Source organism: Paraburkholderia sp. 35.1, assembly GCF_050436525.1.
GTDB lineage: Bacteria > Pseudomonadota > Gammaproteobacteria > Burkholderiales > Burkholderiaceae > Paraburkholderia > Paraburkholderia tuberum.
Window position 1 is genome coordinate 1,774,768 of sequence record NZ_JBNDMJ010000003.1, and the last position, 57,671, is coordinate 1,832,438.

Here is a 57,671-nt window from a genome sequence, read left to right on the forward strand (position 1 = left end):
GGCGTCGGCGGGATTGCCGTCGGCGGTGCGAAACAGACCGTCATCGCCGCGCGTGAGCGACTGCGGATCGGGATTGACCAGCTTCAGCTGATCGACGGTGACCACAGCGGTGGGCGGATCGCCCGGCGTCAGCGCCGACACCGTGCCGTCCTTGCCGATCGTGATCTGCGCGCCCGGCGGCACCGATACCGGCCCGCCGTTGCCGAGCACGACCTGATTGGTCGCGTTCACGAGCTGGCCGTTTTCGTCGATGTGCAGATTGCCCGCGCGCGTGTAGGCCTCGTTGCCGTCGGCGGTCTGCACCGACAGCCAGCCCGGCCCCTGAATCGCGACGTCGAGCGGATTGCCCGTCTGCTGGATCGGCCCCGGCGTGTAGTCGGCGCCCGGTGTCGACGACAGCACGAAGGTGCGGGTCGTGTCGTCGTTGATCGCGCTGCCGTCGCCGAACGACATCGGCACGGCGCGGTAGGTTTCGAGCTGCGCGCGAAAGCCCGTGGTCGACGCGTTCGCGAGGTTGTTCGCGACGATCGCCTGCTGTTCGAGCGCCTGCGCGCTGCCCGACATCGCGGTGTAGATCAGCCGATCCATGAAGAGGTCCCGTTCGCTTACAGGTTGATCAGGGTCTGGTCGACGGCCTGCTGGGTCTTGATCGTCTGCGCGTTCGCCTGATAGTTGCGTTGCGCGGTGATCAGGTTGACCAGCTCGCTCGTCAGATCGACGTTCGAGTTCTCGACCGCGCCGCCTTGCAGCACGCCGTGATTGGTCGAGCCCGGCGTCGAGATCTGCGCGACGCCCGAGGCGGCCGTCTGGCCGTACTCGTTGTTGCCGAGGTCGACGAGGCCGTTCTGGTTCGAGAAGTTCGCGAGCACGATCTGGCCGAGCGCCGCGGTCTGCCCGTTCGAGTAGTTGCCCGTCAGCGTGCCGTCGGAGCCGACCGTGAAGCTCGTCAGCTGGCCCGCCGCGTAGCCGTCGGTCGACAGGCTGTTCACGCCGTCCTTGCCGCCGTACTGCGTGGTGCCGGCCATGTTCAGCGTGACGTTCTGCGGCGTGCCCGAACCGTCGGTGGTCGGGATCGACATCGTGAACGCGCCGAGCGTCGCGGTCGCGAGGCCGGTCGTCGCGTCGGTCGTGCTGACCAGCGTGCCCGATGAATTGAAGTTCGCCGTGCCGATCAGGGAAGCGGTGCCGGTCGACGGGCCCGCGTACACGTTCCACGTGCCCGAGCCCGTTTTCGCGAAGTACATATTGACGGTCTGCGAGCCGCCGAGCGTGTCGTAGACGGTCGTGCTCGTCGAGTAGTTGTAGGTCGACGAGCTGTTCTGGTTGAAGGTGGTCGGGTTCTGCGTGATCGTGTAGCTGTCGTTGGCCACCGGCGCGCCGCTGAACGTGATGCTCTCGCCGTTGCCGAGCGTGATCGCGGTGCCGGCCGTGTAGGGCTGCGACGCCGTGGTCGTGCCGAGCGTGTTGTCCGTGACCGTGTAGGTGGTCGGGCTCGTGAAGTTGATCGTGTACTGGTCGGTGTTGGTGCCCGCTGCCGCGTTGGTGATCGTCGCGCCGGTCGTGTTCAGCGTGCCGGCGTTGGTGCCGCCCGGCGTCGCGGTCGGCGCGCCGAGCATGATGTTGTCCTGCGCGTTCAGGTTCAGGCCCGCGGTGATCGAGGTGGTCGCCTGCGGCGCGATGTTCGCGGTTGGCACCTGCAGCGGCACGGTCTGCGCGGTGTTGACGATGCCCGAGCTATTGGCCGCGTAGCCCATCAGATCGAGGCCCTGCGCGTTCGTGATGAAGCCGTTCTTGTCGAGCTGAAACACGCCGTTGCGCGAATAGGTCAGCGTGCCGTTGTTCGACATCTGGAAGAAGCCGTTGCCGTTGATCGCGACGTTCAGCGCCTGGTTCGTCGTCGTGAGCGTGCCTTGCGAGAATTGCTGCTGCACTTCGGAGAGTTGCGTACCGATACCGATCTGCTGGCTCGTCGCGGTCGCGACCGAATTGGCGTACATGTCGGCGAATTCCGCGGTGCCGCTCTTGAAGCCGACGGTGTTGGCGTTGGCGATGTTGTTGCCGATCACGTCGAGATCGCTAGACGACGCCGACAGACCGCTCAAACCTGTTTGGTAACTCATGACGTACTCCGTATCTGTAAAGTCGTAACTGAATGGATCCGGACTACAGGATCGCTGCGACGCCGGTCAGGTCGACCGTCGAGCCGTTCGACAGCACGAGGCCCGGCGTGCCGCTGCTCTGCTGGACGACGCTTTCCACCGTCGCGCCGGTGAGCGTGGTAGCCGTCGCCTGCTGGCCGTTGATCGTGCCTGTCGCGGTGATCGTGTAGGTGCCGTCGGGGAGCGTGTTGCCCGCCGAATCGGTCGGCGTCCAGCCAACCGGAATCGTGCCGGCCGACTGCTTGCCGAGATCGAGCGTGTTGACGATCGTGCCGGCCGAGTTCTTCACGACGATCTGCAGGTCGCTGACGGAGTTCGCGAGCGTGACGCCGAACTCGTTCGTCTTGCCGCTCGCCACGGTGATCGAGTTGCCCGGTGCGAGCACGGTCGAACCGATCAGCAGCGCGGCCTGCGACTGCTGGCCCGCCGACAGCTGCGTCGACAGCGAGGAGAGCGACGTATTGAGCTGGCTGATGCCCTGCACCGTGCTGATCTGGGCGAGCTGCGAGGTCATCTGCGAGCTGTCCATCGGATTGGTCGGGTCCTGGTTCTGCATTTGCGCGACGAGCAGCTGCAGAAAGGTGGTCTGCAGGTCCGCCGCCGACGTGCCCGACGTGCTGCTCGACGTGCTGCTCGTCGAGCTGGTCGCGCTCGAGCTGCTGCTCGTGCCGTTCATCGTGTCGAGCAGCGTCGGCGAAACTGTCGTGCCGCTGCCGCCGATCGTGGTGTTGGTGGTCAAGGCTCTCTCCTCAGGTTCCGATCGTGAGCGTTTTCAGCATCAGGGTTTTGGCGGTGTTCAGTGTTTCGACGTTGGCCTGGTACGAGCGCGAGGCCGAGATCATGTTGACCATCTCCTGCACCGGGTCGACGTTGGGCAGCGTCACGTAGCCGTTCGCGTCGGCGGCCGGATTGCCGGGTTCGTACGCGGTCTTCATCGGCGACGGATCGTCGACCACGCCCGTCACCTGCACGCCGCCGACCTGCTGGCCGGAGCGTGTGCGCGCGCCGCCGAGCGGGCTCACCGCGAACACGACCTGCTTGGCCTTGTACGGCTGACCGTCGGGGCCCGTCGTGCTGTCCGCGTTGGCCAGGTTCGACGCCGTCACGTTGAGCCGCTCCGACTGCGCCGACATCGCGGAACCCGCGACACCAAAAATGTTCATCAGGGATGGCATGTTTCCTGACCTCTCCTGCCGGTTCGCACCGGCTTTACGTTAAGTCCCGTAGCGTTTCTGTTCGTGCGTGCATGCTGCCTGTGTTCAGCTGCTATGCGCCCTGCCTGGGTGCCGTGCTCTTGCCCGGCTTACGACGAGCCCGACGTGATCGCCGACAGCATCGTCTTGATCTGGTTCGACACGACCGTCATACCCGACTCGAAGTGCACCGTGTTGTCGGCGAACTGCACGCGCTCGGTGTCGACGTCGACCGTGTTGCCGTCGAGTGCCGGCTGCAGCGGAATCCGGTATTGCAGGTTGCCGTAATCGTCGGGGCTGCCGCCCGTCGCCGTCAGCGTGGCCTTGCCGCTCATGTGGCCGGCCTCGGTCGTGTTCATCGACATGCCGCTCGTCACGCCCGCGGGTTGCGTCATCGCGAGCGTCGAGCTGTTCGATGCGCCTTGGCCCGCGGTGCTGCCGCCCGTCTTCTTCAGCGCGCCGGCGAGCGACGACGCGAAGTCGATATCGCGCGCCTTGTAGCCGGGCGTGTCGGCGTTCGCGATATTCGACGACAGCAGTTCCTGCCGGTATGCGCGCACATCCATCGCCTGCCGGCCGAATGCGAATTCGGCATCGAGCTTGTCCAGCATCGGAATCTCCCGAGAACGTTTTCAAGGCCGTCCCGTGTGCGCATCGTGAGAGACACGCGGCGGCTGCGAAGGCCTTTTTGCATGTGATGCATCTTATGGGCCGCGCGCAAGCGGCAATCGGACGAATAACCGGGAAAGGGGGCTTCTATTCAACGTTTGCGCGAAAGCGGGGCTCACTAGAATGCAAGGCGTACCGATGCATTCGATGGAGACCCGCGATGGACCAGCCCACCAACACCTTGCCGCAGCCGGCGAGCGGCACGACGATGCGTCGCGTGGGGGGTGGCCGGGTCGATGAACGGGGCGATGGTTCGGAGGGCGCGCTCGCCCAGCCGGTACCGCGCTCTTTCTCGCGTTGCCTTGCGCATTGCCTGACGCGGGCGGCCGTCAACGTCGCGGTATGGGTTGCGGGCGGCATCGTGTTGCTGCCGGCTACGACCCACGCGCAGGATGCGGGCGGTCCGATCGTGATTGCCGGGCCCGCCGAGAAAAATCCCGCCGCGCTGAACGATCTCGCGCAACGGATTCAGACGCCGGCGCAGCGCAGCGCGTCGGCGGCGTCGCTCTCGGCGGCGACCGCACAGTCGCTCGGCCGCGCGAGCGGGTCGCGCGACACCGATACGTTCGGGCGCGCCGCGAGCGCAAGCGGCGCGATCGTCATTCCGGGCGCCGGCGAGCCCGCTGCCGCCGCGCCGGCCATCATCCGCACCAACTTCAAACCGGACGCCAACGGCGTCGTGACGATTCCGCCAGCGGCCAGCACTGGGGCGTCGGGCGTCGCGCGCGTCAATGTCGAAGCGGGCCCGGCCGCCAGCGTCGCGAATCAGCGCGTGGTCGCGGCCAGTGCGCCGCAAGGCGACGGTTTCGACAGTCTCGCCGCGCGCGGCGAGCCACCCGAGTTCGGCGCGAATGGCAAGCCGATCGCGGCCGCTGCGGCGCAGTCGGCGCATCCCGGGATCGCGAGAACACCCGCGACGTCGCCTGGCTCGCGCCAGCCGGCGGCCGTCATTGCACAGAGAACGCCGCAGACCGCTACCGCCGCGACGGCTGCGCAAGCCGCGCCGCTGCCTGGCCAGCAGGACCCGGAAGCGATTCACGCGAGCGCGCTCGCGTTCCTGCAACAGCAGGCCGTCGGCCTGCCCGGCAAGGCCGACATCACTGTCGCGTCCGCGTTTCCGCGCGGCCTCGCCGCGTGCACGTCGCTCGAACCGTTCATGCCGACCGGCGCGCGCCTGTGGGGCCGGCTGACGGTCGGCGTGCGCTGCGCGGGCGAGCGGCCGTGGACCATCTATCTGCAGGCGCGCATCTCGCTGCATGCGACCTACTACCTCGCCGCCCGCGCGATGGCGCCGGGCGAAGTGCTCACGGCCGCCGACCTCGTCGCGCGCGAAGGCGACCTGACCGGCCTGCCGCAGGCGATCGTCACCGACCCGTCGCAGGCGGTCGGCTCGGTCTCGCTCGCGCGGATCGCGGGCGGCATGCCGCTGCGCCGCGACATGCTGAAGAGCGCGTCGGCGGTGGTGTTCGGCCAGACCGTGCGGGTCATCGCGGCCGGCGACGGTTTCTCGATCTCGTCCGAGGGCAGCGCGATGAACAACGCGTCGCCGGGCCAGCAGGTGCGCGTGAAGACCGCCAACGGCCAGATCATCTCCGGCATCGTCAAGGACGGCGGCACGGTGGAGATCCCGATGTGAGCGGGCTGGCGGCAACGAGCATCGTCGAAACGGTCGGCGCCCCGGTGGCCGGGGCAGACGGACGGGGAGTGAACGGGGTAGGTGGCCACCTGGCGGCGAGCCGGGTGTCGAGCGATTGCGCTAAAGTTTTGATCAGCGGTTGCCGTTATCAGGATCAAATCGTTAGGGAAGCCAATCGTGAAAGTCGATCCCACCACCTCTTCAAATCTGCCGTCGTTGAAAGACGCTTTGTCCCGTTCGCAACAGAGCGACGAAGCCACGCCGGCAGCCAGCACCACCCAGGGCGCGACGAGCACGGCCGCGCCGGCCGCGAGCAGCGCGTCGGGCGAAACGAGCGTGAGCCTGTCGGGTCTGTCGCAGCATCTGCGCAGCCTCGCGGCCTCCGGCTCGGCCGACATCGACACCGCGCACGTCGAGTCGATCAAACAGGCGATCAAGGACGGCAAGCTGCAGATCGACTCCGGCAAGATCGCCGACGGCGTGCTGCAGACGGCGCGCGACCTGTTGCAGAACAAAACCTCGTCGACCGGCAACTGATCGGCATTTCGCCGCGCGGTGATCTGCCGGGCGGCGTCCGACCAACCCGGTTCGCGCGCCGTTCGCGAGCCAGTGTGCGTAGCGAGTTGTTGATATGAAAGACGCCCTCGTTGCTACCCTGATCGAAGAATATTCGACCGTTGAGGCATTCGCCTCGATCCTCACTCTCGAAACCAAAGCGCTGACGGCGGTCTCGCCGCTGGAGCAGTTGCCGGCGATCGTCGAGAAAAAAACCGAACTGATCGGCGTGCTCGCGAGGCTCGAAGCCGCGCGCGACTCGCATCTGGCCGAACTCGGCTTTCCGACTGGCTGGTCCGGCATGGAGCTCGCGGCCAGCACCGACGCGCGCGTCGCGACGCAATGGAAGCTGCTGCAGAAAGCCGCGGATCGCGCGCGGCGCGTCAACACCAACAACGGCGAGCTGATCCGCGTGCGGATGGACTACAACGAGCGCGCGCTAAAGGCGCTGCAGGTCAACGTGCCGCGCAAGACGAATCTGTACGGGCCGGACGGGCGAGTTCCGGCTTATTCGGGACTTTGATCGGCCCGCCTGCCCGGCCTGCAATCGAGCAATCTACGAAATGAATGAAAAAGCCCGTCATCGACGGGCTTTTTCGTTTTCCGCCGCCGCTTGTCCACCCACTTCCCTGTCCGTTCCGCGCTGCGTTAGCCGTTCGGCTAGCTGGCGCTAGTCCACCTCGTCACGTTGAAATGGTGACTTCGTTCGAGCTTTCGCCAACGCCGCGGCTTCGACGCGGCCGCAATTCGACGGGCGGAAGCTTGTTTGCCCGTTAGTTTGTGTAGGCGTGTGTATAATAGAGGGTATGATGTATGAACAGTGCCGAGGTCGTCAAATTGATTCAAGCGAATGGCTGGCAGCTCGTCCGCATAGCGGGCAGTCACCATCATTTCAGGCACGCGGGAAAACGGGGGCTCGTGACCGTCCCGCATCCGAAAAAAGATTTGCCGGCCGGCACCCTGAACAGCATTCTGAAACAGGCGGGGCTCAAATGAAGCATCTGATCTTTCCGATCGCCATCGAACCCGGAGACAACACGCACGCGTTCGGCGTCGTGGTGCCCGATATTCCAGGCTGCTACTCCGCGGGCGACACGCTCGAACAAGCGTATGTGAACGCGAAAGAGGCAATCGAATCGCATCTCGAAACCTTGCTCGACGAAGGACTGCCGCTGCCCGAGCCTCTCACGCTAGGCGAGCATCGGCGCAATCCCGAGTTCGCGGGGTTCACATGGGGTTTCGTGACGACGCGCAATATTCCGGCGTTGAAGAAGGCGGTTCGCATCAACATCTCGCTGCCCGAGGTGCTGGTGCAGGAGATCGACGCGTATGCGCAGGCGCGCGGTATGTCGCGCTCGGCGTTTCTCGCGCTCGCCGCCGAGCATGAGATGGCGAACGCCTGAGCAACGGTAGGCGGCACAGGCGCGCATCGGCATCGGCGCACCGCCGCATCTGAAGGCGGCGTTTGAAAAACGGCGTCCGGCGCCGCGGTGGCGTCAGTTCGCTTCGGCGTTCGCCCAGGCCATTTCGCGCAGTCGGGCGCGCAGGCGTGCCACGGCCTGGCTATGCAACTGGCACACGCGCGATTCGCTGACTTCCATCACCGCGCCGATCTCGCGCAGATTCATGCCGCGCTCGTAGTACAGCGACATCAGCAACTTCTCGCGCTCCGGCAAGCGGTCGATCGCTTCGACGAGCGCCGAGCGCAGGCTGTCGTCGAGCAGCGCCGAGAGCGGATCGGAATGATCGACGCAGTAGCGGTCCAGAAAAGGTTCGTCGTCGGCGGAGCGGTCGAAGTCTTCGTAGTAGATCAGCTGGCTGCCATGCAGGTCCTGCAGCATCGACTGATATTCGTCGAGCGGCATTTGCAGGTGCTCGGCGACCTCCGCCTCGCTCGCCGAGCGGCCGAGGTTCTGCTCCACCTTGTGCACCGCGGATTCCACTTCGCGCGACGTGCGGCGCAGGCTGCGCGGCAGCCAGTCGTTGCTGCGCAGCTCGTCGAGCATCGCGCCGCGAATCCGCTGGCTGGCATAGGTCTCGAACTGCGCGCCCTGGTCTTCCTTGTAGCGGCCGGCGGCATCCAGCAAACCGATCATGCCGGCCTGGATCAGGTCGTCGAGATCGACGCTCGCCGGCATTTTCGCGACAAGCTGCAAGCCGAGTCGACGCACGAGCGGTGCGTACTTCGTCAAAACTTCGGCCTGAGAAATCTTTCCCTGAGCGTTGTACATCGTGCTCCCCTTGTCCTTCGTGCACGCCTTTCAAGCGTGATGCGCGGACGGTTGGTCGGCGTGGTGCGCCGCTGTAACTGTCGCAGGCGCCCGCCAGGGCGTTTGCGACGACATCGCTGGCCGCATCGGCCAGTACTGCAATTCGGCGGCGAGATGGCGGAAGTCGCGGGCGGCCGGTGTCGACGGAAACGCGTCGACCACGCAGCGCGACAGCTCGAGTGCCCGTGCGATGCGCACGTCGGCCGCAATGCAGCCGGCGCTTTCCAACGCGACGCTCAGGTAACGGCCGGCCACGCCGGCGAGATTCGCGAACGCGGCCTGCGCGTCGTTGGCGCTTTGCACGTGATTCGCGAGCACGCGCAACTGCGCGATCGCGTGCGCGTAATGCAAACGCTTGATGCACGCATAGGCCTCGGTGATCGCCTCGCCCGACATGCGCGCGACGACCATCACGTCATGCGCCTGCCTGGCGAGCGGCGACAGATGCCCTTCGTCGTCGAGCTGCGCGTCGATCAGCACGATATCGGCCGAGCCGCCGAGCAGCACACCGAGTTCGGCCTCCGTATGCCCCTCGCGGTTGTTGCGCGAGGCGGACAGCACCGAAAAACCGAGCGCGTGACGCGCGGCGGCGAAATCGACCGGGCTCTCGCCGCGCATCACCGCCGCGAAGTTACCCGCGCCGCGCAAGCCGCCAAGCATCGCGCTCACCGATTTCTCACCGACGCATTCGTCGATCACCAGCACGTCCTTGCCCTGCTGTGCGAGCGCCGCGGCGAGGTTGACCGCCACGGTCGTATTACCGACGCCCGACGACGCACCCGCCAACGCGATCACGCGCGCGCCGCCGCGCCCGAGCAGCCGCCGCAACCCTTCGGCTTGATCCGAAACGAACTTATCCAAAGCGAACCTCGTGCAGCTCGGCCGTCGAACGCGCGGACAGCGAGGACAGCAAAGCGGGGATGTCGTCGTCGTGCGGCACGAACGGCGAGCTGTCGCGCGGAATGCAGAAGGTGCTCTTGATCAGGAATTTCTTCGTCGCGACGTAAAGGTTCTCCGGCACCTTCTGTCCGGTCGATACGTAATGCACCGGCAGCTTGTAGCGGATCACCGTATCGAGCACGCCGCCGAGGTTGGTCGCTTCGTCGAGCTTGGTCAGAATGCAGCCGGCGAGCGGCTGCTGGTCCGGCGCGCGCTGATAAGCCTGCACGACTTCGTTCAACGTGTCGCCGTGGCTCGTCGCGTTGAGCAGCAACAGACGCTGCACCGGCTGGCCGGCGCGGCTTAGCATCGCGATCTGGTCGGACACGAGCCGGTCGCGCTGGCTCATACCGATCGTATCGATCAGCACGATGTGCTTGTTGCGCAACTCCGAGAGCGCCAACTGCAGATCGGCGCTGTCCTTCACCGCATGCACCGAAACGCCGAGAATCTTGCCGAAGATGCGCAACTGTTCATGACCGCCGATGCGGTAGCTGTCGGTCGTCAGCAGCGCCACCTTGCTCGCGCCGAAGCGCATCACGCAGCGCGCTGCGAGCTTCGCGGTGGTCGTCGTCTTGCCGACGCCGGTCGGCCCCATCAGCGCGAACACGCCGCCGCGCTCCATCAGCGCGTCTTCGTCCTCCATCACCGGCAGGTTCGACTCGAGCACCGAGCGCACCCAGTCCATGCCGCCATCCATCGTGTCGACATCTTCGGGCAGGTTGTCGACCAGCATCTGCACGAGCTGCGCGGAAAAGCCGGCGGCGAACAGATGCTTGGTGAGCGCGGCGCGTGCGGGACTGCGGCGCTGTCGATCGCCCCACAGCAGACCCGCGAAGTGCTCTTCCATCATGTCGCGCATCGACGACAGCTCGTTCATCACGGTGTCCTTGACGACCTGCTCCATGCGCCCCTTGATCGCTTCGGCGACGGCGGACGGCGTGCGGCTTTCGTCAGTAGCGGACGGCACGGGCGCGATCTTCTGAGCGGCGCGGCGCGCAGCGACCTCGGCGGCTTCGCGCGCCCAGTCGGGCGTGTCGATCACCGGCGGCACGGCGGCCGGCCGCGCGTCGACCGCGCTGCCGAGGCCTTTGGCGGTCGCGACGGCGGGCGTCATCGCGGCGGGACGCGCGCTGTATTGGCCGCTCTGTTGCTGCTGCTCGGCTGCGAGGCGGCGCGCGTGATCGATGAGCCACGGATTCGACTCGGCCATCGTGCGCGGCGCGGCGGCTTCGTTCGATGCGATAGCCGGCGGTACCGGCACGCCGGCAGCTTTCAGCACATCCGCGCGGATGTCTTTCGACAGGCGCGCGGCCGCGGCGCGGGCGCTCGCGCCGGAAGGCGCGGCGGCAGCGGCGGGCGTGGCCGGTGCGTTGAACGATGTGGCCGCGCTGGACGCCGACTGGCTCACGGCGGGCGCGGGGCCTGTCGCGATGGCCGCGGACGCGCCGCTCGCGCCCGGCATCGCCGGGCCGATTGGCGAATTGCCGGGCAACGCGGCGGCCGACGCTGCTTGATTCGCGGACATGCTGAGCGCCTGGCTGAGCGCCGAATTGAGCGTCGAATTGAGCGCCGTCCTGTTCACCGAGCCGGCCATGAAATCCGCAGCCGCATTCGCCGGCTCGATCGCCGGCGTCGCTTCACCACCCGCTTCCGGGCTCGCGCCGAACACCGACGAAAACACGTCCGGCATTGCGCTCGCGTACGGATTCGTCGGCGCCGCGAACAAGCCGCGCGGGGCCTGCGTCGATGCCGCACCTGAGCCCGTGCCGAGCGCCGCGGCCTGCGCGCCTTCGCGCGCTTTCGGCGTGATCGCGGCGAGGTCGCTATCGGCGAGCGCGACGATTTCGACGCTGCCGTCGTCCATCGTGCGATTCGACAGCACGACCGCATCGGGGCCAAGTGCTTCGCGAACGAGACGCAACGCATCGCGACTGGTAGCACCGACAAATTTACGAATGTTCAAGCTGGACCCCCGATGAGGTATACGGACTGACGGACCGGCAATACACCGTTTCCCATTGCGATCAATTATTGCGAAAGGCGTCGGGCGACGATCGATGGATAAAGACCGTTAAAGGTGGGTAATTCGCGCGATGGACACACGGCAGACGCATCGTTCGACGAGCCTGGGGGAGCCGTGCAAACGCAAACCGGCGCCCCATTGGAGCGCCGGTTCGTTGTATCGACAGCCGCGGGCGAGCGACCTTCGTCAGCCGTGCGCGCCGATCAGATTGACCACCTTGACGTTGCGCGTATCGGGCACTTCCGCATACGAGAGCACCTTCAGCTGCGGCAGGCTGCGGCGCAGGAAGCGCGCGAGCATCGGCCGCAGTGCGTGCTGCACCAGCAGCACCGGAGCGAGGCCAAGGTTCTGCTGACGCGTCATCGCTTTCTGCGTTTCGGTGAGCAGCGTGTTCGCGAGGCCCGGTTCGAGGCCCGGGTTCGGTCCGGTCGATAGCGCCTGCGACAGCACCCGTTCGAGGTTCGCGTCGAGGCCCATCACCTGCATGTCGGCGGTCCCGGGGAACCACTGCTGCGTGATCGCGCGGCCCAGCGCGAGCCGCACCGCGGCGGTGAGGTCGTGCGGGTCGGTGAGCTTGGTCGCGTGTTCGGCGAGCGCTTCGAGGATCGTGCGCATGTCGCGAATCGGCACGCCTTCTTCGAGCAGGTTCTGCAGCACCTTTTGCAGCGTGGTGAGCGGCAGCATCTTCGGCACCAGATCGTCGACGAGCGACGCCGTGTCCTTCTGCATCCGCTCGACCAGCGACTGCACCTCGCGGCGGCCGAGCAGCTCCGAGGCGTGCGTGACGACGAGGTGATTCAGGTGCGTCGCGACCACCGTGCTCGAATCGACGACCGTGTAGCCGTATACCTGCGCCTGTTCGCGCAGATTCGTGTCGATCCAGATGGCGGGCAGGCCGAACGCCGGGTCCTGGGTCGGCGTGCCCGGCAGCGCGGCCGATACCTGGCCCGGGTTGATCGCGAGCCATTGGCCCGGATACGCCTCGCCCGAGCCGACCTCGACGCCCTTCAACGCGATCCGATAGCCGTTCGGCCGCAATTCGAGGTTGTCGCGGATATGAATGACCGGCGGCAAGAAGCCGATTTCCTGCGCGAACTTCTTGCGGATGCTCTTGATCCGCTTGAGCAGCTCGCCGTCCGAGTTCTTGTCGACGAGCGGAATCAGCCGGTAGCCGACTTCGAGGCCGAGCGTGTCGATCATCGTCACGTCGTCCCAGCTCGCCTCGGCGTTTTCGACCGGCGCCAGCGCGGCCGGCGCGACGTCGACGAGCGCCGGTGCGTTCTTGCGCTCCTCGGTGCGCTTCTTCATCGTGCGGCCGAGCTGGATCAGGCCGCCGCCGAGAATCAGGAACGCGAAGTGCGGCATGCCCGGGATCAGGCCCATCAGCACGAGAATGCAGCCGGTGATCATCAGCACGCGCGGGTTCGTGAACAGCTGGCCGGTCAGCTGCGTGCCGATGTCCTCGTTGGTCGCGACGCGCGAGACGATCACGCCGGCCGCCGTCGAAATCACCAGCGACGGAATCTGCGCGACGAGGCCGTCGCCGATCGTCAGCAGCGTGTAGTTCTTGCCCGCCGCGGCAAAACTCATGTCGTGCTGGACCATCCCGACGATCAGCCCGCCGATGATGTTGATCACCATGATCAGGAGGCCGGCGACCGCATCGCCTCGCACGAACTTGCTCGCACCGTCCATCGAGCCGTAGAACTCGGCTTCCTGGGAGATCTCCTTGCGCCGCGTGCGAGCCTGCTCTTCGTTGATGAGGCCGGCGTTCAGATCGGCGTCGATCGCCATCTGCTTGCCGGGCATCGCGTCGAGCGTGAAGCGCGCGGACACTTCGGCGATCCGCCCCGCGCCCTTCGTGATCACCATGAAGTTGATCACCATCAGGATCACGAACACGACGATACCAACCGCGAAGTTGCCGCCCACGAGGAAGTGGCCGAACGACTCGATCACCTGACCGGCCGCATCGGGACCGGTATGGCCTTCGAGCAGCACGACCCGCGTCGAGGCGACGTTCAGCGACAGCCGCAGCAGCGTCGAGAACAGCAGCACGCTCGGGAACGCGGCGAAGTCGAGCGGCTTCATCGTGTACATGCTGACGAGCAGCACCATCACCGACAGCGCGATGTTGAACGTGAACAGCAGATCCAGCAGGAACGGCGGCAACGGCAGAATCATCATGCCGAGGATCATGCAGATCAGCACCGGCCCGGCGAGGGCGCGCAGGTTGGTGCTGCTCAGCGCATCCGAGCGTCGGGCGAGGAAACCGGCGCGAGCGTTCATGCGGAGGCTCCGTTGTTGTCGTCGCTAGTGGCGTCGTTGGCGTTGTCGTCGGCCGGGTTCAGCGTGTTGGCGGCTTCCTCGGCGGCGTCCTCGTCCGATACGCCGCCCTTGTCGAGTTCGGGCGGCACGTCGAGTTCGGTCGGCGCGACCGGCACGTCGCCGCCTTCGGCCTTGAAGCGGCGCAGCTGATAGACCCACGCGAGCACTTCCGCGACCGCGCCGTAGAGCGGCCCCGGAATCTCGCGATTCAGATCGACGTTGTGATAGAGCGCACGCGCGAGCGGCGGCGCTTCGAGCAGCGGCACGTTGTTTTCGGTGGCGATCTCGCGAATCCGCGCCGCCACGAGGTTCACGCCCTTCGCGACCACCTTCGGCGCGCGCATCTCGCCGTCCGTGTACTGCAGCGCGACCGCGAAGTGGGTCGGGTTGGTCACGACCACGTCGGCCTTCGGCACTTGCGCCATCATGCGGCGTCGCGCGATCGCGCGCTGCTGCTGGCGAATCTTACCCTTGATGTGCGGATCGCCTTCGCTCTCGCGATGCTCACGCTTCACTTCTTCCTTCGTCATGCGCAGCTTCTTGTGGAACGACCACAGCTGGTACGGCACGTCGAGCGCGGCCACCGCGAACATGCCGGCCACCGTCATGCCGCAGCACACCGCGATCAGATGCACGGAGTTGGCGAGCGCGAGATTGAGCGGCTGCGTCGCGAGCGCGAGGAATTGCTCGTGGCGATTCCAGATCGCCGTGCCGCCGATCAACCCCACCACCAGCGTCTTCGCGAGCGACATGCCGAGCTGGATCGGTCCGTTGATCGAAAATATGCGGCCGAGGCCCTCGATCGGGTTCAGCCGGTTGAACTTGGGCTCGAACCCTTTCGCGGACAGTTGCCAGCCGCCCAGCGCCATCGGTGCGAGCAGCGCGGCAAGTCCGGTGACGCCGAGTATCGGCACGAGCGCGTAGAGTCCTTCGCGACCCGCTGTGCCCGCGCCGATCAGCATGCGGCTGGTGTCGAACGCGCTCGCGTGGTTGAAGGTGAGCGACGCACGCAGCATGTTCTGCAAATGCTCGCCGATGCTGCCCGACATGCCCCATACGCCGTAGAACCCGGCCGCGAGCAGCGCGAAGGTCGACAGCTCCCGCGAACGCACGATCTGCCCCTCCTCGCGCGCCTTCTGCAGGCGCCGAGGGGTGGCGGATTCGGTTTTTTCGAGGTCGCTGTCCTCTGCCACAAAGCTCTCCAGTCGGCCGAGGCACGGCGCCTCTTTCCAGTGACAGCGATTATTCCTGCTCGACGCAAGCGCCGATCGGCGGATAAGGGCGGAGAAACGGGGGTATTTCGACGGATGAGCGGACGGCTCGCGCGTCTGTCACGCAAGCCGTCCGGCATTGGATCGACGTGCGGCTTCAGTAGCCGACGAAGGGGGAGGGACCGCCGCTCGCGGTCTGATCGAGGTGGTAGTACACGTAGCGGCCGAAGAAGTACGGCAGACCGAGGTCGAAGCTGGCGCTGCCGCCGATCTGGCCGGCGAGCGTGTTGAACGCGTAGTTGCCGCCGTTGGCGAACAGCGTCTGCGCGTTCACGATGCCGATGCTCGCGACCGCCGATACGTTGTTCGACCCGACCAGCGTGACCGTGCGGGTTTGCGCCGACGACGGGCAATAGAAGCCCGCGAACTGGCTGCCGCACAGCGTGAGCGTGCTATCGCCGAAGAAATAGGCGTTCGAGCCGGAATCGAGGAACGCCTGGACGGTCGTGCCGTTGAAGGTGCTGTTGTTGAGGTCGCCGTATGGGTCGGTCGTGAACACCTGCGCAGCGGCAAGCGGGTTGTTCCCCTGCGTGCCGATGCCGAACACCAGCGTGCCGGTCGCCGACGCCTGCCCGGTGTTCGAGACCGGCGCCATCTGCACGATCACGCCGTTGTTGTCGAGCGGGAAGTTCGCGACCGGGTTGGCGACCTGTTGCGTCAGCGGCACCGCGGTGCGCGTGCACGACGTGCCGTTCGGACAGGCGAAGTAGTTGCTGTAGGTCGCCGCGGTCGCCGGGTTCGCGCACGTATTGCCGCAATCGGTCAGCGCGGTGCCGATGCCGAGAATGCCGTTCGCGCCCAGATCGGCGGCCGTGTTTTCGGCCATGCCGCTGCCGCAGGCGCTCGTGGGCACCGTGCTCGCCGACTTGTCGCCGATGATCTGCAGCGGGATGCTGCTGGTCGTCGTTTCACCGCCGATCGTCACGATCGCGGTGCGCACCGAGCCCCACGTGTAACCGTCCGCGAAGGTCGCGCACTCGGCGAGCTGCGCGCCGTTGCTGCCAATCGTGCTGACCGGCAGCGCGCCGAGCAGCGTCGAATTGAGCGTGGAACTGACCACGCGCAAGCCGAACGACCCGGTGTCGACCTGGATATTGTCGATGGTCTGACAGTTGCTGGTCGAGCCTGGCGCGCAGATCCTCACGCTGACGGTCGGGATGTTGATGACACCGGCCACGCCCCGGCCGACCGTGATCGGCACCGTGTTCGACGCATTCGCGGAGATCGGCTGCTGGGTCGGGCTGGCCGGCAGCGAACCGCCGTTCAGTCCGTTCGAGGTGTTGCCGCCATTGTTGGAACTGGAGTTGTTGTCGCTACCGCCGCCTCCGCCTCCGCCGCAGGCGACGAGCGTCGCCGTGAGCAGCACGGCAAGCGCGGCCTGCATCCAGCTTTTGATGTTCGCGGTCGTGAGCATGGTTCGCATCGTGGTCCTCGCCGTTACTGGATGTCGGAACCGCTGACGCCGGCCGGCAGCGCGGAGGGCAGCCACGCGACGCCGCTGAACGCGCCCATGTGGCCGCCCGAACGCACCACCAGCCCGCTCTCGTCGACGGCGACCGGCCCCCGCGCATTGCTGCGCGCGGCCCGCACGGCCTTCACGCCGGCCACGTACTGCGGGAAATAACTGCCGAGCAGATCACTGAGATCGGGCATTTGCGGACCATGCCACGAAATGCCGAATACCGCGCCGCTCGTGCTCAGGTATTCGCGCACCACGGTGCCGTTGCCGAACGTGGTCTCGCGTACCGTGTAGGAAGCGGGTGTGGAAGATGTGGAAGACGCCGCGCTCGATTCAGAACGCATGACACTTTGCGATGTGCCGCTGGCGGGCTGCACCACGCGGGAGGACACCGACGCGTCGGACGGGGGGGTAAGCGGCGCGCTGCCCAACGCCGCATAAGCGGATTGCGCGGCCGTCAGGGCCAGTAACGAACATGGCAATACGAGCGCCGTGACTCCGGCGCGACCAATACGACTCCACATGAGAAGCTCCTCCCGAGCCGCGGCACGCTTCGCCGACTGCGCGAAGCGGCCGCTTATAGGCAGATGATACGGCACCGCCGCGGCCGCAACGCTGAGGGATGGCCTCACCGGGCGACTGCCCGGCGTTGCGCGGGCCGGGTGCCGTACCGCTTTGACCTCGTAGTATGCCTGCGGATTCTTTCAGCCGGCGCAAGGCGCGCCCACGCGCGCGACTTGCCGACTATTACTAGCAGGAAAACGTACGGAAGATGGGTAGCCGGTACTCATTGAATGCGTGTTTGGCGCAAATCGCGGAGAAACCACCAGCCCGGCGCGCTTGCCGGGCCGAGTCACTTGCTCAGAAACCGAGGCTCGCGAGCAGATCGTCGACCTGCGATTGATCCTGCACCACATCCGTCTTGCCTTCCGGATTGATCTGCGGACCGTTGAGCAGATGCTCCGGGCTGCCCGTCGACGACACCTCCGCCTTGAGAGCCGCGGCGTTCGCCGCGAACTGCTCGCGCCGCTCGAGCGCGATGTTCTCGACCAGCACGCCGAGCAGCTGCTGCTCGATCAGATAGACGACGTCGGTGATCTTCTTGATCACCTGGCCGGTCAGATCCTGGAAGTCCTGCGCGAGCATGATCTCCATCAGCTGCGAGTTGGTCGCGCCGGTCGCCTCGGGCACGCCGCGCAGGAAGGTGCGCGTGTCGTTCATCAGCGCGCGCACTTCCTCGCGCTCGATCGGCGCCGCGTACCACTGCTCCCAGCGCGCGTCGAGCGTGCCCGCGTCTTTCTGCAGCTGCTCCTGGATCGGCTTCGCGATGTCGATCGCCGACAGCACGCGCTCGGCGGCCTGCTCGGTCATGTTGGCGATGTACTTCAGACGATCGCGCGCATCGGGCACGGCTTCGGCCGCGCGCTCGACGTGCTTGTCGAGCCCGAGTTCGCGCATCGAATCGCGCAGCGTGCGCGTCAGTTGTCCGATGCGGGCAAGGATGCGGTCCGACGCGAAGTCGCCGCTGTCGTTGTCCGCTTCGGCGCCAGGCGTTTGGGTCGGCGGCGTCACGTCAGCTCCCGGCTTTCGCCATCTTCTCGAGGATCTTGTTGAGCTTCTCGTCGAGCGTCGCGGCCGTGAACGGCTTGACGACGTAACCGCTCGCGCCGGCCTGCGCCGCCGCGATGATGTTTTCCTTCTTCGACTCGGCCGTCACCATCAACACCGGCAGGTGCGCGAGGCTCGCGTCGGCGCGGATTTCCTTCAGCATCGCGAGACCGTCGAGGTTCGGCATGTTCCAGTCGGAGATCACGAACTCGTAGCTGCCGCTGCGCAGACGCGCGAGACCGGCCGCGCCGTCTTCCGCCTCGTCGACGTTCGAGTAGCCCAGTTCCTTCAGCAGGTTGCGGACGATCCGGCGCATCGTCGGAAAATCGTCAACCACCAGAATCTTCATTCCCTTGTCCATTTCTTTCCCTTTGCTTGATCCATGTTGCGGCGCTCGGCCGCGTCATTCCATCCGGCACGCATCATACCCGCTGAACGCGGTCACCCATCGACGACAAACGTGCCATCACGCGCCGGCTCATGTCCGGCAGCGCGGCGATTTCGTCGGCCGCGCCGAGCGCGATCGCCTCGCGCGGCATGCCGAACACGATGCAACTCGCCTCGTCCTGCGCGAGCGTGTAGGCACCGGCCTTTTTCATCTCCAGCAGCCCGGCCGCGCCGTCGCGCCCCATGCCGGTCAGGATCACGCCAACGGCGTTCTTGCCCGCATGCTGCGCGGCCGAACGGAACAGCACATCGACCGACGGACGATGCCGGTTCACCGGCGGGTCGTCGGACAGATGCGCAATATAGTTCGCACCGCTCCTCGCGAGCAACAGATGCGCATGGCCGGGCGCGATGTACGCGTGCCCCGGCAGCACACGCTCGCCGTGCTCTGCTTCTTTAACGGTAATCCGGCACAAACCATTGAGGCGTTGCGCGAAAGATTTCGTAAAGCCCGGCGGCATGTGCTGCGCGATCAGCACCGCGGGCGCGTCGGGTGGCAGTGGCACCAGCACTTCGCGGATCGCTTCGGTGCCGCCCGTCGAGGCGCCGACGATAACCAGCTTCTCGGTACTCAGCAGCGGGTTGTTGAAGAGCGGCGCGGCGCCGGCCGGCGCATGCGCGGTCTGGGTGGCCGCATGCTGCGCCGGCGCCGCCTGGCGTACGCGCGCGCGGGCTGCCGCGCGAACCTTGTCGGCGAGCTTTTCCGCGTAGTCGAGCATGCCGTCGCGAATGCCGACCTTCGGCTTGGTCACGAAATCGACCGCGCCGAGTTCGAGCGCGCGCAGCGTGATTTCGTTGCCGCGCTCGGTCAGCGACGACACCATCACGACCGGCATCGGCCGCAGACGCATCAGCTTCTCGAGAAAGTCGAGGCCGTCCATGCGCGGCATTTCGACGTCGAGCGTCAACACGTCCGGGTTGTGCTGCTTGATGAGCTCGCGCGCGACGAGCGGATCGGGTGCCGTCGCGACCACCGTCATGTCCGGCTGGCTATTGATGATTTCGGTCATCAGGCTGCGGATCAGCGCCGAATCGTCGACGCACAATACCTTGATCTTTTGCACAGCGCTCACGCCTCCTCTGTGGTTCTGACGTTGTTGGAATGAGTCGGGCGCGGGCTCGCGCCGAACAGTTCGATTCTCGGCCGCGCGGCGGCGGCGGCCGGCTTCGCGAACAGCTCGACCCGCTTGCGCGCGGCGGCGAGCCGCTCCGCGCGTGCTTCGGCGCTTTGCCGCACGAGCGCCTGCTCGCGCTCGGCGACGCCCGCTTCCTGTTGCAAGCGCAATTTCTTCACCATCACCTGACCGGTGCGCGGCATGAACGCGACCTTGCGCGGGTGCGAGCCCTGCAGGTCCTCGGCGACGATGCGGATCTTTTCGGTGGCCAGATAGCGGCGCACGAACTCGGAGTTGCGATCGCCGATGTTCATCGTGGTCATGCCCGCCAGCACCGCGCCGCCGCCGAACACCTTGGCCTCGAAGCGCTCGCGCCGCCCGCCCGCCTTGATCAGTTCGTTGATCAGCACTTCCATCGCGTACGCGCCGTAGCGCATCGAGTCCGACGCGGCCTGCGCGACGTCGGCGCCGTCGTCGGGCAGCATGAAGTGATTCATGCCGCCGATGCCCGCGGTGCGGTCCTGGATGCAGGCCGCGACGCACGAGCCGAGCACGGTCACGAGCACCATGTCTTCGCTCGTCGTATAGAACTCGTTGGGCAACAGCTTCACGCCGGGGCGCTGGAAGTGGTTGTCGTAGTACAGGTTCGAAGCGATCGGCAGCGTGCTGCTCATGCGGCCACCCCGCTCGATTGATGCGCGTCATGCGCGTCAGGCGCGTTGGCGCGCGACGGCGCGCGCGCGCCGCCCGCGTCGCGCGTCAGTTCGTAGACGGTCTGGCCGCGCAGCCGGAACGCTTGCGTCACGTACGTGAAGTTTTCCGAATGGCCGGCGAACAACAGGCCGCCCGGTTTCATCAGCGGCTCGAAGCGCGTCAGCACCTGCGCCTGCGTCGGCTTGTCGAAATAGATCATCACGTTGCGGCAGAAGATCGCGTCGAACTGCGTGCGCAACTGGTAATCGCGATTGGTCAGGTTCAGTTGCTCGAAGCGCACGAGCGCGCGCACTTCGGGACGCACCTTGACCATCCCCGCATGCGCGCCCGTGCCCTTCAGGAAGAAGCGCTTCAACCGCTCGGGCGACAGGTGCTTGACCTGGTCGAACTGGTAGACGCCGGCCTCGGCCTTCGCGAGCACCTGGGTGTCGATGTCGGTCGCGAGCACCGACGCCTGGCGCGCGCCGCCGTCGCCGAGCGCTTCGATCAGCGTCATCGCGATCGAGTACGGCTCCTCGCCCGTCGATGCCGCCGAGCACCACACGCACACCGGTTGCGCACGGCGCGGCACGAACTCGGCGAGGATCGGAAAGTGATGGGCTTCGCGGAAAAACGCCGTGAGGTTGGTGGTCAGGGCATTGGTGAACGCTTCCCACTCGGCCGGATCGTTTTCCGCTTCGAGCAGATCGAGATACTGCCGGAACGTATCGATGCCGCGCGCCCGCAAGCGGCGCGCGAGGCGGCTATACGCCATGTCGCGCTTGTGGTCCGACAGCGAGATGCCCGCCCCGCGATGAATCAGGTCGCGGATGCGGGCGAAATCGGCCGCCGTAAATTCGAAATCGCGGCCCGTCTCGACGGACCTGGCCGGCTCTGTGCGGTCAGGTGCTGCCCGCGCGGGGCGTTGTGTTGCGCGCGTTGCCATCATGAAAATTCCTGTCTGCGATATGAGCCATCACGCTCGCCGCCCGGCCGGACTGCCTGGGAGGTAGGAATTGTCGTCGCGGGGTCGCGCCCTCCCGCGAGTACCATCGACATATGGCCGGCTCGCGACACGCGTGCTGCGCGTGCTTCGATGCTTCGCCCATCCGCGGGCGCGATGCCGGTTGACCACATGTCACTCTGCCGTTGCCTAAAATGTTTCCCAGTCCGCGTCCGAGCTCGCCTTCGCCGTGCCCGGCGGAGCGGCGCGCGCGGGCGTGTCGGTCGTGACGCGAGCCGCGGCTGCGGCCGGCCGGGGCTTCAATGTCGGTTCGACGCGTGCGGCCGCGTCGTGCTGAGTGGGGGGCGCCGCGCTCGCCGCGGTTGCCTTCGATTCCTTGCTCGCGCCCACCGGGTTCACCGGAGTCGCCGCGCTCGCCGCTTGCGGTGCAGCCCTGGCCGGCCGCGCGGGCGTCTGCGCACGCGTCGCCGGGGCGCTCTGACGCGCCGGTGTGCCGGTTACCTTCCAGCCGCCCAGCACCGCCTGCAACTGCCGCGTCTGATCTTCGAGCGACGCCGCCGCGGCCGCCGCCTGTTCGACCAGCGCCGCGTTCTGCTGCGTGACCGAATCCATCTGCACGACCGCGCGGTTGACCTGCTCGATGCCGCCCGACTGCTCTTCCGACGCCGCGCTGATCTCGCCCATGATGTCGGTCACGCGACGCACCGCCTGCACGATTTCTTCCATCGTCGTGCCCGCGCGGCCGACCAGCTCGGAGCCGCTCTTGACCTTGTCGGCCGAATCGCCGATCAGCTCCTTGATCTCCTTCGCGGCGCTCGCGCTGCGCTGCGCGAGGCTGCGCACTTCGCCCGCGACGACCGCGAATCCGCGGCCCTGTTCGCCGGCGCGTGCGGCTTCGACCGCCGCGTTCAGCGCGAGGATGTTGGTCTGGAACGCGATGCCTTCGATCACGCCGATGATGTCGACGACCTTGTTCGAACTGGTCGCGATTTGCTGCATCGTCGTGACGACCTGGCTCACCACGTCGCCGCCGCGCGTCGCGATGTCCGACGCGTTGACGGCGAGCTGGCTCGCCTGGCGCGCGTTCTCGGTGTTCTGCCGCACGGTGCCGGTCAGCTGATCCATGCTCGATGCGGTTTCCTGCAGCGACGCCGCTTGCTGCTCGGTGCGCTGCGACAGATCGGTGTTGCCCATCGCGATTTCGCGCGCGCCGGTGTCGATCGATTCGGTGCCGCTGCGCACCGCGCGCACCATCGTCGCGAGGCTTTCCTGCATCCGCTTGATGCCCGCGAACAGACGGCCGATTTCATTGTTGCTGAACACCTCGACGGGGGTGGACAGATCGCCCCCGGCGATCCGCTCGAAACAAGCGGTCGCGTCGTTCAGCGGCTGCACGATGAGACCGCGCAGCGCGAAACGGATGCCGACCACCACCAGCAGCGCGAACACCGTGGTCACGCCGATCAGCATGATCATCAGCGACGCGCTCGACTGCGCGCTCGTTTCCTGATCGGCCACGCTCTGCCGCAACGCCTGGATCACCGCGGCGCCGGCCGTGTCGTAGGCGATGAACATCGGGCTGATCTTCGTGTCCGCGACCGCGTGATACGCGTCGAGATTGTTCGCGTTCAACGCGGCGAATTCGACGTCGACGCCGTCGTGCATCACCGTCGTATGCTTCGCGAGCACATCGTCGAGCAAGGCCTGCTCGACGCGGTGCTTCGGCGCGTCGAGATACGCCTGCCAGCTCTGCTTGCTCTTGCCGAGCAGCTCCTGCCCGCGATCGAGCGCCTTCTTCGCCTCGTCCGCGTTACCGGCGGCCGTCAGCGTGTTGAAGCGATCGATCGCGATGCGCGAACGCAACAGATACGCCGACGCATCGTCGAGCGCATGAATCGCGACCAGTTCGCCGCGTGCGATGCGATCGAGCGAGCCGCTCGCGCGATTCAGCGCGGTCAGCCCGAGCGCGCCGACTACTGCGGTCAGCGTCACCAGAAGAATCCCCACCATCGTCAGCGACGTGCGGATCGACCACCTGCTCAGCATTTCGATGCTCCTTGTGCCGGGTTCCGTTACTGCCTGCGCTCAGACGCCGAGCGTTTCGGTCAGCGACATCTCGGAGCTGGTCATCAGCTTCTCGATGTCCATCAGGATCAGCATGCGGCCGTCGACGGTGCCGAGACCGGTCAGGTATTCGGTCGTCAGCGTCGCGCCGAATTCCGGCGCCGGCATGATCTGATCGACCGCGAGCGTCAGCACGTCCGATACGCCGTCCACGACCATGCCGACCACGCGATGCGCGACGTTCAGGATGATCACGACGGTCTGATGGTCGTACTCGACGCGGCCGAGATGGAACTTGATCCGCATGTCGACGATCGGCACGATGATGCCGCGCAGGTTGATCACGCCCTTGATGAACTCGGGCGCGTTGGCGATGCGCGTCACGTTGTCGTAGCCGCGGATTTCCTGCACCTTCAGGATGTCGATGCCGTACTCTTCCGCGCCGAGCGTGAAGACGAGGAATTCCTGACCGCCGGCGTCCGCCTGCGCGTCGCGGCGGCCATTCGTACCGCTCGCGTTTGCGACGCTCGAATTGATGGATTGGACTTCTGCCACGTTAGCCCCCAAACGGTTGGGATGAATTGAGTTGAAGTTGTGTTGCGATGTCTGTCAGTGCCGCGTTTGCTGCGTGCGTTAGGCGAGGCTCATCGCCTGCGCATGCCCATGCGCATGACGCGATTCGCGGTTCAGCGCCGCGACGTCCACGATCAGCGCGACGCTGCCGTCGCCCAGAATGGTCGCCGCGGAAATGCCGTGCACCTTGCGGTAGTTCGTTTCCAGATTCTTCACGACCACCTGCTGCTGGCCGACGAGTTCATCGATCAGCATCGCGAAGCGCCGTCCCTCGGTCTGCATGATCGTGACGATGCCCTGGGTCGGCTCCTGCTTCGCATCCGACACGTTGAACACCTCGTGCAGCGCGACGAGCGGCAGGTATTCGCCGCGCACGCGCACCACGCGCTCGCCGTTGGCGACCGTGTAAATGTCTTCGGCTCGCGGTTGCAGCGACTCCATCACGAAGTTCAGCGGCAGGATGAAGATCTCGTTGCCGACCTTCACCGACATGCCGTCGAGGATCGCGAGCGTGAGCGGCAGCACGATCCGCGTGGTGCTGCCCTTGCCCGCGTGCGACGTGATCTCGACGTGACCGCCCATCGACTGGATGTTGCGCTTCACCACGTCCATGCCGACGCCGCGGCCGGACACGTCGGTGACCTGCTCGGCGGTCGAGAAGCCCGGCAGGAAGATCAGGTTCCAGACTTCCTCGTCGCTCATCGTGTCGCTGACCTGCATGCCCTGCTTGGCCGCCTTCGCGAGGATCTTGTCGCGGCGCAGGCCCGCGCCGTCGTCGCTGACCTCGATCACGATGTTGCCGCCGTGGTGCGCCGCCGACAGCACCAGCTGACCGGTCGAATCCTTGCCCGCCGCGCGCCGCGCCTCGACGGTCTCGATGCCGTGGTCGAGACTGTTGCGCACGAGGTGCGTCAACGGGTCGATGATCCGTTCGATGAGGCTCTTGTCGAGTTCGGTCGCCTGACCGAAGGTGACGAGTTCGACCTCCTTGCCGAGTTTCGCCGCGAGATCGCGCACCAGACGCGGGAAGCGGCTGAACACGTAATCCATCGGCATCATGCGGATCGACATCACCGCTTCCTGCAGATCGCGCGCGTTGCGCTCGAGTTGCGCCATGCCGTTGAAGAGCCGGTCGTGCAGCGCCGGATCGAAGGTGCTGGTGGTCTCCGCGAGCATCGCCTGCGTGATCACCAGCTCGCCGACCAGATTGATCAGCTGATCGACCTTCTCGACGCCGACGCGAATCGAGCTGCCTTCGGCGCCGGCCGCCGCGGCGGCCGGACGGGCCGCCTTGCGGTCCTGATCGGCGGACGCGGCAGAAGCCGGTTTGGCCGCCGCCTGAGCCGCCGCGGGTGCCGCTGGCGGCGGCTCGATGCTGTCCGTCTGAGCGGGTGCGCTTGCGGGCGCAGCGGTGAGGGCCGCCGGGGTCGACGATGCCGCGGGCTCCGTGTGAAGGACCGGCTGCGCCTGCGCTTGCGCCGCGGGAGCGGCGGGCGCGACCTGCGCGGATTGCGCCGGTGTCGGAGCGGCAGCGTCGGGCGTTCCAGGTTCGCCCTGCTGCGCGTCGTCCACCGGCGCGGTGCCACGGCCGATCGTGATCTGACTTTCGTCGATCACGAAGCAGCACACGGCGATGATGTCGTCGGAAGATACGTCGCTCGAGAGCCACAGCGTTAGATCGCTGCCGCTCTTGACCTGCCCGACGATGTTGCCCAGGTTGCCCAGCTCTTCGGCGAGCAGTTCCTGGTCTTTCTCTCCCACGCCCCGTAGCGTAATTTTCAGATGTGGGCCGGCGCTGTCGGCCGTGCCCGCGGCTTGTCCGGTCTGTGCCGGTTCGCCGTCGATCCATTCGCCCGCCGCCTGCACCGCCTGTTCGACGACGTGCTCGGGCGGGGTGCCGCCTTGCTGCTGTACCGCGGTTGCTTGTGTTGTTGTTTGGGTTGCCGTCGCCTGCGCTGCTGCGGGCGCGGGGGCGCTCACGGCCGGCGCGGTTGCGGCGCTCGCCGCCGCTGCCGGCGCGCCGCCCATGCGGCTTTCCGCGTGCAGCTGCTCCAGCTTCGCGCAGATCGCGCGCGCCACCGCCGCATCGGGCTCGGCGCTCGCGCGATAGTCGGCGAGCTGGCCGGACAGCACGTCCTTGGTTTCGAGGAACGTGTCGATCATGTCCTTGCGCAGCACCAGCTCGTTGTTGCGCGCGCGATCGAGCAGCGACTCGAGAATGTGCGTGGTCTCGGTGAGCGCGGTGAAACCGAACGTCGCCGCGCCGCCCTTGATCGAATGCGCGGCGCGAAAGATCGCCGCGAGGTCTTCGGGGTCCGGGTGGGCCACGTCGAGATTGAGCAGCAATTGCTCCATCTGCGCGAGCAGTTCGTCCGCTTCGTCGAAGAACGTCTGATAGAACTGTGTGATGTCGAGTGTCATGCCTGGTTCACCGCGAGAGTGCCTGTCTGGCTTGAGTCGCCGTAGAGGCGCGTCGAGAGCTATCTGTACTGTGTCTAAAGGTGCTGATTGCGCGGATCAAGCCGGGTCCGGTTCGGCCAGCGCCGCCACCAGCTCGGTCAGCATGTCCGGGTCGAGCGGCTTTTCGATCCAGCCGGTCGCGCCCGCCGCGCGCGCCGCCTCTTTGAAGGGTTCGCCCGATTCCGTCGTGAGGACGAGGATGGGCGTCGCCTGATAGGCCGGATTTCCGCGCAGCGCGGTGATCAGATCGAGACCGGTCTTGCCGGGCATGTGCTGGTCGGTCAACACGAGATCGAACGCCATCGCGAGCGCGTTTTCGAGCCCTTCGTTGCCGTCCGCCGCGAGCGTGACTTCATAGCCGGCGCCCGTCAGCGTCGCGGCGAGGATCTGCCGCATCGATGCCGAATCGTCGATTGCCAGGATGTGCCTGATCATGAAAACCTCGCTGCGCTTAACACTGGGCCGCCGGGCGGTGCGCGCCGGTCGGGCGCGGGCCGCGGCCCGGCGGCCGCGGTCTGTTACTGGGCCGGTGGCGCCGCCGCCGGCAACTTCGGTGCAGCCGTCACCGGCTGCGCAAGTCTTTGCAGCAGCGGCTTCGAGCCGGCTGCGTCGTCCGACAGGGTCGTCGTCGTGGAGTCGTCGTGATCGAGCGCCTCCTCGGACTTCCTGTTCAACACGATGATGCTGATGCGACGGTTTTCCGGATCGAGCGGGTCCGCCTTGTTCAGGTTCTGCGTCGACGCGAGACCGAGCACGCGCATTACCTTCGCTTCGTCCATGCCGCCCGCGACCAGCTCGCGCCGCGACGCGTTGGCGCGGTCTGCCGACAGCTCCCAGTTGCTATAGCCCTTCTCACCGCCCGCGTACGGCACGGCGTCGGTATGGCCCTGCACGATGATGCGGTTCGGCACGTCGTTCAGCGTGTGGCCGATCTCGCGCAGGATGTCGCGCATGTACGGCTCGACGACGTCGCGTGCGGTCGCGAACATCGGCCGCTTCTGCGAGTCGACGATCTCGATGCGCAGGCCGGTCAGCGTCGAGTCGATGCGGATCTGCTGCTTGAACTGGCGCAGCACCGGGTTCGCCTCGATCGCCGCCATCAGCTTGACCTGCAGGTCGTGCAGACGCACCTGTTCCTGGCGTTCGAGCGCGCCCGTCAGCTGCTTCACGGAGTCGTCGTCGTTGTGCGACGCGGTGCGCTCGGCGCGGCTGCTGCTGCCGTCGGTCGAGCGGGTCACGCCCTGCGCGTCGGTCGAGATGTCGCGACCGCCGCCCTTCAGGATGCTCGAGTCTTCGGCGCTGCGATCGCCGCCCCACAGCGTGATCTTCAACGGCTGGTTGAAGTAGTCGGCGATACCTTTCAGCTGCACGGTGGAGGCCGAACTCAGCAGCCACATCAGCAGGAAGAACGCCATCATCGCGGTCATGAAGTCCGCGTACGCGAGCTTCCACGCGCCGCCGTGATGACCGGACTTTTTCGGCGCGCTGCGCTTGACGACGATTGCGCGGTCTTTGTCCTTGCTGCTCATCGGTTCGGTTCCCGTCGCCTGCTTATTTCGCCTTGACGCGGCGCACGTGCTCTTCGAGCTCGGCGAACGACGGGCGCTCGGTCGAGAACAGCACCTTGCGGCCGAACTCGACCGCGATCGCCGGCGCGTAGCCGTTCAGGCTCGCGAGGATCGTCACCTTGATGCACTGGAACATCTTGGTCGACTCGGTCACGCGCTGCTCGGCGACGCTGGCGAGCGGCCCGATCAGCCCGTACGAAAGCAGAATGCCGAGGAACGTGCCGACGAGCGCCTGCGCGATCATTTCACCGAGCACCGCGGGCGGCTTGTCGGCCGAGGCCATCGTGTGCACGACGCCCATCACCGCGGCGACGATACCGAACGCCGGCATCGCGTCGCCGACCTTGGTCAGCGCGTGCGCGGGCGCCTCGCCTTCCTGGTGGTGCGTCTCGATCTCCTCGTCCATCAGGCTTTCGATCTCGAACGCATTCATGTTGCCGCCGACCATCAGCCGCAGGTAGTCGGTCAGGAACTCGATGATGTGCTTGTCGGCGAGGATCTTCGGGTACTGCGTGAAGATCGGGCTCTTCGACGGATCGTCGATGTCGGCTTCGAGCGTCAGCGTGCCTTCCTTGCGCGCTTTCGCGAGCAGCACGTACAGGAGCCCCATCAGCTCCATGTAGACGTCCTTGTTGTACTTCGCCCCCTTGAACAGGGTCGGAATGACGCGCAGTGTCGCCCGGATCGTCTTCATCCCGTTACCGAGAATGAATGCGCCGACTCCGGCGCCGACGATCATCAGCACCTCGACGGGTTGCAGCAGCGCGCCGAGATGGCCGCCTTCGAGCGCGTAACCGCCGAAAACGGACAACAGCGTCACGAGTGTTCCCACGAAAATCAGCACTGCCGAGCCCTCACAAAAAAGCGACGGTTACCGTCGTTAGTCAGGTTTACGGCACCGGGGCGGAAAACTTTGGGGAAAAAGACGGCGCTCGAGTCCGGTGTAAACCAGAGGCTTGCGCTGCCTCAACGCGTGCTGCTCAGACGTCGGCGGTGACGACGGTATCGAGCGTGGGGGCGGGGCAGCGGGCCTCGTGAGCTCGCGCGTCGGACACTTGCGGCACCTCGGCCGGGACTCCGGCGACGGCGATTTGCCGCTCGGCCCGCGTTTGCGCCGCCTTCTTCGTCTTGCCCGCGCGCGACGGCGGCTGACACAGCCCGCAAACGAACCCGTGCTGCGGATCGTGCGCGTGCGCGACGAAGTGGCCGCCGCAGCGGCGGCAGGCGCTCATCTGCAGCATGCCCGAGTCGAAGAAGCGCACCAGCGTCCAGGCGCGCGTGAGACTGAGCACCGGCTCGTCGTCGTGCAACTGCACGTGCTCGAGATACAGCCGGTAGCTCTTCACGATCGATTCGATCGCGCGGCAGCCGCCGTGACCGGCCATGAAACGGTAGATGTTGTAGAACAGCGACGAATGAAAGTTCGGCTGCCAGGTCATGAACCAGTCGGTCGAAAACGGCAGCATGCCCTTGGGCGGCGACACCCCTTTCAATTCCTTGTACAGCTTGACGAGCCGGTCGCGCGACAGGCTGGTTTCCGCCTCCAGCAATTGCAGACGCGCGCCCAGTTCGATCAGCTCGATCGCGAGGGTGATTTCCCGGACTTCGAGTACGACGCTCTTACTGGCCATCAGCCGATCTGCTCGACCGGCTGGCTCGCCATCAGGATCGCCGAATGAGCCTGCGCCATCGCGCTGGACTTGTCCTTGTCCGCGAGGGCGGACAGCACCGCGTGATCGTCGAAGCGGAAGCGGCACAGCATCTGGTTGGACGCCGCGAGCTTGACGGTCTGCGCCAACGACAGATTGGCGAGCACGTCGGCCAGCTGGTCCGAAATACCCATGCGGAACATGCCCATCGGCTTGTCTTCGCGCAGCAGACGCTGGGCGAGCAGCAGATAGGAAAGATTGACTTCCCTGATCTCACTGAGCATATGGCTAGTCGTGCTCATGATTTCCCCCGTTCGTATGCCCGGCTGGTCAGGCCGATTTTTTGCGGAAACGTTTGCTCGAACGCGCGCGCTGAATCCGCGCGAATCCGCTCGTCTCTGGTCTTGCAAGCATTGTCTCGAAAGGGGGCACAGCCGAAAATCGGAGAGACACCCCAGCTGGGTGACGGATTAATCCGTCATTTGTGTAGGAATTATTCCTACAACCCGGGTTGCGGCGAGGCACGAATTGGGTCGAATTGATGCGCGGGGCGGGACTGACGATGCGCGCTGGGAATTTATACGGCTGCGGCGTGTACCGGATGGTGAGTTTTCAGAACTTCGCCGCCGCACCGTAAAACGGTGGAAAAGAATTATAAGACGTTTTCACCCGGCTGCAATCTGGCTCGGTTAGAGATCTTTCCCGGCGCATCCCGACCCTCGGGTCCGCCGCTTGCTACGGTGCATTTCGCCTGTCGAGCCTGATTAAGTCGGTGGAATTACGCTTCCCGATGATGGGGACCTGTTGGCGGCTCGACCTTGCGCGGCAGCTGTAACGGTCGATGTTTCGCGCTGTAACAACATTAAGCGTTTGAAAAATAACTCGAATTACCGCGGTCGATCCCGATAATGAAGGCTAAGGGATTACCCGATAGCTATTTCGGAGCACCCTCGGGCGGGGCAAACCGCGCCCAACCGTCCGGTTAGGCAGACGTACCACGCGCCATTCAGCCGTGGTGCGAAGCCCCGGTAAGTATCAAAAATCCGCATGGGATCCGGGTCGGCGCCACAGCGCTAACTCTGATCGACACAGGAGAAAACGCATGCGAATCGCACAAGTCGCGCCGCTCTACGAAGCTGTCCCACCGAAACTCTATGGCGGCACCGAACGTGTCGTGTCGTATCTGACCGAAGCGCTGGTCGAGCTCGGCCATGACGTCACGCTGTTCGCGAGCGGCGACTCGGTCACGTCCGCCAATCTCGAGGCATGCTGGCCGCGCGCGCTGCGCCTCGATCCGACGATTCGCGATGCATTGGCGCCGCACGTGCTGATGATGGAAAAGGTCCGCAAGATCGCGCACGAGTTCGACGTGCTGCATTTTCATCTCGACTACCTGCCGTTCCCCCTGTTCACGACGATGGACACGCCGTTCGTGACCACGCTGCACGGTCGTCTCGACCTGCCGGAATTACAGCCGGTGTTCGACGCGTTCTCGCATGTGCCGGTCGTGTCGATTTCGGATTCGCAGCGTCTGCCGCTGCAGCAGGCCAACTGGCTCAACACGATCTATCACGGTCTGCCGGACCAGTTGCTGACGCCGCAGCCGCACAAGAAGCCCGAATATCTCGCGTTCCTCGGCCGCATCTGCCCGGAAAAACGCGTCGATACAGCTATCAGGATCGCCGCGCAAAGCGGTCTGCCGCTGAAGATCGCCGCCAAGGTGGACAAGGTCGACATGGAGTACTTCAAGCGCGAGATCGAGCCGCTGCTGTCGATGGCGCATGTCGAGTTCGTCGGCGAGATCAACGAGGCGCAGAAACCCGAGTTTCTGTCGGGCGCGAAGGCGCTGCTGTTCCCGATCGACTGGTCCGAGCCGTTCGGCCTCGTGATGATCGAGTCGATGGCCTGCGGCACGCCGGTTATCGCGTTCAACCGCGGCTCCGTGCCTGAGGTGATCGACCACGGCGTGACCGGCTATATCGTCGAGGACGTGCAAGGCGCGGTAGCGGCTCTGCAGCGTCTCGACGAGCTGTCGCGCATCGAAATCCGCGCCCAGTTCGAACGCCGCTTCAGTTCGAAAACGATGGCGCAGAACTATATCGACGGCTATTCCGCCTTGATTGAAACGTCGCGGCGCCCGGTATTGCGCCAGGTCGCGGTCGGCTAGGCGCGCCTGAAAACGGCCGGCGCTTTTACGGCTGGCCGTTTTCGGCCCGCATTGAAGCGGCGCTGTGAACCTTCGCTTATAACGCCACAATAGCGGCGAGTCCGGCATCGGAATCGTTTGCGCGAGCGAAAAACGAAGTCTTTTGGCTGCCGGACGCGAAAAAGCCGCCCTGTATGGGCGGCTTTTTTAATACAGGGATGGTTGCGCTTCCACGGTGGATTTGCGAGCGGCGAATAAGCCAAACAGCAAAGAAACCTTCAGACCGCCTTCACCTCGTCTCACATCAGGTCGGGCGAGCGTCACGCCGAGCCAATCAGAAATCGCTCGCGATTCTTGCCGACGATCCATTTGGGCGGCTTGCCGCGCCCGCTCCATGTATTGCCCGACTTCGGGTCCTGATATTTCGCCGGCAGCGGCGTCTTCTTGGGCGGGCGGCCGCGCTTGGCGGCGACCGCGAAACCGAGATCCTGCGCGGTCAGACCGTATTCGGCGATCTTTTGGCGGATGTCGGCGACGACATTGTCGATTTCCGTGCGTCGCGCTTCTTCTGCCTGTGCCTGCAATTTGGCAATCTGCGCCTTGAGGTCTGCATATTGAGACATTCGGTTCTCCCCTTTTCTAGAACTCATTCGACCGCAGACTAGCTGCAATTATAAAAATTCGCAATGGCGACTAATACCGGTTTAGCGAATTTTCCTCTGATAATTATTAAAGAGTGTGAATTGTAAAACCTGCGCTTTATCTCGCAATAGTTTATAAATTCTGTGCGGATTGACAATCTTTGACACTCAATTTGGCGCTGTCTGCCTAGAATTGCGCGCTCAAGGTACGTACTCGCCCTTTTCGATGCGTGCTTCTGAAGTACCCATTCTTTTTAGGATCACCAAAAATGCAGTTGTCAAAGCGCCTCGTTGCCGAATTGCTCGGCACCTTCTGGCTCGTGCTCGGAGGCTGCGGCAGCGCGGTCCTCGCCGCCAACTTCGCCGGGCCGGTTCACGGATTGGGCATCGGCTTCGTCGGCGTGTCGCTGGCCTTCGGCCTGACCGTGCTGACGATGGCTTTTGCGATCGGCCACATTTCAGGCTGCCACCTGAATCCGGCGGTGAGCGTCGGACTGGCCGTCGCCGGCCGATTTCCGGTGCGCGATCTTCTGCCCTATGTCGTCGCGCAGGTGGTCGGCGCGGTGCTCGGCGCATTCGTACTGTCGCTGATCGCGTCGGGCAAGCCTGGCTTCGACCTGGTCGCGAGCGGCTTCGCGACGAACGGTTACGGCGAGCAATCGCCGGGTCACTACTCGCTCGCCGCTGCCTTCATTTGCGAAGTGGTCATGACTGGCTTCTTCCTGTTCGTGATTCTCGGCGCGACCGACCGCCGCGCGCCGGCCGGCTTCGCGCCCATCGCGATCGGCCTGTGCCTGACGCTGATCCATCTGGTCTCGATTCCTGTCACCAACACGTCGGTCAATCCGGCGCGCTCGACGGGCCCGGCGCTATTCGTCGGCGGCGTGGCGATCGATCAGCTGTGGCTGTTCTGGGTTGCGCCGATCATCGGTGCGGTGATCGCGGGTGTCGTCTATCCGCTGATCGCCGAGGATCGCAGCAGCGATGCGCGCAAGCTGGCGCTCGACTGACGGCCAGTTCGACGCCCCGGTCTCGCGATCGTCGCGTAGTGGGTATGAATGGGCGCCTCGGCGCCCATTATTCATTGCGCTCGCCAATGCGATATGAATGCCGCGCCGGCCGCGTGCCGGTGGGCACCGCTGCTAGAATCGGGCGACTTCCCAGCCTCGCACAGGTGTTTTCGATGAACCGTTTCCGCGGATTCCTGCATGGCGTCGCACTGTCGCTCGGCGGCCTGTGCGCGAGCACGATGGCGTGGCCGGCCGCGTCCGCGGCGACGAACACGGCGACCGTCGTTGCGACCGCGGCCCCCGTTGTTGCCGCGGCGGGCGGCAATATCGAAACCCTCATATTCGTTCGACACGGCGAGAAACCCGCGCAGGGGTACGGCCAGCTAGACTGCCAGGGGCTCAACCGTGCGCTCGCGTTGCCGGCCGTGATCGCCGCCAAATTCGGCAAGCCCGATGCGATCTACGCACCCGACCCCGGCCAGCAAAAAGACGACGGCGGTCATCCGTACTATTACGTGCGCCCGCTCGCGACGATCGAACCGACCGCGATTCAATTCCAGATGCCGGTCCAAACACCGTACGGTTTTGCGCAGATCGACCAGCTCGGCAACGCGCTCGTCGACCCGGCCAATCGCGGCAAGCTGATCGTCGTTGCCTGGGAGCACAAGCTGATCGAGAAGCTGTTGCGGCAGATGTTGAGCACGCATGGCGGTCGCGCGGCCGACGTGCCGAAATGGCAAAGCGACGACTTCGACAGCATTTATATCGTCCGACTCGACTGGCAGAACGGCACGCCGCGCGCGAGCTTCAAACACGATCGCGAAGGGCTCGACGGGCGGGCAACCGATTGCCCTTGCGCGGCCTTGCCGGGAGTGTCGGCATCTTCGGCAGGGGCGGCCTCTTCCGCAACTTCGGCCGCTTCGGCGCCCGCGGCGGATTAATTGAGCAATACAGATGTAAGCCGTGTTTACGTGCGCCGGCGCGGCAAGCGGCGTGCGTGCGCGACGAGCCGCCTGCCGGCTTGAATTGATCCGCCGCAAAGCCCCGTGCGGCGCGGCTGCAAGCGAAGTAAGGTATTTGCGCGCAACGTCCGCGCGAGCGTTTTTTTCTAGCTTCGATGACTTCGACGATGCTTGCAGTCCGTAACATCTGGTCGCAGTCCTGCCCGCCTCGAGTGCGTACATTGGTCCTGCGCGACAAACCTACGTCGCCTCACAGGAGAGACCAACATGAAACGCATCGTCACTCACTTGCTGGTTGCTGCCGGACTCGCGGCGGGCGCATGCGGTGTCGCGCAGGCGCATACGGATCTGAGCGTCGGCCTATCGCTCGGCGCCCCGGTTTATGCAGCGCCCGCGCGCGTCTACGCGGCGCCGGAGCCGGTGTATTACGGCGGCTGGGATCATCGCTACCCGCGTGGTGACTACTACCGCGACTATCACCGCGATGATCGCGGCTGGGGTCACGACAACCATCGCTGGGGTCATGACAATCGAGGCGAGCACCGCGGCTGGCGGGATTGACGAGCGCAAGCGGAGCGCACGCTGCGCGCTTCGGGAGGAACTTTTGCGGCCCGCATCCACGCGAGCGGATGCGGGCCGCTTTCAATCGCAGTGACCACGGTTCAAGATGCCAGTTCGTCGTTGAGCGCAAACAGTTTGCGCAGATGATGCGCAACGCCCGCCTCGAAATTGTTGCCGATGCGCGGCACATGCGGCAGACGGGTGATCAGATCGGGATTGGCGTTGTTCATCATGAATGGATGGCCGGCCGTCTCGAGCAGATCGATATCGTTCATGTTGTCGCCGAACGCGACGCAGTGCGACGCGTCGACACCGAGACGCTCGAGCACGATCTGCAGCGCGCGCCCCTTCGACACATTCGCGGTCATCACTTCGAGACAATCCGGCAATGAATACGTCACGTACAGTCGCTCGCCGAAGTCGCGTTCCAGATTGGCGGCCACCTGCGCGAGATCGGCGGGATCGCCGATATACAGCGCCTTGGCAATGTCGACGCCATCGTGCTTCGGCAGGTCGGTCACTTCGTACGTGAAGCCGGAATCCTGGTGAAATTCCAGCAGATGGGGCGCGTCGCGGTCGATGAGCCACGCCTCGTCTGCAAACAGACTGACGATCACTCGACCATGCGCGCCGACAATTTCGGGCTGCACGAGACGCTGAACGATCGCCGGCGGCAAATCGTCGGCGTGGATCACCGTGTTGCCAGGCGCGTGAATGCGCGCGCCGTTCGAGGTGATCAGATACGGATTGATGCCGAGCAGATCGCGGATGCCCGCGACGTCGCAGTAATGCCGCCCGGTGGCGATCACGAACTGCAGCCCGTCGCTTTCGAGCTTGCGCACCGTGGCGACCGTGAACGGGTCTACCTGGTGATCGGCATTGAGCAGTGTGCCGTCGAGATCCGTGGCGATGACTTTATACATGGTGAGTCCGGCGGCTGAACCGTCGAGGCAGCGGCAAAGCGGGTATTTTACAGGTCTCCCCGAGCCAGCCGCTGCGCCTCGCGCCGCGCCAGTTGCAAGCCGCCATGCGCCGAATCCGCGCGCGGCTCGCGCAGGCGCGCCTGATACGCCTGCGGCACGTACTCGCGCAACGGCGTACCGAGGCCTCCGCATAACGCGACCGGCAGCGCGCCCGTCGCGTCCAGCGCGGCGATCATCTTGCCGACTTCGACGCCGGCCTCGCCGAGCAGCCGCGCCGCGAACGGATGTGCGCGGTGTTCGATCGCGATCGGCGCGAGCCGCGCGTAGGCAGTCTGATTGGCCGTGCACAGCCACACGACGAGACTGTCGCGATCCCGCGCGCCGGTATGCGCGAGCAGCGCTTGCGTGAGATCGTCGACGGCAACGCGGCCATCCAGCGCCTGTTGCGCGTGCACGATCAGCCGAAGGCCGAGCCATGCGCCGCTCGCTTCGTCGCCCGATGGAAAGCCGTAGCCGCTGGCCATGCGGAATTCGCCGTCGCTCGCGAGCGAAGCCGCGACGCTGCCGGTGCCGAGTGCGACGATCACGCCGGGCGCGCCGTCGTGCGCGCCGAGCAGGGTCGTGTAGGCGTCGGTTTCGACGGCCAGTCCGGCGAGCCGCGGCGCCTGCTGGTGAAACTCGGCGAGCCAGTCGCGATTGTTGACGCCCGCCAGTCCGCAACCGAGCACGCAGCGCGACCAGTCCAGCGCGACTCCGGCTCGCTGGAACGCTTCGCCGCAGGCGGCCTGAATGGACTGCCATGCGCGCGGGATGCCGAGCCCAAGGCCCGATGGGCCGCTTGCCGCTTGCACCAGTTCGCGACCCTGCGCGTCGGCGAGCACGACGCGCGTGCCGGTGCCGCCGCCGTCGACGCCGATCAGAAAGAAGTCGTGGTTCATCGAATCGAATCAGTTCCGTGGGTGAATAACGCTTAGCGTGGCAGGTCAGTTTGAATCGCACAATTAGCCGATTGGCCAGCTTGCGGCGCACACCGCTTCCGCTATGCTGGCGAACGACATGACCAGGCGGGGGCACGACAGTGACACAACGATGCAACTGGGTATCGAGCGAAGCGCTCGCACGGTACCACGACACCGAATGGGGTGTGCCCTCGCGCGACGACCAGCACCTGTTCGAGATGCTCGTGCTCGAAGGCGCGCAGGCCGGTTTGTCATGGTCGACGATCCTCAACAAGCGCATCGGCTACCGTCGTGCATTCGCCGACTTCGACATCGACAAGGTCGCGGCCTTCACGCCGAAGCGCGTGGATGCGCTCGTCGCCGATGAAAGCATCGTTCGACATCGCGGCAAAATCGAGGCGGCCATCCTGAACGCGCGCGCTGTGCAGCAGATTCAGGCCGAACATGGCTCGCTCGCGAACTTCGTGTGGTCATTCGTCGACGACACGCCGATTCAAAACGAATGGACTTCGTATAAGCATGCACCTGCGTCGACGGAAGTATCCGACGCGCTAAGCAAGGCGCTCAAGCGCTACGGCTGCAAATTTGTCGGTTCGACGATCTGCTACGCATTCATGCAGGCGATCGGCATGGTCAACGATCATGAGACGACCTGCATGTGTCGTGAGCGATGCGTGTCGCTGGGCAAGAAGGGGCGTGGTCGGAAGGCGAGGTGAGGCCACGGCGTCCGCGGGACGCGCAAACGCGTGAATTGGCGCCCTTTCATGCTCGTAGTCGGCCCTTCGTCGGACGACGCACGGCGGATACTCGTCGCCATGCGCTCAGGCGATGCGCGCTCAACAACAAATAACTACCGCCTCGGACGCGGGAGACCAACCATGAAAACACTTAGCTTCCTGACCCACCAGGACATTTACGATCAGTCCGTCACGCATCTGTTCGAACAGAAACGCGCTGCATTGCTACTGAGGGCGTCGGCGCCTGCCGCGGCTATTGCGGCGGCTGCCCGGTCGGCACCCTGATCAAGCCGCGCGATTACATGACCGCAATGGAAGGCGTTCCGGTGCGCTTCATCGGCAAGCCACCGGCCGAAGTGCCCGCTTACATGGATGTCGGCTTGGCCGCGCTGAAAAAAGCGCTGCTTCGCGCCCGCATCAACGTATACGACCCGGTGACCATCGCCTTGCTCAGTTGCCTGCAAAACGTGCACGACGTGTTCGGCACATGGGAGTGGCACGACCGGCTGGGCTCGATCGCGCGCGAGTTCAGGCCGTCGGCCGAGCGGCTGAGGAGCGCGGCGTAACGGCTGCACGCAGGGGCAAAATCCGACGCTATAAAAGCAAAACGGCGATGTGGCTTCTTTCGAAGCCCACACCGCCGTTCGGCGTATCTAAAAAAGCGTGTTCAGTGCAGCTTTTTCGGCAGCATCTGGCTGCGCAGACGCTTGTGCAGGCGCTTAACAGCTGCTGCCTTCTTGCGCTTGCGAGCCGTGGTCGGCTTTTCGTACGACTGGCGTTCACGCAGTTCAGCGATCAGGCCATTCTTTTCGATTGCGCGACGAAAGCGGCGAATTGCCACTTCGAACGGCTCGTTTTCCTTCAGAAGAATCGTCGTCATGTAATTCCTAACTCAATCACTAGATACGGGTTTAATTGCATGGCGGTAACCGCTCAGGTCACCACTCACGCGCCGGCCCTCCGGTCGCTCCGATTCATGGCCAGTAACAGGCAAACGCGAGGCTGATAAACAACCCCGGCCAAACCACGAATGAAGCGAGAGGCAAAGCGGCCACGGAGGCCGGAAAAGAGAGGTGGGGAGTTCACCGCGGAACGCGGACAGACGTAATGCAAAAGCCGCGTCAGTTGCCGTTTCGCCAACCTTTCATCAACGAAGAACACTGACGAAACAGGCAAAGATCTCAATTCACTCCCGATCATATCAGGAAACTCTCCATCCTACCAGGGGTTTACCGATTGCGCCAGGCTATTCCCTGGCGCGGATCGCCCCCGCGTTGGCGGCCGAGGTGTTCGCCTTATCAGGCGCTCGCTTCGTCCAGCTCACGAATATCGTCGGCGGAGAGGGATAGCTGGACGGCCGCGACCAGGCTCTTCAACTGCTGGACCGAGGTTGCGCTCGCAATAGGGGCCGTAACGCTCGGGCGCGCGATCAGCCATGCAAGCGCGATCGCGGCCGGCGTGCTGCCGTGCCGTTGCGCGACGCGGTCGAGCGCGCCGAGAATCCGCAAGCCGCGCCCGTTCAGGTATTTTTCGACCCGGCTCCCGCGCGCCTTGCCGGCCAGATCGGCCTCGCTGCGGTATTTGCCTGACAGGAACCCGCTCGCGAGGCTGTAATAAACGACCACGCCGAGATGATTCGCGAGCGCCACCGGCTCGCTGTCGCTCTCGTATTGCGCGCGGTCGTACAGGTTGTATTCGGGCTGCAGCAACTGATACCCGGGCAGCCCGTGCTCGCGCGATACCGCGAGCGCTTCCTCGACGCGCGCGCCACTATAGTTAGACGCGCCGATCACGCGCACCTTGCCCGCCTCGATCAGCTTCTGATACGCACCGAGCGTTTCGGCGAGCGGCGTCGCGGTGTCGTCGTCGTGGGAGAAATAGACGTCGATGTAATCGGTTTGCAGGCGGCGCAGCGAGTCTTCGACCGCCGCCTGGATATTTGCGGCCGATAGCCCCTTGCGCTGCGGATGCTTCGACACCTTGGTCGCAAGCACGATCCGCTCGCGCTTGCCGCTCTGATGGAACCACTTGCCGAGGATCGTCTCCGACTCGCCGCCCTGGTTGCCGGGCACCCAGGCCGAGTAGACATCGGCGGTGTCGATGAAATTGAGTCCGGCTTCAACGAACGCGTCGAGGATCGAGAAAGAGGTGGCTTCATCGGCCGTCCAGCCGAATACGTTGCCGCCGAACATGAGCGGGGCGACTTGCAACGAGGAAGTGCCGATCCTGCGTAGTTCCATGATGGCTCCAGGTATGAGTGGGCGAACGCAATGCGGGAAATGGCCGGGCAAACCCGGGACCGTTGAGCATACGCCGCCTTGCACTACGTTGCAGCCCCGGGCACGAAGGCTACGCCGCATGCCTCGCGCTTGAACGCGGTCGATGCATGGCGCAAAAGATGGCGCAATAGTTTGCGCGCGTCTCAAGTTTATTCAGAACACCGCTGGTGTTCACGAATGCCGCCGGCGGCAGCGTCACGAACAACCGCGACGCGGGCACGCGCTACGTGCAGGTGTCGGTCCCGCGGCAGATCACGATCATCGACAACGGTCAGACGGTGTTCCAGATCCAGAGCGTGCAGGCAGACGGCTCCGCCTACGTCGCCGCGGCCGGCTCGTCCAATCAGGGCAAGGGCACGTTAGGCACGTACACAGACGTCTCGGTAATTGTGGCCGGCTCCGTCTTGAGCGTCCCGATCTCGAGTACGCCCGAAGGACGGCGACGCGATCAGCGTGACGCCCGGCAATGCGAGCGCCAACAGGCAACACGCCTGCGGGTACGGCGGCGTTCGATAACGCGCTCACGACGGGCGAGGCGCGGCTCTGCAACTCGTACTCGAACGTGGTCACGATCCTGGCTTCGGTAGGCGGAGGCGTCGCAGAAAACCTTCTCGTCCGCGCAGAACCTGTCGCTCTTCCAATACATCAATCCCTGGTGTGGGCGAGAGGCTGGCACACGCCGCCAGGCACACCAGCCTCCCCGCAAGCGCAGCCGCACAGCGCATATTTTTCAAGCGCGCTCCCAAAGCGCCCGCTCAGCCCCTTGGTCGTAGCGCCGCTGCCACGCACCCCAGCCCCTCGACAAAGCTCGCGCTGCTCGATGCGCTGCCGCCGGAATTGCGCGTCGGTCTCGTTTGGCGGGGCAAGCCGCAACATCACAACGACGCAAACCGGTCGTTGCCGGCGGTCGCGTTGCTCGCGCCACTCTGGCGGAAGAGGTGGTCGAGCGGGTGCGGGAGAGGTTGGCTAGTTGGCCCTCATTAAGTGCACGCCCATGGCTACGGGATACCAGGCATTAGCACCGCCGATAGTCTGTCGCCTGAACTACTGCTCTACCCCACGTGCCCGCAACAAAGCTTTAGTTGACCGACCAGGCGCAATGGTCACTTCAGGAACGTGGACCATGCCTGGTGTTTGCGGTAGTACTGATCCTCCGCAGCATCCAGTCCGTTGTCCTTGTACCAGGGCAGATGCCTGCACGTGTACCGTCCACCGAAACGCACCGCAGCCAGATGAGTTTCGCGGCGGAAGTACCGCTTGTTGTAGACCGCAAAGGTCGTATCGATCGGCGCGCGAAAGATCGGGTCACCGTTGGCGCTCGCCGCGATCTGCTGTTGCCAGAAGCGTGCTTCCCAGTCGATCAGCCCATAGTTCTTCACGCCGTCCGACTGCATGATGGAGAGTGCTTTCTCGTCCATCAGCGCGGGTTGCGAGATGTCGAGAGCAAAGCCGGCCTTGCCGATTTTCAAAGCTTCCGTGGCGTCTATCAGGTCGAACAGGAAAGTATCGGGCAACTCGGGATTCAGTTCGAGATCGGGATCGGTAATGCAGAAAATGTCCGGCAGCCGGTGATAGATGACGTCTGAAAGCAAGAACGCGCGCGGCCCGACATTGTGGTCGAGCCGTGCGACGCTCACCGTATCCTGGATGCTGGCGAGGTAGTCGAGCATACCGGGGGCGCTCGATGCGTTGTCCACGACGATGAGATTGCGCAATCCTCTGCCTTGGAGCTGCGACACCATCCGGCGCAGATATGTGACGTTGTTAAAAGTCGGGATCAGAACCGGCACGTTGGCGATCAGGGCGCCGACTGGATGCCGGTATTGCCGGCTATCCGCCCTGAGCGCTGCCAGCTCGCTCGCTGGCTCAGCCTGGTTGACCGGCGCGATGCGCTCAAGATCGCTCACGTATTGTGAGACTCGGCTCAGTTCCTGGCGGATGTTCCTGTCGTTCGGCAGCAGAGTATTGGCCTTGCGCAAAGGCTCCAGTGCCTCAAAGGGTTTCCCTTGCTGCCGTAGCGACGTCGCCAGCATGTGCCATGCCTTGCCGATTTCTGGCAAGAGCGTGGTGAACTGGCGGGCTACAGCTTCGGCCTCGGCAAACTGCTGCTTGTCGAGCAGGAGCGTGAGCGTATCGACGAATTCACCGGCCAGCGCGGCGCGCTGCTCGGGCGACAGGCCTGCTGGGCTGTCCCCGGCGGTGTGCGCATTGCTGACATGCGCCAGAACCTCGAAATGCTCAGGCTCCAGTCCGTCGCACCACCGCTGCCACATGATGCGAAACGCGCGCGAGGCGGCGTTGGAGATCGCGGCGGCGTCGATCAGGACCGACTGTCTACAGTACTCGCGCAGCTCGCCGCGCACTACCGCGAGCGCTTCGGGGTCGGCGGCCAGCGCGGCGCACTTGCGCACGAAGTCGTCCTTGTCCTGCGCAACGAAGGCTGAGTCGAGCCCGAGGTGCGAGAGCCACCCCGTGCTGCCGCGGCTCGCCATCGAAACGCCGGGCAGGGTCATGGTGGGCACGCCCATCCACAACGCTTGCATGGTCGTGGTCGAATTGCCGAAGGGCAACGTGTCGAGACAGACGTCGATCAGATTGTGCTGCTGCAGGTAAGTCGGAACATTCCCGCGCTGCAGAAAACTGATACGGCTCAAGTCGATCCCTTCGCTCGCGAACAGCCCGGTCAGCTTGTCCATCTGCTCCCGTGCCGTAATCGCGCCGATGACCATGCGCGAATCCGGTACCTCGCGCAGCACGCGTGCCCAGAGCGCCACGACTTCAGGCCCGATCTTGACGATGCGGCTGAAGCTGCCGAACGTGATGAAGCCGTTTTTCAGGGCAGGTAACTCGTTGACGTCCGGCGCTTGCGGGTGCGGCTTGAACGGCGCGAGCGCCGGCAGGAACACGAGCTTTTCCGAGAACTGGCGCTCGAATTGTTCGAGCGGCGTGACAAAACGGTCCGACAGGTAATAGTCGACGGCATCCAGGCCCGTCGTGGCCGGATTGCCGATCCAGCTCGCCTGGACCGGCGCCGGCTTGTGCGCGAAGGCCACGAGCCGGTTGCGGCCGGTATGGCCGGACAGGTCGATGAGGATATCGATGCCGTCGTCGCGGATCTTCTGCACGACTGCGTCGTCGCTCATGCCGAAGATTTCGCTCCACGTCTGCGCATGCGCACGAATCTGCTCGGTGAAGCCGTCGGTCACCGCGTAGTTCGAATAGATGTGCAGTGACAGACTCGAATCGAGCGCCAGATGCTCTAGCACCGACAGGAAGAAATACGCAACCGGGTGACCGAGCAGATCGCCGGAAACAAAACCGACTCGCAGGCGCCGCGACGGATCGCGGTCATTGGTGTGCCGGGGCCGACGCGCACGCAGCGGCGCTTCGTGGCGCGCTGCAAACTCGCGGAACTCCGCGAATGCGCTGAGCGCATCGAGGTCCGGCTTGTGCATCAGGTTGAACAGCAGGTTGCTGTGGGTTATCGCCTGCATCGGTGCCAGTTCGAGCGCACGGCGGAAGGCGGTTTCGGCTTCGTCGTACAGACCATGCTTGAGCAACAAGAGGGCAAACGCGTCGTACTAACGAGGGCGTCGTTCGGCGCCAGTTCCACGGCACGGCGGAGATGGACGATCCCCTCGGCGTACCGGCCCATCTCCTGTAAGGCGGTACCCAGGTTGCGATGTAGCACGGCGCTTTCGGGATATTTTTCGAGCGCTTGGCGGCAATGCGTTTCGGCTTGCTGATACTGGCGGGTGGTGATCAGCCCGTCAGTCAGCATCGTCCGGGCGGCAATGAAGTTGGGCAGCAAGCGGGCGGCGTGCTCGGCTGCCTCGACGGACTCGTTGTAGCGGCCCGTGCGTTGCAGGACACGCCCAAGTTCGTACCAGCATTCGCCATGCGACGGATATTGATGCGTCAGGCGGCGGGACACATTCAGCGCCGCTTCGAATTTCCCGCTGTTGAAGAGATGCTGGAGCTGGCGCATCTCCTTGAGGCTTGCGCGGCGCGTATCGAGCTTCACGCGCTCGTCCGTATCGGATGCCGCAGGGGGGCGCGAGTCGCTCCCGCTCGCATCAGCCTGGGGAGCGGGAGCGGTCGCAGCCTCGGGCTCCGGCGTGGCCGGGAGCGGCGCTTCTTCCCCACTGATGCGCGCGTGCAGCATCTGGACGGCCGCCTCGGGCAGGCCTTGATGCCGCGCGAGGTCGAGCACGACGCGCGCCGCCTCGGTCTGCTGGCTGGCGACGAGGGCGTTGATGTAGTAGACCCAGATCTGCCCATTTTTCGGCATCTGCCCAAGCGCCGCCTCGAAATGCGGCACTGCTTCGGAGGGCCGCCCCGTTTGCACGAGCAGCACGCCGAGGTGGTAGTGCGCGTCGGGGTGATCGCTCGCGGCCTCCAGGACGGAGGCATAGCGCGCGGCCGCCTCGTCATATTCCTGCTGGCGATGATGTTCGATCGCGCGCTGCATGGTGAGCGAAATGTCTTGATTCTGCTGCAATTTGGCAGCAGGTGTGGCGGTGCAGCCCGGAGAGAGGAAGGCGGTCATGACGAAGGCGCGCGTACGCGTCAAGAGCTCGGAACGTTCGAATTATGGGCGGCGGCCAATTACGCCGATCGTCCGAGCTAGCGCCAAAACGGCCGCCAATTTGCCTTCGATGAACTCTCAGGGCAAAGAAACGGAAAAGAAAAAGCCCGCACAAGGCGGGCCAGAGTACGCCATTGCGCCGCGAAGGACGCAATGAACCGTTGCTCCTGCTTCAGTACCGCGCCATGCTCAAATACTGCCCGGCGTTGCGGCTCGCTTGCATGCTCGCCTGATACTCGGCGCCCAGCACCTGCTGCGCGGCCTGCGCGGCCTCGACGATGCGGCTGTCGATCTCGTGGATCTCCTTGAGCCGCACGATGACCTCCTGCGGCTGGGGCGCGCCGAGCGCCGTCAGGAGGGGCGAGCGCTCGTCCGCGAGCTGCGCGGCCCGCTCCCACTCGCCAACAGCGACCGCCAGTTCGAGGTCTTTCGTTATCTGCCAGATGCGCTCGATCGGGGCGACGTTCTGCATGGCTCGCTCCTCGTCGCGCTCAGCTCTTGTTCGTGGCGAGCGCGCCTGCGCTGTTGGTGCCACCGAACAGTTGCGTGAGGTATTGCGAGTTGTTGTTCATCGTTGCCATCAGTGAGTTGAGCGCTGTGAACTGCGCGGTATACATACTGGTGAGCTGAGCCTGCCACGCTGTAAGCGTCGTCTGCTGGTTCGAGAGGCTAGTCAGGTCGGCGTTGATCGCGTCCGTACGGTTTTGAATGATGCCGCCGGACGAGGTGTAGTTTGTGATGCTGTCGTCCAGTTGCGCGGCGATGCCGTTGGTCGAATTGAACAGCGAGGCTACAACCGACTGGTTGTTCTGCAACGCATTGCTGAGCGTCGTGTTGTCCACCGACAGCGTGCCGTCCGCCTGGAGCGTAATGCCGATCGCGGCAAGCGTCGTCTGCGAGGTGCCGGTGCCCACGCCGCCGCTCACGATCTTGGCGAGCTGGTTCTGGATCGTGCTCAACGTGGAATCGCCGATTAGCACGCCCTGCGACGTCGAGTTCGCGTTGTACGCCGTCAGCGCCCCCATCGTCGTGACGAGCGTGTTGTAGAGGCTGACGAAATTGTTGATCGCCGAGGACTCCGCGCTGGTGTTCTGCGCGATCGTGAGCGTCTGCGTGGTGCCGACCGCCGCTGCCGTGAGGTTCAGCGTCACGCCGGACACGGCCGTCGTCACGGAGTTCGAGGAGCTGGTTACGCCTACGCCGCCGAGCGTGAAGTACGCATCCTGGGCGGCCTGCGTCTGGGTCCAGCCTGTGCCGGAAATGGTCGACTGGCTGGGGTTGTAGGTCTCCGGGTTGCCGTTGCTATCGAGAACCGGGTTGCCACTGCTATCCAAAACTTGAGCGGTGAGGTCGCTCGCGCTGGAGATCGCCTTGCCGTTGGTGGTCGTCACCGCGAGCTTGTTCAGGCCGTCGGTCGAGCTCGAATCGTTGATCGCGATGCTGATGCCGCTCGACGCGCCGGTCGAGGTCGATTGCAGCACGAGATGCGCGCCGTCCGCGCCGGTCACCACGGTCGCGACCACGCCGGGATTGTCGTTGGCCGAATTGATCGCCGATGCAATGCCGGCAATCGTGCTGTTCGAGCTATTCAGGGAAATCGTGCTGGTCTTGCCGTTGACCGTCAGGGCCATCGTGGCCGCGCCGGAAGCCAGGTTTTTGGTCGAGCTGTAGCCCGCCGAGGTGAGCACTTGCGACGTGGCGACCTGCGCCACATTGAGCGAGTACGAACCTGCCACCGCGCCCGTGCTGGCCGTGGCGGTAACGCCGCTGCCGCTCAAGGTGGACGAGAACGAGTTGAGCGTCGCACCGTCGCTGAGCGGCTCGGCGGCGGCCTGCAACGCGGACAGTGCCGCGGAGAGCGTGCCGTAGGCCGAGATCAGCGTGTTGTCCGCAGTCTGCTCGGCAGCGATGGTCGCGGCCTGGCCGGCAGACTTCGAGTTGACGAGCGCGGTAACGAGCGAACTTGTGTCCATCGACGAATTGGTCGAGCCGCTAATGATCGACTGGGCGGCTGCCTGCACCGTGGCGTTGGCGTCGGCTGTCGTGGTGGCGACTGCACTCGCGATCGCGCTGGTGGTGGATCCGGTTACGGTGGAGGTCGATCCGGTTACGGTGGACATGAGGAGGCTCCGTGCGTCGGCAATGCCGGTTAAAGCGATTTAACAAGCGGGGTAACGCGGGAAAAGACAATCGGGAGGCGAGCCTCCCGACGGGTTTGCGTCCGGCGCGCATCGAGCCGCGCGCCGGCTGCCTGCAGCGGGAAGCGCCTTACTGGAGGAGCTTCAGGATCTGCTGCGGCTGCGAGTTCGCTTGTGCCAGCACCGAGATACCGGCTTGTTGCAGAACCTGTGCCTTGCTCAGGTTAGCCGTTTCTTGTGCGAAGTCGGCGTCCTGGATCGACGATTGTGCGGTCGACAGGTCGGTCGACTGAGCTTGCTGCGTCGTGCCGATTGCGCTGAAGCGGTTTTGTGCGGCGCCGAGCGTTGCTTGCAGGTTGTTGACAGCGTTCAGCGCGTTGTCGATGGTCAGCATTGCTGCCGAAGCGCCGTCCTTGGTCGAGATGTCGATCTGCGAAACCGTGTTCGACTGGCTCAGCTTGTCGATGGTCGCGCCCATTGCGTCTGTAGTCTTGCCCGCAGCATCGAGATTCGGGTTATCGCCGGCCACTTGATTCGCGGTCGCGATAGCGCCCGTTACCGCTTCGACGTCGGTCGACATAGCCGCACCGGTTTCGCCAGTCAGCGTGGTATTGCCGTTGCTGTCCGTACCAATAGTACCGCCTTGGAAGACTGCGGTAGCAACAGCGTTAGTCAAGGCCTTACCGTTCTGGTCCGTGAGCGTGAAGCCGCCCTTACCGTCGGCAATCACGTTGATCTGCGAGACAGTAGCGTTCTCGCTGCCGTTCGTATTAAGCGTCCACGTCTGCGAAGCATCACCTGCTGCAGCCGGAAGCGCGGCGCCACCGGTCACTTCGGCCGCGGGGGCATTCGCGAAGGCCGTGATCGTCGAAGCATCGGTGATGGCGTTACCGTTCTGGTCCGTGTACGAGACCGAATTCGTAGCGTTGTCCCACGAAGCCGTGACCGACGTGATACCCGCAGCCGCCGCCGCAGCGCCGTTGCTATCCAGCGAGACCGAGAACGAGCCGAGCGTGTTGCCCGCTGCCGGAACGCCGCCGCCAATCGAAGCAGCGGACATCGACTGCGAGAGATTCAGCGAGATCGACTGACCGACGTTTGCGCCGACCTGGAACGACACGTTGCCCAACGAGCCGTCGAGGACGTTCATGCCGTTGTACGTCGTTTGCGACGCGATACGGTTGATTTCCGAGACTTGCTGGTTCACTTCCTGTTGAAGTGCAGCACGGTCGTTGTCGGTCATCGAACCGTTAGCTGCTTGCGTAGCAAGCTGGCGGATACGCTGGAGCGACGAAGTCAGCGACGACAGACCCGACGATGCCGTTTGCACCATCGACGTACCATCGTTCGAGTTCGACACACCCTGATTCAGACCGTTGATCTGGGTCTGCATGATGTTCGAGATCGCAAGACCTGCTGCGTCGTCTGCTGCGCTGTTGATGCGCTTGCCCGACGACAGACGCGTGATCGCTTGCGACAGTGCGCTACCCGAGCCGGTCAGGTTCTGTTGCGCGACGAGCGAGTTGGTGTTGGTGTTGATTCCGAGCATTGACATTCTCCTGATGGGGCCATCGGCCCAGTAACGGCAGCGGTTCGTTGGCCGGCCGCCTTGTTTGTGATTACGACCCCACCTGGAAAAACTTTAGCTGCCTTGTTGATGCGACCCTCTGGGCTGACGCCCTTCCCTCGCCCGCGTGCGGTGGGGAGGCGCTTTTCAAGATGGGGGACGCCAGGCTTCGTCCTTCGGCGGCTTAAGGCTCGCAGGCGTCGAAGCCACTTCGCGTCGCAATGCTGATTGAGCATCCGATCGCCCTTGATCTGCACCCGGCCTTACGGCTTCGAAAGACAAAGCCCGCGCAGCACGTCATCGGTCGAATTGAACCGAGCTGCCAGCTCAATTCGGGCCGCCACCGCGCGTGCGCATGCCTTAAGCTGCGAATCCACCGCCCCTCTACGACGACCGTGACCGCTACGAGCCCACTTGCCCCCACGCGCCAGCACATTCTGAGCGAAGCCACTGCCCTCGGCGCCACCGGGCAGTTCGCCGACGCACTGGCGCTGCTTGCACCGCTCGTCGGCGCGAAGGCCACGCCGGAGGACGCGGAGCACGCCGATGCGCTCAACCTCGCGGCCATGTGCGCCACGGGTGTGGGCCAGCCCGCGCAGGCGCAAGCTCTATGGTTGCGCTGCATTCAAGCGAAGCCGGATTTCGCCGACGCGTATCTGGGGCTCGGAGCGATGCTCGCGACCCTCAATCAGCCTGCCGAAGCGGAAGCGGTTTACGGGCGGCTTGCCGCGATACGCCCCGATGACGCCGATGTCCACAGCAATCGCGGGATCGTGCTGCACCGTCTCGGACGGCATGACGCGGCCCAGGCCGCGTACCGGGTGGCGCTCGCACTTCGCCCGGACCACGTCGACGCGAACTACAACCTCGGCATCGTGCTTCATGAACAGCGCCGCCTCGACGAAGCGGAGGCGGCCTATCGCACAGCGCTCGCCGTGAACCCGCAATTTGCCAAGGCGAACAACAACCTCGGCAATCTGTTGCGCGAACGCGGCCGGATCGAAGAGGCTGAAGAAGCGTATCGGCAGGCGCTGCTCGCGCACCCGCAATATCCCGAGGCACTGAACAACCTGGGGGCGCTTTACAGGGCGCTCGGCCGGCTCCGGGAAGCCGAGCTGGCTTGCCGCCTCGCGCTTCAGATCCGCCCCGCCTATGCGGACGCGCTCAACAATCTCGGCTGTGTGCTCACCGAACTCAAGCGCCTGCCCGAGGCGGAGAGCGCCTACCGGCAGACGCTCGCGTTGCGCCCCGCCTTCGCCGAGGCGCACTACAACCTCGGCTGCGTCCTGCACGCACTGGACAAACTGGTCGATGCCGAATGCGCGTATCGCGAGGCGCTTCGGCTCGCGCCGAACCGCGTCGAAGCGGCCAATAACCTGGGTTGCACGCTGCTTGCGCAAGCGCGCCTGCCCGAGGCTCTCGCGGCGTTTCGCCACGCGCTCACGTTGCGTGCCGACATCGCCGAAACACACTTCAACATCGGCAGCATCGTGAAAGAGCTCGGCGACCCGGAGCAAGCCGAAGCCGCCTACCGCGGCGCGCTCGCGCTGCGCCCCGACTACGGCGACGCGAAGTTCCGTCTCGCCACGCTGCTCATCAGCATGGGCCGCTTCGAAGAAGGCTTTCTCCTCTACGAATGCCGCTACGAGATGGCTGGGTTCGCGCATCACGCCTCGCAGTCGATGCTGAGGTGTCCGCGCTGGCGAGGCGAGCCGCTCGCCGGCAAATCACTCCTCGTTTGGCAGGAGGATGGACTCGGCGACATGCTGCAGTTCGGGCGTTATCTGCGCCTGTTGAAGGCTCAGGGCGCCGCGCACGTCGCGTTTGCCTGTATGGCACCGCTACAACGCCTGTTCGCCGATGTCGATGGAGTCGACGCGGTGCTCAGTCATGACGAAGCCTCGGCGCGCGCCGGCGATTTCGATTGCTGGATCAGCGCGCTCAGCGCACCGCTGTATCTGGGCACGACGCTCGACACGATTCCGCCTCCCCTGCGCATCACCCTGGCCCCGTCGCGCGTCGAGCATTGGCGCGCGCGCCTTGCCGTGCTGGGCGCGGGACACCGGGTGGGTCTCGTCTGGAAGGGCAACCCGAAACACCACAACGACGTGCACCGTTCGCTACCGTTGCTCAACACACTGGCGCCGCTCTGGAGCCTGCCGGGCGTGAAATTCGTGAGCCTGCAAAAGGGCGCGGGGGAAGACGAAGCGCTGTCATTCCCTGCGAGCCTCCCGATCCTGCCTCTCGGCGCAGACCTCGAAGACTTCACCGACACGGCTGCGGTCATCTCGCAACTCGATCTGCTGATCTGTGTGGACACTTCGACGGCACATCTGGCAGCCTCGCTCGGCAAACCATGCTGGGTGCTCTTGCCGGCACGCGACGTGGACTGGCGGTGGATGCACGGCCGTGACGACTCGCCGTGGTATCCCGATACGGTTCGCCTGTTCAGGCGAGGGCTGGATGAACCGTGGGTCGCAGTCGCGGAGCGCGTGCGACAGGTTTGCGCTGCGTGGTTCGGCGTGTGATATCAACGCCGCGCTTGCGCTGAGGTGAGGCTAGTCACACATGCTGCGAAACACCACGGCAGCGATCATAGGCGCGCAGAGCACGAGCAGCACCAAGGCATCGAGCAGGCGAACCAGGCGGTGTCGCAGATGGGCCAGATGACGCAGCGGAACGCGGCGGCGGCCAGTTCGTTGCACGACCATGCCGGTCAACTGGTTCAGCAGGCCTCGGATTTCAGGGTGGCTTGAAGCGGCTTCCGGGTTCGCGCAGAAAGTTTTCCGGTCGTCGGCGTTGCTGGGGTGTGATGAGACCGGCAACTGATGCTGGAAGCACGCCATGTTGGAGCGCAAGACGTTGGTTCTGACGCCACGACAAAAAACTAAAGGCCCCAGGCTTTCGCCAAAGGGCCTTGTTTTATCGGGTTTTCTGCGAACCCGGATCATGCCTAATCCTGGTGCGCCCGGCTGGGATCGAACCAGCAACCCCTGCCTTCGGAGGGCCGGAATGATCGTTTTTTGCAGTTCACGGAAGTCCAGCAACAAGCAATAAGTAGCTGATTTTGCATGATTTTAGATCACTGACGTGCGATGAAGTCCACCCTAGAATTTCCGTACCAATTCCGTACGGAAAAATATGGCCACAACAATCAACTCCAAGACGTCGCGCGATAAGCTCGCACCGCGCCGCGAGCCTTATTGGTCGCGCATTCAAGCAGGACTGTTTGTCGGTTACCGCAAGCCGACCGGGGGCGAAGGAACTTGGATTGCGCGCCGCCGCAATGAGGACGGCAAGCAGCAATACAGGGCACTCGGCACCCTCGCCGCCTACGACGATGCTGTGAAGGCGGCGAGCGAGTGGGCCAATGCAATCGACGCCGGCGTTTCGTCGAAAGGCATGACAGTCAAGGAGGCATGCGAGCATTACGTAAAGCACCTTGGCCTGCACAAAGGCGCGTCAAGCAAAGCCGACGCAGAAGGCCGGTTCAGGCGCCTTGTCTATGACGCGAAGATTGGGAAAATCGATCTATCGAAGCTTCGCACGTCGGATATCAAGACATGGCTATCCGTTCAGATTGAACTCGGCGAGAGTGACGCGGAAGATGAAGACGACCTGCGCCGCGCCAAGGACAGTGCAAATCGCAACCTCGCATCGCTGAAAGCGGCGCTGAATCTCGCCTTACATGATCGACTTGTCGCGACGGACGCTGGCTGGAAAACCGTGGCGAAATTCAAAGACGTGGGCCGCAGACGACAAGCGTTCCTCTCAGCCGACCAGCGCAAGGCTTTGATAAGCGCCTGTGCCACCGATATAAGACAGTTGGCGACCGCTATGCTGTTGACCGGCGCGCGGCCCGGCGAGCTTGCAAATGCGTCCGTCCGGCACTTCGCCCGTGAGCAAGGGACTCTCGCTCTTGAGGGCAAAACTGGGCACCGTGTTATTACCCTTTCGTCCGCAGCCATCGCCTTCTTCGCCGAACAGACGAAGAACAAGATAGGGAACGCGCCCATCCTAGCGACGGAGTTCGGGCAGCGCTGGAACAAGGATTCGTGGAAGAAACCCTTCAGAACCGCCGTGCTGGCTGCAAAGCTTCCCTCAACGGTCGTCATGTACTCCCTTCGGCACACGGCCATCAGCGAGTTCATTGCGAATGGTGCAGACAGCTTCATCGTAGCGAGGTTGGCAGGAACGTCGACTGCCATGATCGACAAGCATTACGGACATCTACGCCACGACAAGACGCGAGCGAAGCTGGACGCGATTGCAATGCTGTAACCCGCTGCGCCGATCTCGTTCGCCGGGAGAGTGACGCCGAAACCTAATTTGGCCGCGCCGTTTGCTGAGCCGATCGCAGAAACGGTCGGACTGTATCGCCGCCCCAATCGATCGCATAAAAATCAATGACCGAACGTCTCAGTTCGACCCATTAGTCGTTCAGAGCGGAGTCGCCGCCACGGCCCCTTTCAAGGGCGGTCACTCGATCAGGTCACTGCATTCCCAGATGACGGTGGCTGCTATCGCCGGGAGTTCGCGTACGATGACCGTCCCCGTTCATGCGGTCGCCATGTTCCGCCGAGCGGTACGGTCGTCGTCTTTGAGCACGCACTGCCGTTCAATAAAAGCTTAATAGACTTGGTGTCGTACCGCACATATAAGGCAAAAAAAGCCTTCGACTTTGAAAGTTCTAACTAATCTTGTTCCTAGACATCGAGTCATACCATTGTGTTTGCTGCATAACAGTTAATCCGAAAAGCCTCCCCGATAAAAATCAACTACAAGACTTCGGTAATATCGCTAAGGATTGGCACACGTCGTCGCGAGAAGCATTCCTGAAGAATGCCGAACAATTTCTACCTAGTTTGCGCAACGGCCGAAAGAGGAAGTTGTCATGACGGGAAAATGGGTCCGGCAAACTGCCGCGGAACCGGCAGTCGTGTTCGTTCATGGCGTCCTGTCCTCAGGCGAGGCCTGTTGGATGAACAAGGAGAGCGGCGCCTATTGGCCTCAGCTGGTGGCCGACGCTGATCCGGTGTCCGGTTCGAGCGTATATGTGTCGACCTATCGCACAGGCACAGACGCGGGTACTTACAGCGTCAACGACGCGGCCAAGGCCGTGTTCGAGGAACTCCGATTGGATGGCGTGCTTGATCACGGATCCATCGTGTTCGTCTGCCACAGCATGGGAGGCCTCGTGGTGCGGCGCATGTTGGTGCAGCAGCGAAAAGAACTTGCCGGCAAACAATTGGGTTTGTTGCTAGCCGCGTCGCCGTCACTCGGTTCGAGCTATGCCAATTGGTTGACACCGATCGCTCGCTTTTTTTTAATCACGCCCAGGCCGACGTCATGCGCTTGGGCGAAGACAACCAGTGGCTGGCGACTCTGGACGATGACTTCCTCAATCTCCTCGACGAGCACAATATTGCAGGGCGCGAACTTTACGAAGACATATCGATCTTCAAAAGCGGATTGCTCTCTCTTGGGCCCATAGTGTCGCCTTTAAGTGCGCGGCGTTATTTTAGAGATCCGCTGAAGATTCCTGGTTCGAACCATTTTACGATCGCCAAGCCGGAAAACAGCCAGGCTTTGCAGCACAAGGTGCTGATGGAATTTATCCTCCAGCGCCAACAAGTGCTGCACGAGGAAGTTCCCTCAGTAACTCCAAATACGGCCTCGGTGAGCGTAAGCGCACCATCTGCGGCCGAAATACTCGCTCACGAGAACTTGGCCGACTATCTGCTCGCTGCCAATGAGATTGCACTGGGTCGGCTGGTGGCGTGTGTCCCAGCAGGAGCTGGCGTCGAGGCGGCTTTCGTAAAGGAAAAGTTCAGACGGCAATATCTAGCCGCCACCGATAGCGCTGACATTCACGACCGAGTTGCGGCTGCTTCCGCACTGGTAAATGCGCTATACCCCGAATTCCAAGGCCGTTGGTATTTGGTGAGCGTAACGAGCAGTGAACTCGCGCCCATCATTAACCCGCCGGAAGACGTTCTTCGGACGGCTCTGACCGCTTCCAGACTTAAGGGCCCCCGGATGCTCGCCGCAATGATCGCTGAGATGCCGCTGCCCGCCATTATCGCTGCGCGCCACGAAGTCGACGCCATGTTGCGGGCCTTGCTGAAGGGAGAGGCCGCATGAAACGCTTTCTTACCACGGTGCTCTTTGCGCTGGCGTGCGTCAGCGCTCTTATACCGGCGTTCGCGCAGATCACGCAGAATCTGCGCGACGAGGTGATGCAGCAGGCGCAGTCGCTGGCGTTATCTTCTTCGGCGCTTCGAGAAGAATTGCGACTAACCGGTTTTCTCGACGACGCAAGGACAGATCAGATCGTCGAGCACTCGCCTCCTGCCCACGCGCTTGCCTGGGCGGCCTTGCAGGCCGAACGGAAGCGGCCTGGCGCGGCATTGGAACTGCTGCAGACCGTGGCCCAAGGCATCGCTGCGCATCACACGAACGCTATTCGGTTTGAACCACAATTACAAACGTTTTTCAGCCAATTTCCGCCCAACGCACCTGTGCCGTCGCCGACCGCGCACAGATTCGCTTTTGATCGCACAGTCGAGTCAACGTCTGACGTCGCGGCGCGCCTGCCCACGCCCGCCCGGGAGTTATTAAAACCGCTCGCCAAATACTCGGGTGTCTATCCAGGCGGTATGCGCGGCCTAATGGTCGACGTGCTGCGGTTGCCGGAGACCGACGCCATGGACATTGAACAGTCCTCCTCGGATGCGTCGCACGCGCTGTTCCTTGGCATAGAGCGCGCACCGATTCCACCGCCCCAAGAACAGCACTTGCGCGACGTTCTCGCCGCGCTGCTCGTGCATGGCGGCAAGGCCATTCGCTTCGAAGACGCCGTGACCCGGTTCGGCAGCGATCATGTCGCGTCGAATGATGGCAGAGGGCAGAAACGCGAACCTCTGGTCGCTGCGCGCGAAGCGTCGCAGAATTCCGTGTCAGCCGATACGGTTCGAGAACACGACGAGATCATTGCCCTCGCCGGAAGAATGGTGGACAACTTGCGCAACCACCCAGATCAACCGTCTCCCGATCTGTCGGGCGGTGGCGGCGGCGGTGGCGGTGGCGGTGGCGGTGGCGGTGGCGGCGGGAGCCCACATCCCCCGGCGGAACCAATGTCGCGTACGCCCAGTTTCGAACTTACCGCGCGGCAATTGCATTCGGAGAGCATCGAGCCGGTCCACGCAATGCCCGGCTTCTCCGGAATGCGCGCCATGGGTGGCGGTCGCGGTGGCGGCGGCATCGTTATGGGCAGTGCAGTTGCCTCGTCCCTTTCCGGAAAGCCGCTTGCGATTTCGTTCCGCAGGATCGAGCGCTCCGACCGCGTCGTGCCAGTGGTCGCGATGAATGACGGCCGGGTGCTGTTCGGGCCGCCCGTCCGGCCAGATGTACTTCTCGCCGCCTACCGGATCGGCTTCGGCGATCCGCGGCGGAAGGTGCAGCCCCTCTCCGCAAGCGGTTCGAAAGGCGAGGTGCTCATCTCGCTGCTTGTGCGCCGACAGCGGCCGGTCGAGTTGTCGGAGTTCCTTGTGAGTCCCGCGATCTCCGACCTAGCCATCGGGCGGGATCTAATCGTCACCGACGGCGCCGAATTCCTGTTTTCGGAACAGTTGGATCATCGGCTTGGCGCCACCAACGGCCCTCCGCCGCCGACGAACGCTAGGGTCCTGAACGTCGTAGAGTGGCGACGTGCGGTGGAGGCAGGCCAATTCGGCGACTGGTACCGCTTCGCGGAGCGGCCCTCGTTGATCTCGGCGAAGGGTGACGTGATAGAGGTCCGTGCGCAATCCGGCGAAAGCCGTGAGGTGTTGTTCGAATTCGTTCGACCTGCGGACCCGCCTGGGGTGAGTCACCCATTGCCCGAGCGTTCGATCATCATCAGCGGCGCGCCCGACACCTTGCCCGAATTAGGCACGCTCAACGATTTTCTGCAAACGGCCGCCATCCTGCGGTGGGGCGCCGGCGCGGGCGCCAAGTGGATCAACGGCGGCCTCAAGGTCAACACCCTCAATGACGTGCGCACCGTGGTGCTTCGTGACGGCACCGTAACCTTCGATTCGCACGGCGCCGTGGAAATCGAACTCCAGGAAATACGCGTCCTGACCGCCGCGGCGATGGCTTCCGTCCCTCAGGACAAGCTCCCCGACGCGAAAAAACTCAATGACGCCATTGCCAGCGTGCGTAAGCTGGACCTGCTGCAGGCGGAGATGGACGCTCGCGGGTATTCCTCCGAGATCACCAGCCAAGCGACGCAACGTGCCGCGATGAGCGAGTTCGCAGGCAATTCAAGTCCTGTGCTGTCGGCCATCCTTGACATCCTGAGAAAGGACATGCCTAAAGCCGACTTCCAGCAGTTGCAATTGGACTTGGCCGCTTGCAAGGACAAGACCACCTGCAGTAGGCCTAGGCTCGTGCTTATGAAATTCATAAACGTCGAACCATGGGCCCGAGGGTTGCTTGAGGCAGGCATGTCCGATTGAGCAAAGACCACATTCAACCGCGCCTGCAAAAATCCGTTACGCAAACTCATCGCCTCGTACGCGGCCGGTTATCGTCGCACGGCCTGGGAAGACAACATCCACTGATTGTTCGTCTTCGGCAATCGAATGGCCGTTTGTTTGCGGGGAGCCGCCGTCCGAACGTCCGAGCGACGCGACAAACGAATGACGCTTCATGGCCCGGCCAGAAACGCACTGCTCGTTCACCCACGTTCAAGCCGTCAATTGCACTGCAATAGACGGCTGCACTGGCCGTGCCTTGCAACCGGTTGCAAAGTGGACGAAGCATAGTTCTGCGGGGCGCGAGCGGGTCTGCATGAATGCGGACTCGCATAACGTCTGACGGCTGGCGTTCAGTGCGCGTCCGATCGAAGCGATGGACTGCCCTTGCACTAACCGTTCGCGCGCGTCAGCTTCTGTTTGTCGCTGAGTGCTCCGAGCCGCCCCAGCACCTTGCGGGCGTCCCTCGCACGAGCAAGGCAGGCGCCCGTGCGTGCCCCCACCAGATCGCGTTCGAATTCCGTCACAGCGGACGACACAGACATTGCCATCTTGCCGGCGGCGCTAGCTAGGTCCGCACCGCCGAGTGCCAGACAATGTGCGCGAATGCCCGCTTGCTCCAAGTCCTCGACAGTCGTGCACACATCCATCGCATTGCGCCCGAGTCGATCAACCCCCGTAACTACCAGCACGTCGCCAGCCTCTAGCCGGTCGCAGAGCTTGGAGAGGCCTTTGCGTTGACCGGCTGCAACGGACCCTGACACGCACTCCACAACCACGGGGCGCGGCTCGATGTTAAATCCCGCCGCGCGTATCTCGTGAAACTGGCTCTCGGTGGTCTGCTCGGCGCGCGTCATCGGGCATTTGCGCCTCATCCGTTCGGGTTTTCATGCGTTGTACCGAAAAGCGCCTTCGCGGCCAAGCGCAATCGCTGCGTGACGTCGACAGTGCTGAAGCCACCGAGCACTGCCACGCCCAGCCACCAGAACGATTCA

General features: G+C 64.2%; 51 protein-coding genes and 3 pseudogenes (2 of these 54 only partly in view). 16 read left to right on the plus strand and 38 right to left on the minus strand.

The genetic code is table 11. The annotated features are described in order from the left end of the window. The 5 genes from flgF to flgB all read right to left on the minus strand — a co-directional run. On the minus strand, window positions 1-588 hold the 5' portion of the coding sequence (gene flgF, locus OKW27_RS28375) for a flagellar basal-body rod protein FlgF (RefSeq protein WP_090802512.1). 171 nt of this gene lie to the left of the window's left edge; the window shows 588 of its 759 coding nt (coding positions 1-588); it begins with the start codon at window positions 586-588; the stop codon falls past the left edge of the window. A 17-nt stretch (window positions 589-605) separates the two neighbouring features. After that, entirely contained in the window at window positions 606-2,120 is a 1,515-nt protein-coding gene (locus tag OKW27_RS28380; protein ID WP_090802510.1) for a flagellar hook protein FlgE, read from the minus strand. Between the two features lie 43 nt (window positions 2,121-2,163). Continuing rightward, the gene (locus tag OKW27_RS28385; protein WP_090802508.1) at window positions 2,164-2,898 is read right to left on the minus strand and encodes a flagellar hook assembly protein FlgD; all 735 of its coding nucleotides are present in this window, start codon (window positions 2,896-2,898) and stop codon (window positions 2,164-2,166) included. 10 nt (window positions 2,899-2,908) lie between these two features. Continuing rightward, the gene (gene flgC / locus OKW27_RS28390; protein WP_026225509.1) at window positions 2,909-3,334 is read right to left on the minus strand and encodes a flagellar basal body rod protein FlgC; all 426 of its coding nucleotides are present in this window, start codon (window positions 3,332-3,334) and stop codon (window positions 2,909-2,911) included. Between the two features lie 128 nt (window positions 3,335-3,462). Beyond that, window positions 3,463-3,963, minus strand: coding sequence for a flagellar basal body rod protein FlgB (gene flgB, locus OKW27_RS28395; RefSeq protein ID WP_090802505.1), 501 nt, complete (start codon window positions 3,961-3,963; stop codon window positions 3,463-3,465). Between the two features lie 218 nt (window positions 3,964-4,181). On the opposite strand from flgB, the gene flgA reads away from it, so the two are divergent. From flgA to OKW27_RS28420, 5 genes are all read left to right on the plus strand, one after another. Next, a complete protein-coding gene (gene flgA / locus OKW27_RS28400) occupies window positions 4,182-5,657 on the plus strand; it encodes a flagellar basal body P-ring formation chaperone FlgA (RefSeq protein ID WP_429335463.1) in 1,476 nt (491 codons plus the stop codon). Window positions 5,658-5,834: 177 nt separating this feature from the next. Beyond that, window positions 5,835-6,194 (plus strand): flagellar biosynthesis anti-sigma factor FlgM, encoded by a 360-nt coding sequence (gene flgM, locus OKW27_RS28405; protein ID WP_090802502.1) that lies wholly within the window; start codon window positions 5,835-5,837, stop codon window positions 6,192-6,194. Window positions 6,195-6,288: 94 nt separating this feature from the next. Then, window positions 6,289-6,735, plus strand: a complete 447-nt coding sequence (locus OKW27_RS28410; RefSeq protein WP_018418771.1) for a flagella synthesis protein FlgN — start codon at window positions 6,289-6,291, stop codon at window positions 6,733-6,735. A 290-nt stretch (window positions 6,736-7,025) separates the two neighbouring features. After that, window positions 7,026-7,208, plus strand: coding sequence for a type II toxin-antitoxin system HicA family toxin (locus OKW27_RS28415; protein ID WP_013090886.1), 183 nt, complete (start codon window positions 7,026-7,028; stop codon window positions 7,206-7,208). Then, window positions 7,205-7,615: a type II toxin-antitoxin system HicB family antitoxin gene (locus tag OKW27_RS28420; RefSeq protein WP_090802498.1), complete on the plus strand. Its 411-nt coding sequence runs from the start codon at window positions 7,205-7,207 to the stop codon at window positions 7,613-7,615. Before OKW27_RS28415 ends, OKW27_RS28420 begins: the two co-directional genes overlap by 4 nt. Window positions 7,616-7,708: 93 nt before the next feature. On the opposite strand, the gene OKW27_RS28425 is transcribed toward OKW27_RS28420, so the two are convergent. From OKW27_RS28425 to flhD, 20 genes are all read right to left on the minus strand, one after another. After that, window positions 7,709-8,443, minus strand: a complete 735-nt coding sequence (locus OKW27_RS28425) for an RNA polymerase sigma factor FliA (protein ID WP_429335464.1) — start codon at window positions 8,441-8,443, stop codon at window positions 7,709-7,711. Window positions 8,444-8,473: 30 nt separating this feature from the next. After that, window positions 8,474-9,343 (minus strand): MinD/ParA family ATP-binding protein, encoded by an 870-nt coding sequence (locus OKW27_RS28430; protein ID WP_429335465.1) that lies wholly within the window; start codon window positions 9,341-9,343, stop codon window positions 8,474-8,476. Further along, entirely contained in the window at window positions 9,336-11,387 is a 2,052-nt protein-coding gene (flhF, locus tag OKW27_RS28435; RefSeq protein WP_429335466.1) for a flagellar biosynthesis protein FlhF, read from the minus strand. The genes OKW27_RS28430 and flhF overlap by 8 nt, the downstream gene beginning before the upstream one ends. A gap of 246 nt (window positions 11,388-11,633) precedes the next feature. Then, entirely contained in the window at window positions 11,634-13,736 is a 2,103-nt protein-coding gene (gene flhA / locus OKW27_RS28440) for a flagellar biosynthesis protein FlhA (protein WP_187615278.1), read from the minus strand. After that, window positions 13,733-14,968 carry a flagellar biosynthesis protein FlhB gene (flhB, locus tag OKW27_RS28445; RefSeq protein ID WP_429335467.1) on the minus strand — a complete coding sequence of 412 codons (1,236 nt, stop codon included), beginning with the start codon at window positions 14,966-14,968 and terminating at the stop codon, window positions 13,733-13,735. Before flhB ends, flhA begins: the two co-directional genes overlap by 4 nt. Window positions 14,969-15,143: 175 nt before the next feature. After that, a complete protein-coding gene (locus tag OKW27_RS28450) occupies window positions 15,144-16,469 on the minus strand; it encodes a DUF3443 domain-containing protein (RefSeq protein WP_429335468.1) in 1,326 nt (441 codons plus the stop codon). Between the two features lie 14 nt (window positions 16,470-16,483). Continuing rightward, a complete protein-coding gene (locus OKW27_RS28455; RefSeq protein WP_090805527.1) occupies window positions 16,484-17,029 on the minus strand; it encodes a DUF2844 domain-containing protein in 546 nt (181 codons plus the stop codon). 337 nt (window positions 17,030-17,366) lie between these two features. Continuing rightward, the gene (gene cheZ, locus OKW27_RS28460) at window positions 17,367-18,077 is read right to left on the minus strand and encodes a protein phosphatase CheZ (RefSeq protein WP_429335469.1); all 711 of its coding nucleotides are present in this window, start codon (window positions 18,075-18,077) and stop codon (window positions 17,367-17,369) included. Window position 18,078: 1 nt separating this feature from the next. Further along, on the minus strand, window positions 18,079-18,474 hold the full coding sequence (gene cheY / locus OKW27_RS28465) for a chemotaxis response regulator CheY (protein ID WP_018418782.1): 396 nt from the start codon (window positions 18,472-18,474) through the stop codon (window positions 18,079-18,081). Window positions 18,475-18,535: 61 nt separating this feature from the next. After that, window positions 18,536-19,624, minus strand: a complete 1,089-nt coding sequence (locus tag OKW27_RS28470; protein ID WP_429336602.1) for a protein-glutamate methylesterase/protein-glutamine glutaminase — start codon at window positions 19,622-19,624, stop codon at window positions 18,536-18,538. Between the two features lie 5 nt (window positions 19,625-19,629). Continuing rightward, on the minus strand, window positions 19,630-20,349 hold the full coding sequence (gene cheD, locus OKW27_RS28475; RefSeq protein ID WP_429335470.1) for a chemoreceptor glutamine deamidase CheD: 720 nt from the start codon (window positions 20,347-20,349) through the stop codon (window positions 19,630-19,632). Then, window positions 20,346-21,317, minus strand: coding sequence for a CheR family methyltransferase (locus OKW27_RS28480; RefSeq protein ID WP_429335471.1), 972 nt, complete (start codon window positions 21,315-21,317; stop codon window positions 20,346-20,348). The genes cheD and OKW27_RS28480 overlap by 4 nt, the downstream gene beginning before the upstream one ends. 204 nt (window positions 21,318-21,521) lie before the next feature. Next, window positions 21,522-23,378 carry a methyl-accepting chemotaxis protein gene (locus tag OKW27_RS28485; RefSeq protein WP_429335472.1) on the minus strand — a complete coding sequence of 619 codons (1,857 nt, stop codon included), beginning with the start codon at window positions 23,376-23,378 and terminating at the stop codon, window positions 21,522-21,524. Between the two features lie 39 nt (window positions 23,379-23,417). Continuing rightward, window positions 23,418-23,951 carry a chemotaxis protein CheW gene (locus OKW27_RS28490; protein WP_090802480.1) on the minus strand — a complete coding sequence of 178 codons (534 nt, stop codon included), beginning with the start codon at window positions 23,949-23,951 and terminating at the stop codon, window positions 23,418-23,420. 78 nt (window positions 23,952-24,029) lie between these two features. Next, window positions 24,030-26,390: a chemotaxis protein CheA gene (gene cheA / locus OKW27_RS28495; protein ID WP_429335473.1), complete on the minus strand. Its 2,361-nt coding sequence runs from the start codon at window positions 26,388-26,390 to the stop codon at window positions 24,030-24,032. A 96-nt stretch (window positions 26,391-26,486) separates the two neighbouring features. After that, window positions 26,487-26,864, minus strand: coding sequence for a response regulator (locus OKW27_RS28500; protein ID WP_018418789.1), 378 nt, complete (start codon window positions 26,862-26,864; stop codon window positions 26,487-26,489). 83 nt (window positions 26,865-26,947) lie between these two features. Then, on the minus strand, window positions 26,948-27,958 hold the full coding sequence (motB, locus tag OKW27_RS28505) for a flagellar motor protein MotB (RefSeq protein ID WP_090802477.1): 1,011 nt from the start codon (window positions 27,956-27,958) through the stop codon (window positions 26,948-26,950). A gap of 22 nt (window positions 27,959-27,980) precedes the next feature. Beyond that, window positions 27,981-28,841, minus strand: coding sequence for a flagellar motor stator protein MotA (gene motA, locus OKW27_RS28510; protein ID WP_090802475.1), 861 nt, complete (start codon window positions 28,839-28,841; stop codon window positions 27,981-27,983). A 136-nt stretch (window positions 28,842-28,977) separates the two neighbouring features. Then, complete coding sequence (flhC, locus tag OKW27_RS28515) at window positions 28,978-29,628, minus strand: flagellar transcriptional regulator FlhC (protein WP_429335474.1); 651 nt, start codon at window positions 29,626-29,628, stop codon at window positions 28,978-28,980. Further along, on the minus strand, window positions 29,628-29,948 hold the full coding sequence (flhD, locus tag OKW27_RS28520) for a flagellar transcriptional regulator FlhD (RefSeq protein ID WP_090802472.1): 321 nt from the start codon (window positions 29,946-29,948) through the stop codon (window positions 29,628-29,630). Before flhD ends, flhC begins: the two co-directional genes overlap by 1 nt. Window positions 29,949-30,748: 800 nt before the next feature. Between flhD and OKW27_RS28525 the strand changes: the two genes are divergently transcribed. Continuing rightward, complete coding sequence (locus OKW27_RS28525; protein ID WP_090802471.1) at window positions 30,749-31,813, plus strand: glycosyltransferase family 4 protein; 1,065 nt, start codon at window positions 30,749-30,751, stop codon at window positions 31,811-31,813. Between the two features lie 299 nt (window positions 31,814-32,112). Here OKW27_RS28525 and OKW27_RS28530 read toward each other — a convergent pair whose 3' ends face one another. Next, the gene (locus OKW27_RS28530) at window positions 32,113-32,415 is read right to left on the minus strand and encodes an H-NS family nucleoid-associated regulatory protein (RefSeq protein ID WP_013090908.1); all 303 of its coding nucleotides are present in this window, start codon (window positions 32,413-32,415) and stop codon (window positions 32,113-32,115) included. Window positions 32,416-32,702: 287 nt separating this feature from the next. Between OKW27_RS28530 and aqpZ the strand changes: the two genes are divergently transcribed. The 3 genes from aqpZ (at window position 32,703) to OKW27_RS28545 (ending at window position 34,966) form a co-directional block, all read left to right on the plus strand. Then, a complete protein-coding gene (gene aqpZ, locus OKW27_RS28535) occupies window positions 32,703-33,443 on the plus strand; it encodes an aquaporin Z (RefSeq protein ID WP_184065992.1) in 741 nt (246 codons plus the stop codon). Window positions 33,444-33,616: 173 nt separating this feature from the next. Continuing rightward, entirely contained in the window at window positions 33,617-34,384 is a 768-nt protein-coding gene (locus tag OKW27_RS28540; protein ID WP_429335475.1) for a histidine phosphatase family protein, read from the plus strand. Between the two features lie 288 nt (window positions 34,385-34,672). After that, complete coding sequence (locus OKW27_RS28545; RefSeq protein WP_090802466.1) at window positions 34,673-34,966, plus strand: PXPV repeat protein; 294 nt, start codon at window positions 34,673-34,675, stop codon at window positions 34,964-34,966. Window positions 34,967-35,067: 101 nt separating this feature from the next. On the opposite strand, the gene OKW27_RS28550 is transcribed toward OKW27_RS28545, so the two are convergent. Both OKW27_RS28550 and OKW27_RS28555 read right to left on the minus strand, forming a co-directional pair. Beyond that, window positions 35,068-35,889, minus strand: coding sequence for a Cof-type HAD-IIB family hydrolase (locus OKW27_RS28550; protein WP_090802464.1), 822 nt, complete (start codon window positions 35,887-35,889; stop codon window positions 35,068-35,070). A 47-nt stretch (window positions 35,890-35,936) separates the two neighbouring features. Further along, a complete protein-coding gene (locus OKW27_RS28555) occupies window positions 35,937-36,827 on the minus strand; it encodes a BadF/BadG/BcrA/BcrD ATPase family protein (protein ID WP_090802463.1) in 891 nt (296 codons plus the stop codon). A 140-nt stretch (window positions 36,828-36,967) separates the two neighbouring features. Here OKW27_RS28555 and OKW27_RS28560 point away from each other — a divergent pair, with 140 nt between their 5' ends. Together OKW27_RS28560 and OKW27_RS28565 are read left to right on the plus strand one after the other, a co-directional pair. Beyond that, a complete protein-coding gene (locus OKW27_RS28560; RefSeq protein ID WP_090802461.1) occupies window positions 36,968-37,564 on the plus strand; it encodes a DNA-3-methyladenine glycosylase I in 597 nt (198 codons plus the stop codon). A gap of 162 nt (window positions 37,565-37,726) precedes the next feature. After that, window positions 37,727-38,151, plus strand: a pseudogene (locus OKW27_RS28565) (hypothetical protein). A gap of 101 nt (window positions 38,152-38,252) precedes the next feature. Here OKW27_RS28565 and rpsU read toward each other — a convergent pair. The 7 genes from rpsU to OKW27_RS28600 form a co-directional block, all read right to left on the minus strand. After that, complete coding sequence (gene rpsU, locus OKW27_RS28570) at window positions 38,253-38,465, minus strand: 30S ribosomal protein S21 (protein ID WP_006050883.1); 213 nt, start codon at window positions 38,463-38,465, stop codon at window positions 38,253-38,255. A 418-nt stretch (window positions 38,466-38,883) separates the two neighbouring features. After that, the gene (locus OKW27_RS28575) at window positions 38,884-39,825 is read right to left on the minus strand and encodes an aldo/keto reductase (protein ID WP_090802459.1); all 942 of its coding nucleotides are present in this window, start codon (window positions 39,823-39,825) and stop codon (window positions 38,884-38,886) included. A gap of 1,142 nt (window positions 39,826-40,967) precedes the next feature. Beyond that, window positions 40,968-43,427, minus strand: a complete 2,460-nt coding sequence (locus tag OKW27_RS28580; protein ID WP_429335476.1) for a hypothetical protein — start codon at window positions 43,425-43,427, stop codon at window positions 40,968-40,970. Beyond that, entirely contained in the window at window positions 43,346-44,413 is a 1,068-nt protein-coding gene (locus OKW27_RS28585; RefSeq protein ID WP_429335477.1) for a tetratricopeptide repeat protein, read from the minus strand. The genes OKW27_RS28580 and OKW27_RS28585 overlap by 82 nt, the downstream gene beginning before the upstream one ends. Window positions 44,414-44,624: 211 nt before the next feature. Continuing rightward, the gene (locus OKW27_RS28590) at window positions 44,625-44,924 is read right to left on the minus strand and encodes a flagellar protein FliT (RefSeq protein WP_184051749.1); all 300 of its coding nucleotides are present in this window, start codon (window positions 44,922-44,924) and stop codon (window positions 44,625-44,627) included. A 19-nt stretch (window positions 44,925-44,943) separates the two neighbouring features. Then, window positions 44,944-46,572, minus strand: coding sequence for a flagellar filament capping protein FliD (gene fliD, locus OKW27_RS28595; RefSeq protein WP_429335478.1), 1,629 nt, complete (start codon window positions 46,570-46,572; stop codon window positions 44,944-44,946). 148 nt (window positions 46,573-46,720) lie between these two features. Next, a complete protein-coding gene (locus tag OKW27_RS28600; protein ID WP_429335479.1) occupies window positions 46,721-48,139 on the minus strand; it encodes a flagellin in 1,419 nt (472 codons plus the stop codon). Window positions 48,140-48,552: 413 nt separating this feature from the next. Between OKW27_RS28600 and OKW27_RS28605 the strand changes: the two genes are divergently transcribed. Next, on the plus strand, window positions 48,553-50,685 hold the full coding sequence (locus OKW27_RS28605) for a tetratricopeptide repeat protein (protein WP_429335480.1): 2,133 nt from the start codon (window positions 48,553-48,555) through the stop codon (window positions 50,683-50,685). A 30-nt stretch (window positions 50,686-50,715) separates the two neighbouring features. Here the strand turns inward: OKW27_RS28605 and OKW27_RS28610 are convergent, their stop codons facing one another. After that, window positions 50,716-51,207, minus strand: coding sequence for a hypothetical protein (locus OKW27_RS28610; protein WP_429335481.1), 492 nt, complete (start codon window positions 51,205-51,207; stop codon window positions 50,716-50,718). A gap of 91 nt (window positions 51,208-51,298) precedes the next feature. On the opposite strand from OKW27_RS28610, the gene OKW27_RS28615 reads away from it, so the two are divergent. The 4 genes and pseudogenes from OKW27_RS28615 (at window position 51,299) to OKW27_RS28630 (ending at window position 56,658) form a co-directional block, all read left to right on the plus strand. Next, window positions 51,299-52,438, plus strand: coding sequence for a tyrosine-type recombinase/integrase (locus tag OKW27_RS28615; protein WP_429335482.1), 1,140 nt, complete (start codon window positions 51,299-51,301; stop codon window positions 52,436-52,438). Window positions 52,439-53,138: 700 nt separating this feature from the next. Then, a pseudogene (locus OKW27_RS28620) lies at window positions 53,139-53,453 on the plus strand (hypothetical protein); the annotation flags it as partial. Between the two features lie 2 nt (window positions 53,454-53,455). Further along, window positions 53,456-54,301, plus strand: a complete 846-nt coding sequence (locus OKW27_RS28625) for a hypothetical protein (protein ID WP_429336650.1) — start codon at window positions 53,456-53,458, stop codon at window positions 54,299-54,301. After that, on the plus strand, window positions 54,298-56,658 hold the full coding sequence (locus tag OKW27_RS28630; RefSeq protein WP_429335483.1) for a hypothetical protein: 2,361 nt from the start codon (window positions 54,298-54,300) through the stop codon (window positions 56,656-56,658). The genes OKW27_RS28625 and OKW27_RS28630 overlap by 4 nt, the downstream gene beginning before the upstream one ends. A gap of 351 nt (window positions 56,659-57,009) precedes the next feature. Here OKW27_RS28630 and OKW27_RS28635 read toward each other — a convergent pair. Next, window positions 57,010-57,551 (minus strand): annotated as a pseudogene (locus OKW27_RS28635) (recombinase family protein); the annotation flags it as partial. Further along, window positions 57,548-57,671 carry the 3' portion of a hypothetical protein gene (locus tag OKW27_RS28640; protein WP_429335484.1) on the minus strand. The gene runs 695 nt beyond the window's last position, so the window shows 124 of its 819 coding nt (coding positions 696-819); its start codon lies beyond the right edge, outside the window; the stop codon is at window positions 57,548-57,550. The gene OKW27_RS28640 and the pseudogene OKW27_RS28635, both read right to left, overlap by 4 nt.

Excerpts from the sequence above, each read along its gene's own strand:
- OKW27_RS28380 (WP_090802510.1), bottom strand. The coding sequence starts at position 2,120 with ATGAGTTACCAAACAGGTTTGAGCGGTCTGTCGGCGTCGTCTAGCGAT.
- flgC (WP_026225509.1), bottom strand. The coding sequence starts at position 3,334 with ATGCCATCCCTGATGAACATTTTTGGTGTCGCGGGTTCCGCGATGTCG.
- flgB (WP_090802505.1), bottom strand. The coding sequence starts at position 3,963 with ATGCTGGACAAGCTCGATGCCGAATTCGCATTCGGCCGGCAGGCGATG.
- flgA (WP_429335463.1), top strand. The coding sequence starts at position 4,182 with ATGGACCAGCCCACCAACACCTTGCCGCAGCCGGCGAGCGGCACGACG.
- OKW27_RS28410 (WP_018418771.1), top strand. The coding sequence starts at position 6,289 with ATGAAAGACGCCCTCGTTGCTACCCTGATCGAAGAATATTCGACCGTT.
- OKW27_RS28415 (WP_013090886.1), top strand. The coding sequence starts at position 7,026 with ATGAACAGTGCCGAGGTCGTCAAATTGATTCAAGCGAATGGCTGGCAG.
- OKW27_RS28420 (WP_090802498.1), top strand. The coding sequence starts at position 7,205 with ATGAAGCATCTGATCTTTCCGATCGCCATCGAACCCGGAGACAACACG.
- OKW27_RS28425 (WP_429335464.1), bottom strand. The coding sequence starts at position 8,443 with ATGTACAACGCTCAGGGAAAGATTTCTCAGGCCGAAGTTTTGACGAAG.
- flhA (WP_187615278.1), bottom strand. The coding sequence starts at position 13,736 with ATGAACGCTCGCGCCGGTTTCCTCGCCCGACGCTCGGATGCGCTGAGC.
- OKW27_RS28450 (WP_429335468.1), bottom strand. The coding sequence starts at position 16,469 with ATGCGAACCATGCTCACGACCGCGAACATCAAAAGCTGGATGCAGGCC.
- OKW27_RS28455 (WP_090805527.1), bottom strand. The coding sequence starts at position 17,029 with ATGTGGAGTCGTATTGGTCGCGCCGGAGTCACGGCGCTCGTATTGCCA.
- cheY (WP_018418782.1), bottom strand. The coding sequence starts at position 18,474 with ATGGACAAGGGAATGAAGATTCTGGTGGTTGACGATTTTCCGACGATG.
- cheD (WP_429335470.1), bottom strand. The coding sequence starts at position 20,349 with ATGAGCAGCACGCTGCCGATCGCTTCGAACCTGTACTACGACAACCAC.
- OKW27_RS28480 (WP_429335471.1), bottom strand. The coding sequence starts at position 21,317 with ATGATGGCAACGCGCGCAACACAACGCCCCGCGCGGGCAGCACCTGAC.
- OKW27_RS28485 (WP_429335472.1), bottom strand. The coding sequence starts at position 23,378 with ATGCTGAGCAGGTGGTCGATCCGCACGTCGCTGACGATGGTGGGGATT.
- cheA (WP_429335473.1), bottom strand. The coding sequence starts at position 26,390 with ATGACACTCGACATCACACAGTTCTATCAGACGTTCTTCGACGAAGCG.
- OKW27_RS28500 (WP_018418789.1), bottom strand. The coding sequence starts at position 26,864 with ATGATCAGGCACATCCTGGCAATCGACGATTCGGCATCGATGCGGCAG.
- motB (WP_090802477.1), bottom strand. The coding sequence starts at position 27,958 with ATGAGCAGCAAGGACAAAGACCGCGCAATCGTCGTCAAGCGCAGCGCG.
- flhC (WP_429335474.1), bottom strand. The coding sequence starts at position 29,628 with ATGGCCAGTAAGAGCGTCGTACTCGAAGTCCGGGAAATCACCCTCGCG.
- flhD (WP_090802472.1), bottom strand. The coding sequence starts at position 29,948 with ATGAGCACGACTAGCCATATGCTCAGTGAGATCAGGGAAGTCAATCTT.
- OKW27_RS28525 (WP_090802471.1), top strand. The coding sequence starts at position 30,749 with ATGCGAATCGCACAAGTCGCGCCGCTCTACGAAGCTGTCCCACCGAAA.
- OKW27_RS28530 (WP_013090908.1), bottom strand. The coding sequence starts at position 32,415 with ATGTCTCAATATGCAGACCTCAAGGCGCAGATTGCCAAATTGCAGGCA.
- aqpZ (WP_184065992.1), top strand. The coding sequence starts at position 32,703 with ATGCAGTTGTCAAAGCGCCTCGTTGCCGAATTGCTCGGCACCTTCTGG.
- OKW27_RS28540 (WP_429335475.1), top strand. The coding sequence starts at position 33,617 with ATGAACCGTTTCCGCGGATTCCTGCATGGCGTCGCACTGTCGCTCGGC.
- OKW27_RS28545 (WP_090802466.1), top strand. The coding sequence starts at position 34,673 with ATGAAACGCATCGTCACTCACTTGCTGGTTGCTGCCGGACTCGCGGCG.
- OKW27_RS28550 (WP_090802464.1), bottom strand. The coding sequence starts at position 35,889 with ATGTATAAAGTCATCGCCACGGATCTCGACGGCACACTGCTCAATGCC.
- OKW27_RS28555 (WP_090802463.1), bottom strand. The coding sequence starts at position 36,827 with ATGAACCACGACTTCTTTCTGATCGGCGTCGACGGCGGCGGCACCGGC.
- rpsU (WP_006050883.1), bottom strand. The coding sequence starts at position 38,465 with ATGACGACGATTCTTCTGAAGGAAAACGAGCCGTTCGAAGTGGCAATT.
- OKW27_RS28575 (WP_090802459.1), bottom strand. The coding sequence starts at position 39,825 with ATGGAACTACGCAGGATCGGCACTTCCTCGTTGCAAGTCGCCCCGCTC.
- OKW27_RS28585 (WP_429335477.1), bottom strand. The coding sequence starts at position 44,413 with ATGACCGCCTTCCTCTCTCCGGGCTGCACCGCCACACCTGCTGCCAAA.
- OKW27_RS28590 (WP_184051749.1), bottom strand. The coding sequence starts at position 44,924 with ATGCAGAACGTCGCCCCGATCGAGCGCATCTGGCAGATAACGAAAGAC.
- fliD (WP_429335478.1), bottom strand. The coding sequence starts at position 46,572 with ATGTCCACCGTAACCGGATCGACCTCCACCGTAACCGGATCCACCACC.
- OKW27_RS28600 (WP_429335479.1), bottom strand. The coding sequence starts at position 48,139 with ATGCTCGGAATCAACACCAACACCAACTCGCTCGTCGCGCAACAGAAC.
- OKW27_RS28615 (WP_429335482.1), top strand. The coding sequence starts at position 51,299 with ATGGCCACAACAATCAACTCCAAGACGTCGCGCGATAAGCTCGCACCG.
- OKW27_RS28630 (WP_429335483.1), top strand. The coding sequence starts at position 54,298 with ATGAAACGCTTTCTTACCACGGTGCTCTTTGCGCTGGCGTGCGTCAGC.